The organism is Pseudactinotalea terrae (assembly GCF_009733845.1).
Taxonomy (GTDB): domain Bacteria; phylum Actinomycetota; class Actinomycetes; order Actinomycetales; family Beutenbergiaceae; genus Pseudactinotalea; species Pseudactinotalea terrae.
The window spans coordinates 115343-173013 of record NZ_WNXZ01000006.1 but is presented as its reverse complement, the minus strand read 5'-3'; the positions used below and the strand labels follow the sequence as shown (position 1 = coordinate 173013).

Sequence of the window (57671 nt, the reverse complement as noted above, 5' to 3'; positions counted from 1 at the left end):
CGGCGCGAGCGCACCCCCGGACGCCCACCTCGCCGACGACGACGTGCTGATCCTGTCCGGCAGCTCCGAGCAGGTCGAGTCGATCAGGGCGGAGCACGGGCTTTCGGTGCTGAGCCGCCCGCTCACGCGCGGATCTCCCGGCAACCTGCTCTCGGACGCAGCCGGCATCGCCGAGGTGGTCGTGCCACCCCGGTCCAGACTGGTCGGCGAGCGCGTCTACCCGGGCACCACACGCGGTGAGCTCACGCTGCTGACGGTGGGCCGCTTCGGCCGCAGCCGCGGCCCCCAGGGCACCGTGCTCCACGAGGGCGACATGCTGCTGCTGCACGGACCGTGGGCGGCCGTCAACGACCTCGCCCGCGAGTCCGACGTGCTGCTGATCAGCGACCCCGACCTGATCCGCCGCCAGAACGCACCGCTGGGTCGGCGCGCCTGGCTCGCACTCGGGGTCCTCGCAGTCACCGTGGCGCTGCTGGCCACCGGCATCACCTCCCCGGCGATCAGCGCTCTCGTGGGGGCCGGTCTGATGGTGCTCACCCGCGTGATCACGCCCTACCAGGCGTACCGCGCCGTCTCGTGGCAGACCGTCGTGCTCATCGGTGGGCTGATCCCGCTCTCGGTCGCGATCGCCAGCTCGGGCGCGGCCGACCTCATCGCCGACCTCATCGTCGACCTCGTGGCCGGCACCGGCCCTCGGGTGCTGCTCGCCCTGCTGTTCGCCGTCACGGTCGTGCTGGGCCAGGCGGTGAGCAACACCGCCACGGTCCTGATCGTCGCGCCGATCGCGCTCGCCGCCGGCGAGGCCGCCGGGGTCGGTCCGGCACCCGTGCTCATGCTGGTCGCCGTGGCGGGGGCCGCCTCGTTCCTCACGCCGATCGCCACCCCGGCGAACATGATCGTGATGGGCGCCGGCGGCTACCGGTTCGGCGACTACTGGCGACTCGGGCTGGTGCTGACGCTCGTGTGGTTCGTCGTCGCCGTAGCCCTCATCCCACTGATCTGGGGGTCCTGATGGTCCGGCCCACGAGCCTCGGACGGCGGCTGCTGCGCTGGGCGATCGCGCTCGCCGTCGCGATCTTCGCCTGGTTCGCGCTGCAGCGCCTGATCGGCCGGGTCGACTGGAGCGCCGTCTGGGGCGCGCTGTCGGGCCTGGCCGGCTGGGTGGTGCTGCCGCTGCTGCTGGCGCTCGTGCTGCGGCAGCTGCTCAACTCGGTGCCACTGACCTACTACGTGCCCGGCCTGACCCTCGGCAAGTCGATGCTCAGCGACACCACCGCGAACCTCGTGGGCACCTTCGCACCACCGCCCAGCGACCTCGTGGTGCGGATCTCGATGTTCCGCTCGTGGCGCCTGGACCCGGCCGCCGGAGTCACCGGCGGTGCGCTCAACACGGCCAAGTTCTACGCCATCCGGTTCCTCGCCCCGCCGCTCGGGCTCCTGCTGCTCGGCGTCCACGAGGCCGAGCGCCGCCAGTGGCTGCTCGCTCTCGCGTGCGTGGTGGTCGCTGCCGTGCTGCTCGGAGGGCTCGTGCTGCTGCTGCGCTCCGACGAGATCGCCGGCTGGCTGGGCCGCACTGCCGGATCGGTGGTGCGGCGGTTCCGCAAGGACGTCGACCCGCGCGCCTGGGCTGACTCCCTCGTGGACCTGCGGGCACGCTCGGCCGACTCGCTGCGCCGCGGGCTGCTGCCCTCGATGCTCGCCCTCGTGGGCATGGTGCTGGCCGACGCCACGATCCTGGTGCTCTCCGCCCGGGGCGTGGGGATCCCCGCCGGCACGCTGACCGCGCTGGAGATCATCCCCGCGCTGCTCATCCTGTACCCGCTGACGCTGCTGCCGCTGTTCGGGCTCGGTGTCCTGGACGCCGTGCTCGTCGGCTCACTCACAACCATGGCCGGGCTCGCCTACGAGGCCGACGTCGTGGCCGCCGTCGTGATCTGGCGCTTCACGACGATCCTCGGCACCCTCGCGCTCGGCCTGGTCACCCTCGGCTGGTGGCGACTCACCACACGCAACGTCGACGACGAGGGCGATCCCGCCGTCACCCCATCCGGAGAAGAGAGAAGAACCCCATGAGCTCTGCGGCCGACACCACCTCGCCGGGCGCCATGGCCCGGTTGCTCGACGGCATCGAGCGACTCGGCAACAAGGTCCCGAACCCCACGCTGCTGTTCGTCTACCTCATCGGCTTCATCGCCGTGCTGTCGATGCTGCTGGCCTGGGCGGGTGTGTCGGTGACGGACGACGTCGTCGTGCCGGTCCCCACCGACGACTTCCTCGCCATCAACGAGCACCTCGGTGGCACCTACTCGCTCTACGACTCCACCACCGGTCTCCCGGCCACGCTGCCGGAGTTCGTGGTGGTCGAGGAGGAGTTCCCCATCCGCAGCCTGATCTCGATCGAGGGCGCCCGGTTCTTCTTCTCCTCGTTCGTCGACAACTTCGCGGGCTTCGGCGTGGTGGCCGTGGTGATCGTGTCGATGGCGGGCGTCGGCGCCGCCGAGGCGGCGGGCCTGATGGCGGCGCTGATCCGCCGGGTCGTCAAGGTCGCACCGCCGAAGCTGCTGCCCTTCATCCTCATCTTCGTCGGCGTGCTGTCCTCGGTCGCCACCGACGCCGGCTACCTCATCCTCATCCCGCTCGCTGCAGCTGCGTACGCCTCGGTGGGCCGGCACCCGCTGGCCGGGATGGCCGGGGTGTTCGCCGCCGTCGGCGCGGTGTTCGGGGTCAACCTGCTGATCACCCCGAGCGACTCGATGATCACCGAGATCACCAACGACGTGCTCGGCACCCTCGGTATGGAATCCATCAACGTCACCCAGAACTTCTACTTCTCGATCGTCTCCTCCCTCGTCCTCGCGGTCGTGGTGACGTTCCTGACCACCAAGTTCGTGGAGCCCCGGCTCGGCAAGTACGACCCCGCCGAAGCGGGCAACGCGCTCGTCCCCGCCGAGGAGGTCGACGCCGCCGCCGAGGCCCGCGGGCTGAGGTTCGCCGGCTTCGCCGCACTCGGGGTCGTCGCCGTGATGCTGGCGCTCTCGCTGCCGCCGGGCGCCCCGCTACGCGACCCCGCGACCGGCGATCTCATCGGCACCACACCGTTCATGGCGAGCCTGATCTTCGCCATCTCGCTGGCGTTCCTCATCTGCGGCATCGCCTACGGCCGCGGCGCCAACACGCTGAAGACCGGCGACGAGATCGTGGCGGCCATCTCCAAGACGATCGGCTCTCTCGGCGGCCTGCTCGTGATGTTCCTGATGATCGCCCAGTTCATCGCCCTCTTCAACTGGACCAACCTGCCCACGGTGGCCGCCGTCGAGGCCGCTCAGCTGCTCGAGCAGGCCGAGGTTCCCGCCCTGGTGCTGCTCATCGCGTTCATCCTGGTGATCGTCGTCCTCGACATCATCCTCCCCGGCCTCATCCCCAAGTGGGCGATCTTCGCGCCCGTGTTCATCCCGATCTTCGCGACGCTCGGCGTCGCGCCGCAGACGCTGCTCGCCGCCTACCGGGTCGGCGACTCACCGATCAACGTGGTGACCCCGCTGATGGTCTACCTGCCGTTCATCGTCACGATCGCGCAGCGGTACGTGAAGAAGTCGGGCCTAGGCACCGTGATCTCGCTGATGCTGCCGTACACGGTGGTGGTCCTGGTCACCTGGATCGTGCTCTACGTGGCCTGGTTCCTGCTCGGCATCCCCTGGGGTCCTGACGCCCCTGTCCAGCTCACCTGATCCCACCGACGAAGGAGTCCGTCATGACCACCCCACCGCTACCCGCCGCTGCCCCCGTGGACCGCCTCGTCCCGTCGTGGTTCGCCTCGATCGAGGTGGGCGTCGGCGACGGCACCTCCGCCGACGCGATCGGCCTGCCCGTCGCGCAGGGCGAGCCCGTGCCGGCCGACCTGGACACCGACCTCGACGCGCTCGCACGCGCCGGCTTCACACCGACGGTCGGATCGGCGCTGCCCGAGCCACGCCGCGACGGCCCCGCCCTCGTCGCGGTCGGCGTCGGCGAGCTCGGCGAGCTCACCGCCACCTCGGTGCGCGACGCCGCCGCCGCGTTCGCCCGCTCGGTGCCACGTGACGCGGCGCTCGCGATGCACGTGCCGACAGCCGACGGCGTGACGGCGCAGTCCGCTGCGGCGGCCATCGTCGAGGGGGTGCTGCTGTCCAGGCACCGGTTCGACCTGCGCTCGCAGGCCCAGCCGAAGGACCCGGTCGCGCTGACCGCCCTCACGCTCATCGCCCCCGAGGGCGCAGCGGACGCCGTGGCGGACGGCGCGGCGCGCGGCCACACGCTCGCCCGGGCTGCACTCGTGAGCCGTGACCTCGCGACCTGCCCAGGCTCCCTGCTCAGCGCCGATGCCATGGCGAGGGTCGCGGCCGAGCTCGGCTCCGCCGTCGGGCTGTCGGTCGAGGTGACCGATCTCGACGGGCTCGTCGAGCTCGGCTGCGGCGGACTGCTGGGGGTCAACCGCGGCTCGGAGCAGCCGCCCCGCATGATCACGATGCGCTACACCCCCGAGGGTGAGGTGGCGGGACGCCTGGGGCTCGTGGGCAAGGGCATCACGTACGACTCGGGCGGCATCAGCCTCAAGCCGGGCGACGAGTCGCACTCCCAGATGAAGAACGACATGACGGGCGCTGGCGCGATCCTCGCGGCGATGCTCGCGCTGCCGGCGCTGGGCGTGCGCGCGCAGGTGAGTGCGTGGCTGATGTGCACCGACAACATGCCCTCGGGCAGCGCGATGCAGCTCGGTGACGTGCTGACCACCCGCGGCGGCACCACGGTCGAGGTGCTCAACACTGACGCGGAGGGCCGCCTCGTGATGTCCGACGGGCTCGTGCTCGCGGTCGAGGCGGGGTGCGACGCGATCGTCGACATCGCCACGCTGACCGGTGCGTGCCTGCGGACGTTCGGCACCGAGGTGGCCGGCGTGATGGGCAACGACCCCGGGGTCGTCGATGCGGTGCGGGCCGCCGGTGACGCTGCCGACGAGCCGGTCTGGGAGCTGCCGCTCATCCGCTCCTACCGCCGTCAGCTGGACTCCGACGTCGCCGACATCAAGAACATCGGTGGCCCGAATGCCGGCGCGATCACGGCCGCGCTGTTCCTCGAGCACTTCGTGGCCGGGAAGCCGTGGGCGCACATCGACATCGCGGGCACTGCACAGGCCGGCGCGGTGGACGCCTGGACCAACGCCGGCCCCACCGGTTTCGGGGCCCGGCTGCTGTGCGAGCTCGCGACCTCGTTCGGGAGGTGAGCGCCGGCGGCGGTCAGGGCGCGGGCAGCACGCCGTCCTCGACCGCACGGCGGTAGAGGTCGATCTTGGTGTGAGCGGGCCGTTGGATCCGGGCGTACTTAACCCGGATCCGGCGGATGTGGTCGAGCACCGTCTCACGGGAGATGCCCAGCTGCCGCGCCACGTGATCAGCGGTGTCGCCGGCGGCGTACAGGCCGAGCACCTGCCGCTCGCGAGGCGTGATGCGCACGGCCACGAACTCGTCACCTTCGGTGAGCATCTCACCTCCACGGGCTTGCTCGACGACGACGCTGAGACGATCTTGGCACCGCGCCCACGGCTTGCGCAGGCCATCGCGTCATGTCGCAGCCCGCCCCGCCCACATGGTGGACCCTTCGAACCGACTCGCCCACGGCCAGCTCCGCTCGGTCATCGTGGAGCCATGCCCGCCACCACGTCCCACGCGCAGACCGACGAGACCAGCGCGTCATCGACACCCCGCGCCCGGGTGTCGGGGCCCGCCACGAACCGCTCGAACGGGCAGTGGCTGGTCGACGGCACCGAGCCCCTCAACCACAACGAGGAGTTCAAGGCCGCCGACAACCCGCTCAACGTGCGGCAGCGGATCATCGACGTCTACGCCCACGAGGGCTTCGACTCGATCCCCGCCGACGACCTCCACGGCCGGTTCCGCTGGATGGGCCTGTACACGCAGCGCAAGCAGGGCATCGACGGCTCGCGCACCTCCAAGCTCGAGGCCGACGCCCTCTCCGACCGCTACTTCATGATGCGGGTTCGCATCGACGGCGGGGCGCTCACCACCGAGCAGCTGCGGGTGATCGGCCGCATCTCGACCGAGTTCGCGCGCGGCAGCGCCGACATCTCCGACCGCCAGAACGTGCAGCTGCACTGGATCCGGATCGAGGACGTGCCGGAGATCTGGCGGCGCCTCGACGCGGTCGGGCTGCACACCACCGAGGCCTGCGGCGACTGCACCCGCGTGATCCTGGGATCCCCGGTCGCCGGGATCGCGATCGACGAGATCATCGACCCGACGCCGGTGATCGAGGAGATCACCAACCGTTACATCGGCGACCCCGAGCTCTCCAACCTGCCCCGCAAGTTCAAGTCGGCGATCACCGGGCACCCGAGCCTCGACGTCGTCCACGAGATCAACGACGTCTCCCTCGTGGGTGTGGTGCACCCCGAGCTCGGCCCCGGGTACGACCTGTGGGTCGGCGGCGGGCTGTCGACGGCGCCGCGACTGGCTGAGCGGCTCGGCACCTTCGTGCCCGCCGAGCGGGCGGCTGAGGTGTGGCTCGGTGTGGTGAAGATCTTCCGCGACTACGGCTATCGGCGCCAGCGCACGAAGGCCCGGCTGAAGTTCCTGCTCGCTGAGTGGGGTGCCGAGAAGTTCCGCCAGGTCCTCGAGTCCGAGTACCTCAGCGCGCCCCTGCCCGACGGGCCGGCTCCCGCGACGCCGTCGGCACCGGGTGACCACGTCGGCGTCCACGAGCAGAAGGACGGGCTGCGCTACATCGGCGTCGCACCGGTCGTGGGCCGGGTCGACGGCGGCATCCTCTCCCAGGTCGCCGAGATCGTCGAGGCGGCGGGTTCGAGGCGTGTCCGGCTGACACCGCACCAGAAGCTGCTCGTCCTCGACGTCGCACCGGACGACGTCGAGGACGTGATCGAGCAGCTCGACGCGATCGGGCTCTCCGCCCGGCCCAGCCCGTTCCGCCGCTCCACGATCGCGTGCACCGGCATCGAGTACTGCAAGCTGGCGTTCGTCGAGACCAAGGAGACCGCGGCACGGGCTATCGCCGAGCTCGAGAAGCGGCTCGCGGGCATCGACCTGCCGCACCCGATCGCCCTCAACATCAACGGCTGCCAGAACTCGTGCGCCCGGATCCAGACCGCGGACATCGGCCTCAAGGGCCAGCTCCTCGGCGGCAGCGAGTTCGGCTACCAGGTGCACCTCGGCGGCGGGCTCGCCACACAGGACCGCGACGACGCCGGCCTCGGACGCACCGTTCGTGGGCTCAAGGTGGCCGCCGACGAGCTCCCCGACTACGTGGAACGCGTGACCCGGCGGTTCCTGGCCGACCGGGAGGACGACGAGACCTTCGCCGTCTGGGCACACCGAGCCGAGGACGAGGCGCTGCGATGACCCACCCCACGAGCGTGACCAGCGCACGGACCAGGCGCAGCGAGGACGAGCTGCGCGCGATCGCCGCCGAGGGAGCCGCCCGGTTCGCCGGCGGCGGCTCCGAGGCCGCTGCCGAGGTGCTCGCCTGGGCGGCGGAGCACTTCGGCGACAAGCTCGCCGTCGCCTGCTCGATGGCCGGCGACACCGTGGTGGTGGACCTGGCCGCCACGGCGCTGCCCGGCGTCGACGTGCTGTTCCTCGACACCGGCTACCACTTCGCCGAGACCCTCGGCACCAGGGCCGCGCTGCAGGCCGTGCGCAACGTGAACATCGTCGACGTGGTGCCGGAGCGCACGGTCGCCGAGCAGGACTCCTTGTACGGGAAGGACCTGTTCGCGCGTGACCCCGGCAGCTGCTGCCAGATGCGCAAGGTCGAGCCGCTCGATGGCTCGCTCGAGGGCTACGAGGCCTGGGTGACGGGGCTGCGCCGCGAGGACAACGTGCTGCGTGCCGATGCCGCGCTCGTCGAGTGGGACGAGCGCCACCGCATGGTGAAGATCAACCCGGTCGCGCCGTGGAGCTTCGACGAGCTCCTCGACCACGCCGAGAGCCACCAGGTCCCGGTCAACCCGCTGCTCGCCGACGGCTACCCGTCGATCGGGTGCAAGCCGTGCACGCGGCCGGTGGCCGAGGGCGAGGACCCCCGGGCGGGCCGTTGGGCCGGGCTGGGCAAGACCGAGTGCGGGATCCACCTGTGAGGGCACCAGTGAGTGAGGACCGGAGCGGAGCGAGGACCGAAGCGAGCGTCGGTGCGCGACCAGAAAGCACGGTGAGCACCATCGCGACCACCGGGCTCGAGACCGCTGCCCACGAGGGCAGGAGCACCTTCGACCAGCTGGACCATCTCGAGAGCGAGGCGATCCACATCATCCGTGAGGTCGTCGGTGAGCTCGAACGACCCGTGATCCTGTTCTCGGGCGGCAAGGACTCGGTGGTGATGCTGCACCTCGCTGCCAAGGCGTTCTGGCCGGGCACGGTGCCGTTCCCGGTGATGCACGTGGACACCGGACACAACTTCGAGGAGGTGCTGGCGTTCCGCGACCGCACGGTCGAACGTCTCGGCGTACGCCTCGTGATCGCCTCGGTGCAGGACTACATCGACGACGGCCGGCTGGCTGAGCGTGCCGACGGCACCCGCAACCCGCTGCAGACCCAGCCGCTGCTGGACGCGATCAGCGCGAACAGGTTCGACGCCGTGTTCGGGGGAGCCCGCCGCGACGAGGAGAAGGCTCGCGCCAAGGAACGGGTCGTCAGCCTGCGGGATGCGTTCGGCGCCTGGGACCCGCGCAACCAGCGGCCCGAGCTGTGGAGCATCTACAACCCGCGTCATCGCCCCGGCGAGCATGTGCGTGTGTTCCCGCTCAGCAACTGGACCGAGCTGGACGTGTGGCGCTACGTCGAGCGCGAAGGCATCGAGCTCCCGCCGCTCTACTACGCGCACGAGCGCGAGGTGTTCGCACGCGACGGCATGTGGCTCGCGGTCACGCCGCACTCGCAGCCCCGCGCGGGCGAGGAGGTGGTCACCCGCCAGGTGCGCTACCGCACCGTGGGCGATGCCTCGTGCACCGGGGCGGTGCTCTCGGACGCGACGACCACCGCCGACGTGATCGTCGAGGTCGCCTCGACCACCGTGACCGAGCGTGGCGCCACCCGCGCCGATGACCGCATCAGCGAGGCCGCCATGGAAGACCGGAAGAAGGAGGGGTACTTCTGATGACCGCGATCCTGTCCACAGCGGTGGCCGAGCCCACCACGCGCATCACCTCGCTGCTCCGCCTCGCGACAGCGGGCTCGGTCGACGACGGCAAGTCCACCCTCGTGGGGCGACTGCTGCACGACAGCAAGAACGTCCTCGCCGACCAGCTCGACGCACTCGAGCGGCTCTCGGCCGAGCGCGGTCTCGACGGCGCTGATCTCGCCCTCCTCACCGACGGGCTGCGGTCCGAGCGTGAGCAGGGCATCACGATCGACGTCGCCTACCGGTACTTCAGCACCGGCTCGCGAGCGTTCATCCTGGCGGACTGCCCCGGCCACGTGCAGTACACGCGCAACACCGTCACCGGCGCCAGCACGGCTGATGCGATCCTCGTGCTGGTCGACGTCCGCAAGGGTGTGCTGGACCAGACCCGGCGGCACCTCGCGGTCGCCTCGCTGCTGCGGGTGCCGCACGTGGTGGTCGCGGTCAACAAGATCGATCTGGTGGACTTCGACGAGGCGACGTACCTCCGCGTGGTCGACCAGGTGGCCGAGCTGGCAGCGGCGCTGGGGATCGAGCGAGCGATCACGGTCCCGACGTCGGCGCTGGCCGGGGACAACGTCGTCGAGCGCTCCGCGCGCACCCCCTGGTACGACGGCCCCGCGCTGCTGGAGCTGCTCGAGCAGCTGCCGCCCGCCGAGGCCGTGCTCGACGAGGCGCTGCGCTTCGGCGTGCAGAGCGTGATCCGACCGCAGTCGGCTGCCGTCGAGCCGCAGTACCGCGAGTACCGCGGCTACGCGGGTCGCGTGGACGCCGGCGTGGTCCGGCCCGGCGACGAGGTCGTCGTGCTGCCCTCGGGCGTGCGGACCCGGATCGCCGCGGTCGACACCCCGGGAGGCGAGCTCGCCGAGGCCACGACGGGCCGCTCGGTGACGGTGCGCCTGACCGACGACATCGACGTGACGCGCGGCGATGTCATCGCCGCCGCCGTCGACGCCCCGACCCCGGTGCACGAGGCCGAGGCGATGTTGTGCTGGCTGGCCGGTGTTCCGTTGCGCGGCGGTCAGCGGGTGCTGCTCAAGCATGGCTCGGCCACGGTGCAGGCGATCGTCACCGAGCTGCACGGGCGCCTCGACCTCGACGAGCTGAAGCTGCATGCCGCCAGCGCGTTCGACCTCAACGACATCGGCCGCGTGTCGCTGCGTCTGGCCCGGCCGCTCCCGCTGGAGGACTATCGCCTCTCCCGCAGCGGCGGCGCCTTCGTGCTCATCGATCCGGTGTCCGGCGGCACCTTGGCCGCGGGCATGGCCCGCGACCCGGGCCGCACCACCTCGATCGAGTGGGAGATCTGAGGCCACCACGAGGTCGTCTGGGTCGAGACCGAGCCGGAACCACACGCTGGTCCGCGTCGTTGGACCAGGTGCAGGTGCAGCGACGCCATCGACAGAACAGGAGCACGATCATGGGATTCCTGGCCAAGTTGTTTGGACGCGACGAGTCCTACGCGCCCGGGGGGACGCCACGACAGGTGACACCGATGACACCTGACGAGCGAGCCGTGGACCGGTACCGCTATCTGCTCCGCACGGCGCCGCCGGACCAGGTCGAGCAGGCGCACGCCGAGGCCTTCGCCAAGCTGTCCCCGGAGCAGCGCCAGCAGGTGCGGTCCGAGCTCGGCGCCGCCGTGCCGGAGGCCGACCGACCGGCGACGGACTCGCCGACCGATCTCGCCCGCAGCGCCACGCGCGCGGAGGTGCGTGAGCCGGGCACGCTGGAGCGCACCTTCGGCGGCCGCGGTGGCGCGGGGATGGGCGGGGTCGGTGCGGCGTTCGGCGGCAGCCTGCTCGGGACCGTCGCAGGCGTGGTCATCGCATCCGCGGTCGCGCAGTCCATGTTCGGTGCGGCGTTCGCCGACCCCACCGCCGAGGCCCCCACCGATGGGGAGTCGGGCGGCGCCGGCGGAGGCGAGTCAGGTGGCGGAGGCGAGTCAGGTGGCGGCGAGTCAGGCGGCGACGGCGGGGCCGAAGCAGCCGGTGGGTTCGACCCGGGCGGATTCGACGGCGGCGGTTTCGACGGCGGTGGTTTCGACGGCGGTGGGTTCGACGGCGGTATCTGAGTGCCGCCGCACGATCACCTCTCGAACGCCTGCTTGATGTCCTCGAGCTCACCCTCGACCAGATTGGTCGAGATGAGGCGGCCGCTCTGGCCACGGAACCGCTCGGCGAGACGGTCGAGGTCGCTGTCGGAGGAGACGACGAACAGGGCGGAGGTCCCGGGGACCACCTCCTTGCCGATCTCGTCGAGCTGATCGGAGGTGATGCCGATCCCCTCGACCTTCTTGCGCAGCACGTTGATCGCCGCGCCCGCAGCGGCGCCGACCATCGGCAGGAAGAACAGCGAGCCCAGGATGGTGCCGATCAACGCACCCCACCCGGCGGCCCGCCAGTCGTCACGCGTCTCGTACTTCACCTTGGGCTGGTCGGCCCCCAGCGCCCACTCGACGACCGCGTAGTCCTCGACCTTGACGAGCTTCTCGCTCCAGGCCTGCTTGAGCGTGGTCGCTGCGGTCTCGGCGCCTTCCGGGGTACCGAACTTCCAGGCGGTGAACGTGGTCATGATCGTGCCTTCGTCAGACGGATGGGCAACAGTCTTGCCGGTTCCACGGACCACGTCAGGCAGATTCCCCTGGAAGTCTGGGGCGATGTCGACCAGCGCTGCCCTCGGTCCTGAGTCCGTCGTCGCCCTCGCGGCGACCCACGGTCTGACGATCGACCCGGGCTCGGTCCGCCTCAACCATGCTGGCGTCGGCCGGCGGAGTGGCGGCTGCTACGCATTCCGCAGGATCTTCTCCATGGCCTTGCCCTGGGCGACCTCGTCCACGAGCTTGTCCATGTAGCGGATCTTCTGCATGAGCGGATCCTCGATCTCCTGGACCTTGTACCCGCAGATCGTTCCGGTGATCAGTGACGCCGCCGGGTTGAAGGCGGGCGCCTGCCCGAAGAAGGTCTCGAGATCGACCTCGGTCTCGAGCACGGTACGCAGACCGTCGTCGTCGTAGCCGGTCAGCCAGGAGATCACCTGGTCGACCTCAGCCTGGGTGCGCCCCTTGCGCTCCACCTTGGTCACGTAGTGCGGGTAGAAGCTCGCGAGCGGCATTCGCCGTATCCGCTCCGTGGCTACTGGTTTCGCGTGCACCATGGTCCAGAGGCTACTCGCGGCAGCGGTTCGGCCGAGAGCACGGAGGCGGCCCGTCGCGAACGCGCCTCTCAGCCCAGGGCGGCCCGCACGCTGGCGACCGCCGACTCCCACGGGATCCGCTCCTGCTCGAGCCGCACGTCGCCTGCCTCTCGCAGCGCAGCGACAGCATCGAGCTCGGACTCCGTGAGTGCGCCCACGAACGAGCGGCGCGGCTGCGGGTCGGGGACGCAGAGGTCGAGATGCGCCGTCAGCGTGGCTCTGTCCATCAGCACCGACCGGGTCTGCGGCACCTTGTCTCGAGCGATGCTGAGGATGTTGAACCCATCGGTGTCCAGGTCACCCCAGTAGACGACGTCGGCGGCACGGACCCACGGCAGCCGGCCGAGCACCCGCGCGAGATAGCCCTGACCGTGCAGCGCCACCGTGGCCGGGAGCGGCGGCAGCGCCAGCATGCTCTCGAGGTTCTCCACGACCACGACCCTCGCCGGCCGAATCTCCAGCCTGCTCACATCGGCCAAGGGGGCTGCAAGATCCGCGACTCCAGCGAGCCTCGTGCCATCGAGCAGTCGCAGCCGCAGCAGCTCGGGCCGGGTCGCCAGCCCCAGGTCGGGATGGCCCGTCGCAGCGCCGATCAGCGAGCTGACCAGCGACCGGTGCCGCTCGATCCACTTCGTGTGCACGCCCCGGACCGGCAGCTGCCGCACGAAAAGCCCCGAGTCGGGAAACTGCTGGAGCCAGGTCAGCACGCCGAGCAGCCGCTCGGCATCGTCCTCGTCGAGCCCGACGGCGTTGCTCAGCTTCCGCTGCACGGTCACCACGACCTCGGGCGACTCGGGCAGTGCCGCCAGCAGGGCGGCGGCCCGCCGGCTCGCCAGGCGCCAGGCCTCCAACCGACGCCCGAACCGCGCCACCTCGGCCGGTTCGTGCAGCCACAGCCGGGCCGGTACGACCTGCGTCCCCATGCTCGCCCAGCGCCGCGGGGCCCACTCGAGCCGCCCAGGGCCGAACGCAGCCTCCGTCTCGCGCCAGCGCGCGATCCACGCCGCTACCGCCTGCGAAGCGGCGAGCGCGGTGGTCTCGGTGGGCGGGTGCAGCGGCAGGTCGAGCAACGGCCCGGCACCAGGGCCCTCGGTAGCCCACGTCGCGTGCCGTCGTTCGTACACCCGGACGGCGGCGGCCCGGGCCTCCTCGACCGTCACCATCGTGGTCACGACAGATCGAGCTCGAGCGCCAGCGTCTGCTGGTCACCGCTGTGCGGCTGGTCCTCGGACCGATGGTCGGCGCTGCCCATGGCCGAACCGGGCAGGTCGTCGAACGCCACCGGCGCCACGCGTGAGGCCTGGGAGTCGTGGCACGTCACGAGCCCGATGCCTCCGACGTAGTCCTCCAGGGTCTGCAGCAGCTTCAGTGGCGTCGCGAGGATCATGTGAAACCCGAACTCGCGGAAGATGTCCAGCGCCATCCGGGTGAAGGCTGCATCGGCCTTGTCGAAGGCCTCGTCCATGACGACCGAACCGTAGCTCGGCACCGCCTCGGAGTCCTTGGTCAGCTGGTACCTCAGCGCCGCCGCCAGGCAGAACACCACGAGCTTCTGCTTCTGCCCGCCGGACCGGCCCTCGCCGGAGTCGTAGACATCCATCACGGTGCCCGCGAGATCGACCTCCCGCCCGATGAACCTCACGTGCCGGCGGGTGTCGAGGCACTGCACCTGCCAGCTGCGGTCGGCGGCCTCGGAGGATCCCAGCCGCCGCACCACCCGCGCCAGCACCGCGAACCGCGCCTCGGCATCCTCACGATCCTCGTCCGCGCTCAACGAGCCGGGGCGACTCGGTGACCGCAGGCCGAGGGGCGTCGAGCTGCTCGACGAACCGGACCGCCACCAGCGCGCCCTCGCTGAGCTCGTAGCTCTCCTCGCGTGCCTGTCCCGGTCGACGCACCAGGTAGCCGGCATCCAGCCAGTCCCGGCAGTACTGCACGGCGGTCTGGGGCAGCGCGAACCCGTGTCCGCGCAGCTCCTCCAGGTCCGCCTCGACGGCGTCGAACAGTACCGGGGCCGCCACTCGCCGGGTCTCCCCCGGCCAGGTGTGAGCCGAGGATCGCGACCGCCACCGGCCCGTTGGTGGCGCGCAGCATCGCCCCACGCGACGTCCTGCTCAGCGAGCCGTCGCAGCCAGGGCCGCACTCAACGTTGCCACGCCCCACAGGGTAGGCGGCGGGTCGGACATCACGCGCCCGGGCCACAGAACGGAACTGAGTCTGTCTCATCGGCATCCACGAGCTGGGTCTCAGCGGCACGACGCGGTCATGTGTCGCCGTCCGCTCATCCGAACCGCTGAGCTTCACGAAGCAAGGTCGAGCCACGCGCAGCCCGAGCGCGGCGCCGACGAGTGCATCGCCCACGCGTTCATGAAGATGGTGCTGACCCAGCAGACGGAGGAGGTGCTGCGAGGGCCGCGACGAGGAAGAACGCCGCAACGGGGCCGGCCACCGGTGACAGCGCGCCAGGATCCCGAATCGGGGCCTCGGCCGGTTGTCTGAGCCGAGGGCACGGTGCTGGGAACGGCCCGACTGTTAGGCTCGGAACTGACGCGGGGTGCCGTGCTGTACGGCTGAGATCACACCCGTTGAACCTGATCTAGTTCGTACTAGCGAAGGGAACGTCGCCCATGCCGGCACCTTCTTCTGTCCCTGCTGTTCCACTCGACGCCGCCGCTGTGGGCGAGGCTTTGACCGCGATACGGGGTCGAGGCCCGCTGGTGCAGTGCCTGACCAACGTCGTCGTGGCTCAGTGGACGGCCAACGTCCTGCTCGCCGCGGGCTCGAGCCCGTCGATGGTGGACAACCTGGAGGAAGCCGGGCCGTTCGCTGCTGTCGCCGACGCGGTCCTGGTCAACCTCGGCACGCCTCAGGAGGCGACGGTGGCTGCGATGGAAGGCGCGGTCGGCGCCGCTGCGGCGGCCGGCACCCCGTGGGTGCTCGACCCGGTCGGAGTGGGCGGGCTCGCCTGGCGCACCCGGGTCGCCCAGGGCCTGCTCGAGCACGCCGCCCCGAGGCTCATCCGCGGCAACCCCTCGGAGATTCTCGCTCTGGCCGGTGGGGGCAGCGGCGGACGTGGTCCGGAAAGCGTCGATGCCGCCGAGGACGCGCTGGACGCTGCCCGGACGCTGGCGCGGGAGCACGGCACCGTCGTCGCGGTCTCCGGGGAGGTCGACCACATCACCGACGGCACCCGACTGGTGCGCGTGGCCAACGGCCATCGATGGCTGACGAAGGTCACAGGGGGCGGATGCGCGTTGGGTGCCCTCATGGCCGCCTTCGCCGCTACCGCCGACGACCCGCTGCTGGCCGCGACCACAGCGACTGCGACGTACACCGTGGCCGCCGAGGTTGCGGCCGAGCGTGCCGCCGGCCCGGGGAGCTTCGCCGTCGCGCTGCTGGACTCCCTCGCCACCCTCGACTCGCAGGAGCTGACCGAGAAGGTGGTGCTCTGGTGACCCGCCGGGCGGTGGACCTCAGCTTGTACGTCGTCACCGATACCGGATTGTGCGGGCAGCGGGGGGTGCCCGCGACGGTGGCGGCCGCGGTCGCGGGCGGGGCCACCATGGTGCAGCTGCGGGATCCCGGGGCCACTGACGCCGACTTCGTCGCCCTCGGTCTGGCGGTGCGCGAGATGCTGGTGGGGACCGGGGTGCCGCTGATCGTCGATGACCGGATCCACCTCGTCGAGGCCATCGGCGCGGACGGCGTCCACGTCGGTCAGCGCGACATGCCCCCCAGCCAGGCCCGGCAGCTGCTCGGGCAGGACGCCATCGTGGGTCTGTCGGTCAGCACGATCGAGCAGGTCAGCGCCGCCCGAGGGCTCGGCGACGGCGTTCTGGACTACCTCGGCGCCGGTCCGGTGTGGCCGACGGGCACCAAGCCTGACCACGGCGCTCCGATCGGTCCGGACGGCGCCGCCGCGGTGGCCGCCGCGAGCGCGTGGCCGGTCGTCGCCATCGGTGGTGTCACCACGGAGCGTGCCGGTGCGCTGCGCCAGACTGGGGTCGCCGGGGTGGCGGTCGTGTCCGCGGTGTGCGCCGCAGAGGATTCAGCCGTGGCGGCCGCGAGCCTGCGTGCCGCCTGGGACGGTCAGCAGTGAGTTCCCGCCCGCCGGTCGTGCTGACGATCGCCGGCTCGGACCCCTCGGGTGGGGCCGGCATCCAGGGCGACCTGAAGACGTTCTCCGCCCTGGCTGCCTACGGCACCGCGGTGCTCACCTCGCTGACCGCCCAGTCCACCCGGGGTGTCACCGGCGTGCACGTCGTCCCCGCGCACTTCGTCCGCGCCCAGCTCGACACCCTCGTCGACGACGTGGCGGTCGACGCCGCCAAGATCGGGATGCTCGCCTCCGCGGCCACCATCGAGGCCGTCCTCGCCTTCCTCGACGAGCGCCCCGACGCGACGCCGGTCGTGGTCCTCGACCCGGTCATGGTGTCCACCTCCGGTTCCCGGCTGCTGGCCGAGGACGCCGTCGGGGCGATGCGCCAGCTCCTGCCGCGCGTCTCACTGATCACCCCGAACATCCCCGAGGCCGCCGTCCTGCTCGACACGGACCCCGCCGACGACCTCGACACCATGCGAGCCCAGGCCGCCGCGCTGCGGGAGATGGGCGCGGCGCGGGTGCTGGTCAAGGGTGGCCACCTCGGTGGCGACGCACTCGCCACCGACCTGTGGCTGGACGACGCGGGAGAGCAGCTCCTGACCGCCCCGCGGGTGCCCACGGTGAACACCCACGGCACCGGCTGCGCCCTGTCCTCCGCGATCACCGCACTGGCCCCGCGCACCGGCTCCCTCCTGGAGGCCACCCGTCAGGCCAAGACCTGGCTCACCGGCACCTTGCGGGCCGCCGACGCGCTCCACATCGGCTGCGGATTCGGCCCCGTGCACCACTGCCACGACATCTGGAAAGACGAGACCGACGGGAAGAACAGAGACCGATGACCAGTCCGCACACCACCATCCCCGAGACGATCCGCGACCCCGACGACACCGGCATGTTCACCGCCGTGGCCTGGCAGCGCGCCGCCCCGGTCCGGTGGCGCATCGAGGACCTGTCCTTCCTGACGGCCCTGGCCGACGGCTCCCTGCCACGGGAGACGTTCGCCTACTACATGGCCCAGGACGCCCACTACCTCGCCGACTACGGGCGGGCGCTGGCCGCCTGCGCCCACCACGCCATCGACGCCGAGGAGCTGACGTTCTGGCTGGGCAGCGCGCAGCGCACCGTGCGGGTGGAGCGCGAGCTGCACGCCGCCCACGTCGGGGATCTGGCCGCCATCGAGAAGTCCCCGACCTGCACCGCCTACACCTCCTACCTGCTGGGGCTGAGCACCTCGGGGTCCTACCCCGAGCTGGCGGCCGGAGTCCTGCCGTGCTTCTGGGTCTATGACGACGTCGGCACCCGCCTGAAGGACCGTGTGGGCGACCTGGCCGGCCATCCCTACGGTGACTGGATCGCCACCTACGGCGCCCCCGGCTTCGCGGCCACCGCCCGCGCGGCCCGTGACATCGTCGATCGCCTGGCCCGGCACGCCGACCAACGGACCGTGGAGCGGATGCACGCGGCGTTCGCCCGCGCCGTCCGGTACGAGTGGATGTTCTGGGATGCCGCCTATCGGAAGGAGACCTGGCCCGTCTGAGTCCGCCGTGCGACGCTGGGCGAGCACCCTCGCCGTCATCGTTCTGTGGCAGCTCGTCGCCGCCCTGGAGCTCCTCCCGCCGGCGGTGCTGCCCGGACCTATCACGCTGCTGCGCAGCGCTGCGGCGATGGTCGTCGACGGCAGCCTGCCCGGCGCGCTGGCGATCAGCCTGGCGCGGGTGCTGGCCGGCTCCGCGGTCGGCATCGTTCTGGGGTTGCTGCTGGGGCTGGTGGCCGGGCTGTGGCGTGTGGGGGAGGACCTGGTCGACCGCCCGGTGCAGATGCTGCGCACCATCCCCTTCACGGCCCTGACCCCGCTGCTGATCTTGTGGTTCGGGCTGGGAGAGGCACCCAAGATCGCGCTGATCGTCATCGCGACCGTGGTGCCGGTGTACCTCAACACCTTCAGCGGGGTGCGCGCGGTGGATCCCAAGCTCGTGGAGGTCGCCACCGTCTACCGGCTCAGCGCCCGGCAGCGCGCGGTCCTGGTGCTGCTGCCCGGGGCCCTGGCACCGGTGCTCGTGGGCCTGCGCTACGCCCTCGGCCTGGCCTGGATCGCGGTGATCGTGGCCGAGACCGTCAACCCCTCAGCCGGGGTCGGCCATCTGCTGACCACCGCCCGCACCTACGTCCGCACCGACATCATGCTCATCTGCGTCGCCGTCTACGCCGCCCTCGGCCTCCTCACCGACACCCTGGTGCGGCTGGTCGAGACCCGCCTGCTGCGCTGGAGAGCCCCGGCCCTCCCCGCTGCCACCCGAAGGATGTGACCATGCCCGCCCTGCTTCGGCCTGCGGCCCTGCTCGCCACCGCGGTGCTGACTCTCGTCGCCTGCGCAACCCCCGACGATGCCACCGGCGTCGCCGAGCTGCGGGCCGGCCCGCTCAACACCCAGAACACCCTCACCCTGGCCACTGCCAGCGGTCACCTGGAGGAGGCAGTGACCGAGGGCGGCGGCACCCTGCACATCGCCGCCTCTTTTCCCGCCTTCGCCCCGGCCGCCGAGGCCATGGCCGCTGACCAGATCGACATGACGACGGGAAGTTCGACCTCCCTCATCTCCGCATTGCAGGGCAACCCGGACCTGGTCGTCTTCGCCGTGGAGGTCAACGACAACGACACGCAGGGAATCGTCGCCGCCCCCGCGACCGGCATCACCTCGGTGGGCGACCTCTCCGGACGCACGGTCGCGATCAACGAGGGCGGCACCGGTGATTATCTCCTGCGCACGGCGCTGGCCCGGGCCGGCATGGACATCGAGGACGTCGAGCCTGTCCACCTGGCCCCGCCGGAGGCCGCCACCGCGTTCGCCGGTGGCCAGGTGGACGCCTGGGCGACGTGGGACCAGTACCTGGTGGCCGCCCAGGACATCGACGGGGCCACGCTCGTGGCCATGGCCGCCGACGTCGGGGCCACCAACCCCACCGTGCATGTGGTCACGCGGGACTTCCTCACCAACCACCCGGAGCTGGTCCGGGCCGCCTACGACGCCCTGACCGAGCAGGCCGAGTCCGTCATCGCCCACCCGGAGCTGCTGGCCGAGGCCTACCGCGAGGACGGCGCCGCGCCGGAGGTGGCCCAGGCGATCGCGGCCAAGACCCCACCGCGGATCGTCCCGGCCGATGAGGACTTCACCGAGCAGCTGCAGGACGTCGCCGAGTTCTACGCCGAGCAGGGCCTGATCACGTCGACCACGGACGTCAGCGAGGCGGTCGTGGACGTCCGGGAGTTGCCATGAGCCTCTCGAGGACCACTCGCCAGTGCGAAGGTGGGGTGCAGGTGCGCGGGTTGAGCAAGAGGTACGGGCAGCGCCTGGTGCTGGACGGGCTGGACCTCGACGTGGAGCTCGGGCAGATCGTCGCACTCCTCGGGCGTAGCGGCTCGGGCAAGTCCACGCTGGTCCGGATCCTCGCTGGACTTGACCGCCCAGACGCCAGCCATCACCTCGCGGTCGGTTCGGTCGCCGTGGCCTTCCAGGAACCGCGGCTGCTGCCCTGGATGCCGGTATGGCGCAACGTCGCCCTCGCCCTGGAGGGTGCGGGCGCCCCGCGCACCGACCACGGTCCGCGCACCGCCGCGGTGGCGATGCTCGATGAGGTCGGCCTGGCCGACCGGGCCGACGACTGGCCGCTGGCGCTGTCCGGGGGCCAGGCCCAACGGGTGGCGCTCGCCCGTGCGCTGGTGCGAGAGCCGGATGTGCTGCTGCTGGACGAGCCCTTCTCCGGCCTGGACGCCCTGACCCGGATCTCGATGCACCAGCTCGTGCGCCGGCTCCACGCCCGCCATCGCCGCACCATGTTCCTGGTCACCCACGACATCGACGAGGCGATCCGCCTGGCCGACCAGGTCCTCGTCCTCGCCGAGGGACGCATCGCCGCCGCCCACCTGGTGCGTCACCCACTCCATGAGCTCCGGCGTGATCTGCTGGGCGAGCTCGGCGTCACCGAGGACGAGACCTCCCGCACGCGCCACTGACCGGCACGACTGCCCGCCCGAGGCGCCCGTCCGGTGCGGACGACACGTGATCGGTGATGCGGCGGCGCCGGAGCCGTCGAGCAGCGGCGCGTCACCTGTGCGGGGCGCGCGCCAGCAGGTGGTTCTGCCCGGTTGCCGCCGCCCAGCAGGTCGTTCTGCCCGGTTACACGCCCTGATGCGGTCAGAACCCCCTGCTCGGCGCGAAGGCTGCGGGAGGGCGGCTCGCAGTCGGCGTGGGGGCTGGCGCGACCGCAGGTGAGCCCGAATGCGGCACACCCGGGCCTCTGACCTGGTTCGATCCGGCCGCCGTCGAGCGCTGGTCGCGACGATCAGAAGTTGATCATGTGCCCCGAGATGCCGTGGAAGGCTTCCTTGATCGCTTCGCCCAGCGTCGGGTGGGCGAACACCACGCGGGACACCTCATCGGCGGTGAGGTCCCAGGTCTGAGCCACGTTGATCGCGGGCAGCAGCTCGGTGACGTCCGGGCCGATCAGGTGGGCGCCGAGGATCTCCTTGTACTTGGCGTCCGCGACGATCTTGACGAAACCGACCGCGTCGCCCAGTCCCTGCGCCTTGCCGTTCGCGCTGAACGGGAAGCTGGCGACCTTGATCTCGTGGCCGGCGTCCTTGGCCTGCTGCTCGGTCAGCCCCATCGACGCGATCTGCGGGTGGCAGTAGGTGGCGCGCGGGATGAAGCGATAGTCGATCGCCATCGTCTCGGCGCCGGCGATCGTCTCGGCGGCCACGATTCCCTGCGCCTCGGCGACGTGCGCGAGCATCATCTTGGCGGTGACGTCGCCGATCGCGTAGATGTTCTCGACGTTGGTCCGCATGTAGTCGTCGATCGCGATCGCGCCACGCTCGGTCAGCTCGACGCCCGCGGCCTCGAGGCCGAAGCCCTCCACGCGCGGCGCGAACCCGATCGCGGACAGCAGCCTGTCGGCCTCCAGCACCTGCTGCTGGTCGCCCGCGGAGACGGTCACCTTGACGCCCGAGCCGGTGTCCTCGACCGTCTCGACCTTGGTGCCCGTGAGGACCTTCACGCCGAGCTTCTTGTAGTGCTTGGCGAGCTCCTTGGAGACGTCGACGTCCTCGGTCGGCACCATCCGGTCGAGGAACTCGACGATCGTGACGTCCACGCCGAAGTTCGCCATCACGTACGCGAACTCCACGCCGATGGCGCCCGAGCCAGCGATGATGATCGAGCCGGGAAGATCGGGGTCGAGGATCTGCTCCTCGTAGGTGACGACGTTCTTGCTCACCTCGACGCCCGGCAGCATCCGGGTCACGGAGCCGGTGGCGAGGATCAGGCTGTCGAAGGTGACCTGGGAGGTCGAGCCGTCATCGGCTGCGACGTCCATCGAGGTCGCGCCGGTCAGCGTGCCCCAGCCGTCGATCTCGGTGATCTTGTTCTTCTTCATCAAGAAGTGGACGCCCTTGACGATGCCGGCGCTCACCTGACGGGAGCGTGCGTGCGTGGGGCCGTACGCCATCGTGGCGTCGCCCTCGATGCCGTACTTCTTCTTGTCGTGGGTCAGCGTGTGAGCGAGCTCGGCGTTCTTGAGCAGCGCCTTGGACGGGATGCACCCGACGTTGAGGCAGACACCGCCCCAGTACTTCTTCTCGACCACCGCCACGGACTTGCCGAGCTGGGCCGCGCGGATGGCGGCGACGTAGCCACCAGGGCCCGCGCCGAGGACGACGACGTCATAGTGTGCAGTCACGTCTGTGAGCCTAATGCCGCGCGTGCTCGCTCACACCGTGGGTTCGGCCACACGGGTTCGACGGCGGGAGCTCGGTCGCGTCAGCGGCTCTGCTCAGTCGAACAGGTCGCTCAGCCAGCTCTCGCGACGGCGTCGTGGACGCCGGTCGTCACCGTGGCCGCCGCGGCGCCACGCGTCCTCGGGCGAGGGCGCCGAGGGCGCGGAGTACGCCTGGTACCGCCGATCGGGGGCGTAGCCGGCGCGAGGATCGCGACCGTGCTCGGGTTGGGGTGGCAGGGTCCGGTGACCCTGCACGGGCTGGTCCTGCACCGGCGTGGGGGTGCCGTACGCGGGCTGCTGCAACGAGCGCTCGATGATCTTGTCGAGCTCACCACGGTCCAGCCACACGCCCCGGCACTGCGGGCAGTAGTCGATCTCGATTCCGCTGCGCTCGCTCATCACCAGTGTCGCGCCATCGGTCGGGCACTGCATCACTCATTGCCTCCATCGTCTGTGTCTGTACCAACGGGCGAGCTCACCGACAGGTTCCGCAGTCGCGAGTATCAGCGCGCTCGGCCGCCGTCACCCGACCGGGCCGTCCGGGTAGATGCTGCGGGTCTCTTGCCGCCGGCTGCGGCTCCCGAACCAGTCCGAGGGATACACCTTCGGAAAAATCTGAGCCACCGCGAGCGCAACGTACATGATCGTGTTCAACGCCACGAACGCCGCGAGCACCCCGAACCACGGGCTCGCGATGACGCTCTCGGAGAGCAGCAGCCCGCGCCCGTCCGCGGCCATGGGCATCTGTGTCGAACTCATTCGGCCAACCTCACCTTGGTACCTGGACCGCCGCTGGTCACGTGTGCCCAGCCCGCGCGCCGACCGAGCGTGATGTCCATGACGCCCTTGACGAACGCGGCGTTGAGGAACAAGGCATAGACCAGCTCGGGCAGCACCAGCGCGGCGACGAGGCGTGCGGGCCAACCGCCCTTCCAGACCGTCACGACGCGCTCGACGGCGAACACCGCGCCGACGCCCACCCAGAACGGGAACACGATGAAGGCGTCCAGTGCCAGCGCCATCACCACCAGCATCGCCACATACGCGGCGAACGCGATGACCCCGTACCCGATCCCGAGCTGCTGGGCCCAGTACCGCACCACCTGCGGGCGAAGTCCGTACTCGCCGAGGTTCTCCACCGCGCCGCGTTGCCAACGAATGCGCTGCGCCCATAGCGCGCGCCACGACGGCATCACCTCGGTGACGACCGTGCAGGCCGGCGGCGAGATCATCAGGCCGCCCAGCGACTTGATCGCCAGGGTCAGCTCGTTGTCCTCGGTCAGCACGACGGTGTCGTAGACGTCGCCAGCCACACCGGGCAGCGCGCGGCCGCGCTCGGAGGCGACGCTGCGCAACGCTCGCGGACGGAACATCGAGGCGGTTCCCGTGAGCACGTAGACCCGGCCGCGGCGGCGCTTGATCTGTCGCGCGTAGCGCGTGTACTCGTTGCGCTGGAACTGGCCGAGCAGACCCTGTCCGTCCTCACCGTAGAACAAGCCGCCGACGGCCATGAGCGCACGGTCGTCGGTGAAGCGTCGGACCGCTTCCGCGACGAACCCCTGATCGAGAGTGGTGTCGGCGTCCATCACCATGACGACGTCGTTCTCGCCCTGGCCCGGAAGCACCGCTGCCAACGCCTGGTTCAGCGCACCAGCCTTCTTGTGGGCGTTCTCGATGCTCTCGATCACCTCGACGCCGGCCTCGGCGGCGATCGCGGTCGTCCGGTCGGTGCAGTTGTCCGCGACCACGACGATCCGCTTCGGAGCCACGGACTGGCGTTTCAGCGAGGCGATCGTCTCGGCGATGCAGGCTTCCTCGTTGTGCGCGGGGATCAGCACAGTCACGGAGACCGCGCCGTGGAAGACGCCCCGCGTCTCGGCCAGGACGATGCGCGGGGCCAGCGGGTTCCGCTCGGCGTCGAGGCTCCGGCGCGCCCGGGTGCTGACGCGGTGCTCGAGGAACGCCACGCCTGCCGCCATGAGCAGCCCGAGGCCGACGGCAGCCACCAGGACCCGGGGTGCCGGCGCCTCCGTGGTGTAGAGGACACGCCAGAGCCCGAAGAACCAGCCCTCGCGCCGGTCGCCGACGAGGGGGTCGGCGGAGCCCATGGCGATCGCCCACGCCACCAGCCCCGCACCCAGCAACGAGGTGCCGAGGATCAGCACACCGACGAGACGACCGAGTCGCATCGGCACCCCCCATCCCCTGGCTCCCCGCGGGCCTGCCTCCGACCGTAGTACAGCGACCGCTGACTGTCAGGTCCCGTCGACGACCGAGAGGAACCTCCGGGTGAACACCGCCGGTGCCACCGGCTCACCGACGACGTAGCCCTGCGCCTGGTCGATCTGGTGCTCGCGCATCAGCGCCAACGTCTGCTCGTCGTGCACGTACTCGGCGGTGACACGCTTGTCGAGCTCGTGGCCGAGAGCGGCGATCGACCCGATGATCGCGCGGTCCGTGGGCGAGCTCACCGCTTCCCGCACGAACGAGCCATCGATCTTGATGGCATCCAGCGACAGCTCCTTGAGGTAGGTGTACGACCCGTAGCCGACGCCGAAGTCGTCGAGTGCGACACCGCACCCGAGCTCGCGGATACGAGTCGTGAACGCACGCGCAGCAGGTAGGTCCGCCACGGCGGCTGTCTCGGTCAGCTCCAGCACGATCGCCGAGGGCGGCAGCTCGTGCGCTGTGAGCGCCTCGTCGATCAGTGTCTCCAGGCCGGGCGCGTCCAGCGAGCGTGCCGAGACGTTGACGTGCAGCTGCATGTCGGGGCGGTGCTGCCGCAGCTGGGCGGCGAGAGCGATCGCGTGCTCGATCACCCAGGTGTCGATCTGGGGCATCAGGCCCATGCGCTCGGCGACCGGGATGAACGCCGCCGGCGAGATCAGCTCGCCGTCCTGGCGCAGCCGGACGAGCGCCTCCCCGCTGCGGACCACGTCGTCGTGGAGGTCGAGGATCGGCTGCACGAGCAGCTCGAGCCGATCCTCGGCGAGCGCGGTCTCGATGCGTGAGCGCCACGCGAGCCGGGCCTCGTACCGCTGCGGTGCTGATCCCGGGTCCCGCATGAGGACGTACTGGTTGCGACCGGCGTCCTTCGCGTCATACATGGCAAGATCCGCGAGCACGAGGATGTCGAGCTCATGCTCCAGGGCGGCCTCGATCGTGACGGCACCCACGCTCGCCCGGACGTTCCGACGAATGTCGGGGTGCCCCACCGCACAATCCGCTACACCTGCGACGAGGTCGGCCGCAATGCGTTCGAGGATCTCGGGGCCGCCGTCGACCACGAGAACCGCGAACTCGTCACCGCCGAGGCGCCCGACGACGTCGTCTGCCCTCACGGCGGCGCGAAGCGCCTGAGCGACCTCGACGAGCAAGGCATCACCGGCCTCGTGGCCAAGGGTGTCGTTGACATCCTTGAAACGGTCCAGGTCGAGCAGGAGCAAGCCACCGCGCGGCTTGTCGTGATCGATCCGCTGCAGATGCCGTCGCAGCTCGAGCTCGAACTTGCGCCGGTTGGGGAGCCCAGTGAGCGGGTCATGGTCTGCCAGCTTGGAGAGCCGGTCCTTCTCCCGCCCGAGCTCGTGCTCAGCACGCGCGGCCTCAGTCACGTCGATCGCGACCCCGATGAAACCCATCGGGTTCCCGCTCTCGTCACGCCGCTCGGTCAGCGCCAGCAGGACCTGGCGGCGACCGCCGTCGGCACGCACATAGGTCCAGCGCCGGTTGCTCGACTCCTGCCTGGCCAGGGCGTGCAGGACCGACGCGCCGCTCGGGAGGCCCAGCTCCCGACCGATGGCCGCGAGCTCGGCGGCGTCATGGAACATCTCGGCCGGTTGACCGAGCACGGCTACCTCCCGGTACCCCAGCATCTCCTCGGCGCCGCTCGAGAACGACTCGACCCGACCCTCGGGATCCGCCACGATGATGCTTGACAGTCGCGCGTTCCGACCCACGCTCGCGAGCATGGCGTGCGCCTCGCGGAGCGACGCGCTCTCGGCGTGCAGCTTCGTCATCAGGTCCTGCACGACCGGTGCGACGACCACACCGATGACGAGCCATAGGGCACCTAGCCGCCATTCCGAGACGGCGGAGGACCCCGTGCTCGACGTCGCCGCCGGAACCCAGAACACCGCCGCACTCCCCGCAGCGAAAGTGATCAGCTGTTTCCGCGTCCCTGTCATCGCGACCCAGACAATGGGCAGCGCGATCAAGGGACTGAGCCCCGCGCCAACGCCTTCGACCTGGGCGTACTGGCGCGCCACCGCGATCACCACCAGCAGCAGCGCAGGAGCGAGGAGGGCGGTCCAGCTATGGCGGGCAGCGGTGCGGATGGTGATCGCCGCCGCGACGATGGCGAGCACCGAGAGCGCTGCGAGAAGCCCCAGCAGCACGTTCACGCTGTTGAACGGCACCAGTGCCGCCACCAGGCCGACGAGTGCGACACCCACGAAAGGGCTTGCCTCGACCCATGTCACCAGCGGCTGCTCAGGTTGCTCCTGCGTGTCGGTCATCCCAGCACGGTAGGAGGTCGAGCCTCGGTCAGGTGCCGATCAGGCTGCGACGCGCTCGCGCACCTGGCGCTTGATCCGCCCCAGCATGCCCGCCATGCCGCGGAGCCGCAGCGGGCTCACGGCGCGGTCGAGGCCGAGACGGTGAGAGACGTCGTCGGGGATCGCGAGTACCTCGGCGGCCGACAGCCCGGCCAGGCCCTCGGCCAGGATCCCCGCGAACCCACGGGTCGTCGGAGACTCGCGTGGCGCGGTGAGCACCACCCGGACGGGAGCGTCAGGACCGAGCGGGGCTCCGCCGTCGGCGGATCCCTCCTCACCGACCTCGACGGTGAGGAACACCGGGGACTGGCACTCGGGCACGGGCTCGAGAAGGTCCGGGTGCTCGGCGTACTTCTCCGGCAGGTCCGGCAGCCCCTCCGCGAACTCGAGCAGCAGCTGCAGGCGGTCCGGCTCGGTAAGAGCCTGGAAGTCGTCGACGATCGCGGCGAACGCGGTCGGCAGGTCGGGCCCGGAAGTCATGTCCCGAGCCTACGGCGATCAGCGCTGCGGCACCTCGCCGGGCTCCGCGCCGGTCGCGATCGGGACGCGCACGGCGTTGCCCCACTCGGTCCAGGAGCCGTCGTAGTTCTTGACGTCGCCGAAGCCCAGCAGGTGCTGCAGCACGAACCAGGTGTGCGAGGAGCGCTCGCCGATCCGGCAGTACGCGATCACCGGCTCGGCGGGGTCGAGACCCTTCTCCTGCTGATAGATCGCCTCGAGGTCGGCGCGCGAGCGGAACGTGCCGTCCTCGTTCGCGGCCCGCGCCCACGGCACCGACTGCGCACCCGGGATGTGGCCGCCGCGCAGCGCGCCCTCCTCCGGGTAGTCCGGCATGGTGGTGCGCTCGCCCGAGTACTCCGGTGCGGAGCGCACGTCCACGAGCTGGCCGCCGAGGAACTCGAGCACCTGGTCCTTGAACGCGCGGATCTCGCCGTCGTCGCGCGCGACCACGGGGTACGTCGCGGCCGCAGGCGTGGGAACGTCCGTGGTGAGCTCGCGACCCTCCGCGATCCAGGCCGCGCGGCCGCCGTCGAGCAGGCGGACGTCCTCGTGGCCGAACAAGGTGAGCACCCACAGCGCGTAGGCGGCCCACCAGTTGTTCTTGTCGCCGTACAGGACCACGGTCGTCTCGCGGGAGATCCCGCGCTCGCCGAGCACTGTCGCGAAGGACTCGGCATCGACGTAGTCGCGCGTCACCGGGTCGTTGAGATCGGTGTGCCAGTCGAGGTGCACCGCACCCGGGATATGGCCGGTCGAGTAGAGCAGCACGTCCTCGTTCGACTCGACGACGGCGAGCCCCGGCTCGCCGAGGTGCTCGGCCAGCCAGTCGGTGGAGACGAGGCGCTCGGAATGTGCATATTCGGCGAACTTCGCGGTGGTGTCAGCGGGGAGAGCCATGGCCTCAGTCTCCCACCACGCGCCTGCGCTCCTGGCATGACCTCCAGTCGTCTCAGCGGACGGAGTCGATGACCGCGCACCCCGGCCAGCCGAGGTACCGGTTTCTCACCGATTTGTTGGAGTCACAGGAGCGCCACGCGTTGGCTTATCAATAATTTTGTCATCATCGTTGACGCGAAGCTCATTTGCTGGATAGGTTTGAGAAACCGGTTACAGAGGCGTCCGGTCGCAAGGAGCGACGGAGCTCGACCGATCCGATCCCGATGTCGGATCGGTGTTCAGCGAGCCCCGAGGGCCTAGCCGCCCAGCCTCCAGAGGGGCCCATTGCCATGCCAGCACGGCGACCCATCCCACCACCGCACGATGCGCGAGGATCCAGCCGCGTTCGCGGCCGCGCACGCGCGCTGCTCGGCTCGCTCGCAGCCACGGCGCTCACCCTGCCGCTGCTCGCCACCGGTGCTCAGGCGCAACCTGATCCCGACGCCAGCCGTCAGCTCCAGGATGTCCCGGCCCTTGCCCCGCACCAGCCACAACGGATCAGTGCCGATGAGCTGGCCCGCCAGACACTCGCCCCGGGTGACGGCTGGGCCTCGCTCGAGGGCGGTACCACGGGTGGGTCGGCAGCCGAGGAGATCGTGGAGGTCCGCACCCGCGACGAGCTGGTGGCGGCGGTCCAGGGCGACGACCCGAAGATCGTGCGGGTCGTCGAGGACGTCGACGCCAACACCTCCGCCGACGGCAGCCCGCTGACCTGCGAGGACTACGCGCGCGACGGCTACACGCTGCAGGCATACCTCGAGGCCTACGACCCCGCCGTGTGGGAGGGGCCGGCGAGCGGAGCGCTCGAGGACGCCCGCGACGCCTCGCAGGCGGTCCAGCGCGAGCAGATCAGGATCGAGGTCGGTTCCAACACCACCCTGATCGGTGCCGACGGCGTCACCCTGACGGGCTTCGTCGTCAACATCTCCGAAATCGACAACGTCATCGTGCGGAACCTGGAGATCTCCGACGCCTACGACTGCTTCCCGACGTGGAACGGTGAGACCTGGAAGACCGAGTGGGACAACCTCGTCGTCAGCGGTTCGACGCACGTCTGGCTCGACCACCTGACCCTGAACGACGGCGACACGGTGGACGCCGAGCAGCCCGAGTACTTCGGCGAGCGGTTCCTGCGTCACGACGGACTGCTCGACGTCGTACGAGCCGCCGACCTGGTGACGATCTCCTGGAGCAAGCTCGAGGGCCACGACAAGTCGATGCTGTTCGGCAACGGAGACTCTCGCTACACCGACCGCGGCACGCTGCGCGTGACGATGCACCACAACGACCTCATCGACCTCGTGCAGCGCGCGCCGCGGGTCCGGTTCGGTCAGGTGCACGTCTACAACAACGTCTACCGCGTGGGCAACCCCGAGGCCTACGGCTACTCCTGGGGTGCAGGCGTGGAGTCGAGCATCGTGGCGCGGAACAACACCTTCCACCTGGACAGCTCACTCACCGCCGACCGGATCGTCCACAACTGGGGCGGTGAGGGCATCGACATCTCCGGCACGGTCGTCAACGGCACCGAGGTCGACGTGCTGACCGCGTACAACGAGGCCAACCCAGACGCCACGCTCACGGCGCAGGTGTGGGGAGAGACCGGCCCGCACGGCGTCGTCCAGACGGCCAGGGTGTCCGAGCGGGCCGTGACGAACGGGGCCGGGGCGGGCGACCTGTCGCGCTGGCGGGACCCGACGGACCCGGCGGTCGCCGGTGCGGCGGTGCTCGACAAGATCCGTGCACCCGAGACGGCGACGGCGGACGGGCCGGTCTGGTCCCCGGTCGCCACCGGCTTCGCCTCCACCCCGAGCGGCGAGCTGCCGCAGGGCACGACCGGGGGTACGGGCGGCGACACCGTCACCGTGCGGACCGCGGCCGACCTCGCCCGCTACGCCGCCCTGGCGGAGCCGTTGACGATCTTCGTGAGGGGCAGTATCGACGCCGTGGAGCTCGGCTCGATGATCGAGGTCGCCGGCGACAAGACGATCGTCGGCCTCGGCGACGCCGAGCTCGTGGGCGTCGGGCTGTTCCTCGACCACGTGGACAACGTGATCATCCGCAACCTCACGTTCCGCGACTCGTACGTGCCGGGCGACTGGGACGGCAAGAGCGATGACAACGACAACGACGGCATCCGCATGGACACCTCGTCGCACGTGTGGATCGATCACAACGAGTTCACCCGTCTCGGCGACGGCCTGGTCGACGTCCGCAAGGACTCGACCGCCATCACGCTGTCGTGGAACTTCCTCCACGACCACAACAAGACGGTCGGAGTCGGCTGGACCGACAACGTCGTCACAACGATCACGCTGCACCACAACTGGTTCTCGAACACCTACCAGCGCAACGGCAGCATCGACAACGTCGCCGCCGGGCACCTGTACAACAACTGGCTGCAGGGCCAGGGCCAGTACGGGACCATGTCACGCGGAGCATCGCAGCTGGTGGTGGAGTCCAGCGTGTACGAGCACGGCGAGGACGCGATCGTCGCCAAGGACGAGGCGTCCCGGGTGCACTCGATCGGCAACATCTTCAACGACATCCGTGGGCGCAAGGACGACACCGGGCCCACGTTCGACCCGCTGCAGCACTACGCCTACCAGGCCGACCCGGTCGAGGACGTCGTCGAGATCGTCGGGGCCGGCGCCGGAACCCTGGCACGTCCCGACAAGGACGCGCGCCGCGTGACCGTGGCGCTGGACGGCACCGGTGACTACGCGTCGATCGGCGCCGCGGTCGGTGCCGCCTGGCGCTCGGACCGGATCGAGGAGATCGTCGTCGAGCCGGGCACCTACCGCGAGATCGTGCGGGTGTGGCCGGGTGCTGACGACCTGACCATCCGCGGTGCGACCGGAGACCCGGCTGACGTGGTGCTCACCTACGACCTCGCCGCCGGCCAGGCCAAGTTCTATGGCGGTGTCTTCGGAAGCACGGGGGCAGCGACGCTCGCGATCCTCGCCGATGACGTCACCGTCGAGGCGATCACGATCGAGAACGGGTACGACGAGGTGGCCAACGGCCCCAGCCAGGCGCAGGCGCTGCGCACGGTCGGCGACCGGCTGGTGCTGGAGGCGGTGCGGCTGCTCGGCAACCAGGACACGTTCCTGGCCGAGTCGCCCAAGGGTGAGGTGTCGCGCGTCTACGTCACCGACTCCTACATCGAGGGCGACGTCGACTTCATCTACGGTCGTGCCACCCTCGTCGTCGACGGCTCCGAGATCCACTCCCTGGACCGCGGCCAGGAGGTCAACGGGTACGTGACCGCACCGGCGACCCAGAACGGGACGCTCGGGTTCCTCTTCGTCGACAGCCGGTTCACCTCCGACGCGGCAGCAGGCACCGTGTTCCTCGGCCGCCCGTGGCATCCGAGCAGCGACCCGGACGTCGCGCCGTCGGTCGTGGTACGGGATTCGTGGCTGGGGTCGCACGTCGGCACCCCAGCCTGGAGCGACATGGGCGGCTGGCCCTGGGAGGAGGACTTCCTGCGGGAGTTCAACAACAGCGGTCCGGGTGCGGCCGCAGCCGACCTCGATGGTCGTCCGCAGCTGACGAGCACCGAGGCGAGGGTCCACACCATGGAGACCTACCTCTCGGGTGACGACGACTGGCAGGCCTGGCGCCACCACTGACCCGGGCGACCGGCCGCCGTCGAGCCAACGGCGGCGGCCGGTCGGCTGCCGGTGATGCCACCCGTCGCTACAGCACCTTGGACAGGAACGCCTGGGTACGTGGCTCTCTCGGGCGGGCGAGCACCTCGCGGGGATCGCCCTCCTCGACGATCTGGCCATCGTCCATGAAGATCACGCGGCTGCCGACCTCGCGCGCGAAACCCATCTCGTGCGTGACGACCATCATCGTCATGCCCTCGTTCGCGAGCGTGCGCATCACCTCGAGCACGTCGCCCACCAGCTCGGGGTCGAGCGCGGAGGTCGGCTCGTCGAAGAGCATCATGTCCGGGTTCATCGACAGCGAGCGGGCGATCGCCACGCGCTGCTGCTGCCCGCCGGACAGGTGCGCGGGGTAGGCGTCCTCGCGGTCGGCGAGACCCACCTTGGCGAGATTCTCGCGCGCGACGTTCACCGCCTCCGACCGGCTGCGGCCCAGCACCCGTTGCTGCGCGAGGCAGAGGTTGCCGAGCACGGTCATGTGCGGGAACAGGTTGAACTGCTGGAACACCATGCCGATCCGGGTGCGGACCCGGTCGACGTCGACCTCCGGGTCGAGGATGTCGATCCCCTCGATGAGGATCTGCCCACTGGTGGGCTCCTCGAGGAGGTTGACCGAGCGCAGCAGCGTCGACTTGCCGGAGCCCGAGGGCCCGATCACGCACACCACCTCGCCCGTGCGCACCTCGAGCGAGATGCCCTTGAGGACCTCGTGATCGCCGAAGCTCTTGTGGAGGTCGCGGATCTCGATGGCCGGCGCCTCCGGCTCGATCTGCTCGAGCGGGTCGCCCGACGGCGAAGGGTGAGCAGTCATCGGGACCTCGCCAGTCGTCGTTCCAGGTAGGCGGCGAACCGTGTCAGCGGGATCGTCACCACGAGGTACAGCATCGCCGCCATCAGCAGCACGGTGCTGTTCCCCGTCCGCGATGCCTCGTCCCGGGCGAAGACGGTCAGCTCCTTGAGGACCGGGGTCGTCCCGACGATGAACAGCAGCGAGGTGTCCTTGAGCAGCAGCACGAACTCGTTCGTCATCGGCGGGATGGTGATGCGGAAGCCTTGCGGCAGCACCACGAACATCATGGTGCGGAACGGTGACATCCCCAGCGAGCGCGACGCCTCGGTCTGGCCCTTCGGCACCGCCTGGATGCCGGCGCGGATCACCTCGGCCATGTAGGCGCCTGCCACCAGGATGAGGCCGAGCAGCCCGGAGCCGACCGGGCGGAACGGCACCTGGATGCCCAGCGCGATCGGGAGCATGTAACCGATCGCGAAGATGGTCAGCAACGCGGGCACGCCGCGGAACAGCTCGATGTACCCGGTCGCGAACCAGCGGTACGGGCCGATGCTCGAGAGCTTCATCAGCGCGAGCAGGATGCCGAGCAGCAACCCACCGGTGAAGGCGATGAGCGTGAACAGCAGCGTGTTGCGCAGCGCGATCGTGATGATGTCCGGGAACTGATCGACCGCGATCTCCGAACGCAGGAACTGGTTCGCGACGCGCGGCCAGTCCGTCGTCAGCAGCGCGACCGCGATGATCGCGACGAAGAGCGCGTACATCGCGAGTCGCACCACGCGACGGCGGGTGCTGCGCCGCATCGCCATGAGGGGGACCTCCCGCTCAGCCCTCGGCGGAGAAGTAGGAGTCGTACAGCTCCTGATAGCTGCCGTCGTCGCGCATCGTCTGCAGTGCCTCGTTCACGGCGGCGAGCAAGTTCGGGTTGCTGTCCTTGCCGAACGCGAACCCGTAGCTCTCGTCGGTGTCGTACTCCTCGACGATGACGTACGCGGGGTCCTCCTGGGCGTGGGTGAGGTTGACCGGCAGGTCCTGCAGGATCGCGACCACCTGGCCCGCCTGCAGCGCCGGCCACATCTCGGCGTCGCCCGGGTAGCTGATGAGCTCGGCGTCAGCTGGAGCGTTCTCCTGCGCGTAGGCCTCGCCGGTGGTCGTGGCCTGCACGGCGACCGGCTGACCGGCGAGGTCCGCGAGGCTCGCGATCCCGGAGTCCGCGGCCACGAGCAGCGACTGCAGCGAGTCGTAGTACGGATCGGAGAAGTCGAGGTTCGCCTGCCGCTCCTCGGTGATCGTGACAGCCGAGGCGCCCATGTCGCACTGGCCGGAGGCGTAGGCCGTCCCGGACTGGATGCCATCGAAGGAGACGTCCTGGACCACCAGCTCCAGCTCGAGGCTGTCGGCGATGGCCTGCGCCAGGTCGATGTCGAAACCGCTGTACCCGCTGGGTGCCGAGCTGTCCTCGACCTCGAACGGCGGATAGGGAACCTCGGAGCACACGGTGAGGGTTCCCGGCGTGACCAGCTCGAGGTCGGTGCCGCCGCCCTCGCCACCCTCGTCGTCCCCACCGGAACCACCACCGCACGCGGCGAGCGCCAGCGAGGTCGTGGCCGCGAGGGCCGCCATCGTGGTCAGTCGACCGGTGCGGGACATCGTTCCTCCTCCATGCTGCGGACGGGGGTCTCCCGCCGCGGTCTGCCGAGCGTATGGCACCTGGTGTTTCCCCGAGCTTGCCTCGCCGCCACCGATACCGGGTTGTGACCAACCCTTGCACGCTGGGCGTAACGTGGCGGGTCGTGGAGCCGTTCACCCTGGCCGTCGCCGCGCTCGCGGCGATCATCGTCGCCTCGGTGCTGTCGCGGCGCACGGGGATCGCCACGCCGCTGGTGCTGCTGGTCATCGGGATCGTCGTCGGGCTCATCCCGACGGTACCCGACATCGAGCTGGAGCCCGACTGGATCCTCATGGGTGTGCTGCCGCCGTTGCTCTACGCCTCGGCGGTGCGGGTGCCCGTGATCGATCTACGCCGCAACTTCGCGATGATCGGGTGGCTGTCGATCCTGCTGGTGATCGTCTCGGCCCTGGCGATCGGTGGCCTGGTGCACTGGCTGGTGCCGGACATCCCGTTCGCGGCAGGGGTCGCACTGGGCGCCGTGATCAGCCCGACGGACGCCGTGGCCGCGACCTCGATCGGCAAGCGCCTCGGGCTCCCGAACCGGCTCATGACCGTGCTCGAGGGTGAGTCCCTGCTCAACGACGCCTCCGCGCTGGTACTGCTGCGCACCGCCGTCGTCGCAGTGACCGCTGCCTCGTTCAGCCTGGGCGATGCCGTGTGGGAGTTCGCCAAGGCCGTGGGGATCGCGGTCGTGATCGGACTGGTCGTCGGCTACGCGAGCGTGTGGCTCCGGTCGCGCCTGCGCGACCCGGTGCTGACGACGGCGGTGAGCTTCCTGGTCCCGTTCATCGCCTTCGTCCCTGCCGAAGAGCTGCATGCCTCCGGTGTGGTCTCGGTCGTGGTGGCCGGGCTCGTCACCGGGCACATGGGTGCCAGGAAGTTCTCCGCCCGCGAGCGTGCCACCGAGCACACGAACTGGAACACCCTGCAGTTCCTCATCGAGAACGGTGTGTTCCTGCTGATGGGGCTGGAGCTCCACGTGCTGCTCGTGGATCTCGAGGAGTCCGGGACCGATCTGGGCACGGTGGTGCTGCTCGCGGGAGTGGGCCTGCTCGTGCTGCTCGTGCTGCGGACCGCGTTCGTGGCCGTGCAGGTCTTCTTCGAGCGCCGCCGGCGGCCCCAGCTCGCCGGCAGGCGCGACCACATGGCTACCTTCGCCGAGCATCTGGAGAGCTTCCCGGTCAAGAACGAGCACAGCGAGCGGCGCATCTCGGCGTTCCAGCGGCGCATCGCCCGCAGCCGCGCCGACCTCGACTTCTACGCGCGCGAGCCCATCACCGCACGCGGCGGTGTGGTGATCGCCTGGGCCGGGATGCGTGGGGTGGTCACGCTCGCGGCCGCGCTGAGCATCAGCGCCGAGGTGGAGCAGCGGACCCTGCTGGTGAGTGTCGCGTTCCTGGCCGCCGTGGTCTCGCTGCTCCTGTACGGCGGCACGCTGCCGCTGGTGATCCGCACGTTGCGGGTGCAGGGATCCGACCCTGGCACGGAGCGCTCCGAGGTCGAGGCGTTGATGGCGGACCTGAGCGAGGCTGCGGTCGGGTCGGTCGGCTCGCCCGAAGAGCTGGTGGTCGACGGCCACAAGCTCGACCCCGAGCTGCTGGCCGAGGTGACGGCCGGGTTCCGAAAGCTGCGGGAGGCTCGCCCGGCCCCGGCGGGGACGAGCGAGCTCACGTCAGGTCAACAGCTGTACGTGGTCCGCCGTGCCTACATCGACGCCATGCGCGAGGCTCTCCACGAGGAGCGGGCGGTCGGCGCCTACAGCACCGCCGCGCTCACCAAGGCGGAGCAGGCGCTCGACGCCGAGGAGCTCCGCCTGGAGCGCTGACATCGGTCGTAGGGTTGCGACCAACCCGACGACAACGGAGAGGTCAGGCGATCATGAGCCCGGCAAGCAGCCAGGACGGCACCTACCCGCGACCGCAGCTCATGAGGGCCGCGCACGTCCCGCTCGACCGCAGGGTGGGCTTCGCGTACGACGACGGCGATGTCGGGCTGGCGGAGCGCTGGCACACCAAGGCTGAGGTGTTCGACCGAGAGATCCAGCTCCCGTTCGCACCGGAGTCGCCGGACTCGGGGATCAACGACACCGGCTACCACCCGGTGGTCTGGTACCGGATCCCGCTCTCCGCCGACGACCTCGACGCCGCCGGCCTCGGTTCGCAGGGCGACCGGCTGATCCTTCACCTCGGCGCGGTCGACCACGCGGCGGACGTCTGGGTCGACGGCATTCACGTCAGCCATCACGAGGGCGGCCAGGCGGCCTTCAGCGCGGACATCACCGACGCCCTCGCCGACGACGGCGAGCACGTGGTGGTGGTGCGTGCCCAGGACGACCCGCTCGACACCACCCTTCCTCGCGGCAAGCAGGACTGGCAGCCCGAGCCGCACGCGATCTGGTACCACCGGACCACGGGCATCTGGCGCACGGTGTGGCTCGAGGCCGTCCCGGCGATGCACATCCGGTCTCTCGCCTGGACGCCCGACGTCCCGGGTGCGACCGTACGGCTCGAGGTCGAGCTGAGCCGGCGCCCGAGCGCGCCCACGGAGCTGGACGTCGCGCTCAGCTACGAAGGGACACCGCTCGCGAAGGTGCGGGTCGAGGCGGCGGAGCAGACCGTCGTCGTCGACCTCACGCTCACCGGGCAGCGCAACGGCCAGCACCACGAGCACCTGCTGTGGTCACCCACGCATCCCCGCCTGATCGATGCCACGGTGACCCTTGGGGCAGAGGCGACCGACGCCGTCGGGAGCTATCTCGGGCTTCGCTCGGTCGGCACGGACGACGGTCGCTTCCTGCTCAACGACCGCCCCTGCTACCTGCGGTCCGTGCTGCAGCAGGGGTACTGGCCCACGTCGCACTTCACGGCACCGTCGCTCGACGCGCTGCGCGCGGAGGCGGAGCTGATCCGCGACCTCGGCTTCAACTCGTTGCGGATCCACCAGAAGGTCGAGGACCCGCGCTTCCTCTTCTGGTGCGACAAGCTCGGGCTGCTGGTGTGGAGCGAGACGGCAGGCGCGTACGAGTTCAACGACATCGCGGTGCAGCGCCTCACGACCGAGTGGCTCGCGCTCGTGCGGCAGTACCGGTCGCACCCGAGCATCGTGACCTGGGTGCCCTTCAACGAGTCGTGGGGTATCCAGCACGGCGCGCACGACTCCCGCCAGCGTGCGTACGCGGTCGCGCTCGCGAACCTCACGCGCGCGCTCGACCCCAGCCGGCCGGTCATCTCCAACGACGGCTGGGAGCACACCGACTCCGACATCTGGACCATCCACGACTACGAGGCTCGGCGCGAGGTGCTGGCCGAGCGCTACGGGTCGCGCGAGGCGGTCGAGGCGATGGTCCGCGGGATCGGGCCGGCGGGCCGGCGGATCTCGCTGACCGAGGTCGGCGAGGTGACCGCACCGATCATGCTCACCGAGTTCGGCGGCGTCTCGTTCATCACGGGCGAGGTCCCCGAGGACAGCTGGGGATACACGAGCGCGACCGATGCCGACGACTACGAGGCGCGGCTGCGCGCGATCCTCGAGCCGGTGCACGCCGCCAGGGAGCTGTCCGGGTTCTGCTACACCCAGATCACCGACACCCACCAGGAGACCAACGGCCTCTGCGACGCCGAGCGACGCCCGAAGCTGCCGCTCGAGACGCTCGCCGCGATCATCCGCGGCGAGGGCTGATCGCCCGCCCTGAATCGCGCCGGGTCTGATGGAGGCGCTCGATGCTGGGAAGGATGATGAGAGTCATGGCAGCACCGTGGAAGTGCAGCGTTGAAATCCAGAAGCGGACGGTGCGGATGGCGATGCACACCCGGACCGACCCTATGCCTGTGCGCGGGGCGATCAAGGGGGTAGCCGATCAGCTCGTGGTTCACCCGAGGCACTGCGGAACTGGGTTCGTCAGGCCGAGATCGACGGCGGCGTACGGGCAGGTACCCCGACTGATGATGTTCAAGGGCTGCCCGAGCTCAAGCGTGAGGTCTGCGAGCTGCGCAGAGCCAATAATATCTTGCTGACGTCCGCGGCTTCTCTCGCCGGCCGCGGAGCTCGACCGCAAGATCAGACAGAAGTGCCCACCATCGGCAGGGCCTCGGCAATGGTCGCAATCAGCAGGTCAGCAAGAAGCCCCGCGATCGGCAACGCCGAGGACGACCGGCGCCGCCGGCGAACACGGCAGCGGCGTGATCTGGGCTAGGAAGGTCGAGCGGCGAACTGGGCCTCGTATAGCGAGTCTGGCTCCAGCCCGGGCCGGTCGGTGCCTTCGATGTAACCGGGCCCGGCATCATCGTCACTCGCACTGACACCGTCACCGTTGACGGTGCCGAAGCAGCCGATCGCGTAGTTCTGAGCGGTCGGAGGTTGCTGCACCGAGAGCGAGGAATCGGCCACGTCGGCCTTCCAGGCCACGCAGTGCGCCGCCGACCAGCCGTGTTGGGTACCCCAGCTTCCGCGGTTGTACAGCGCGAGGGCGCGACCGGTGACGGGTTCGATCTCGAGATGATTGTCGTAGAGCAGCCCGTGGGTCCAGCGCCGATGGCCCTCGCTGGAGGTGAGGCTGCCTTCGGCCACGCAGCGATGGAACACGATCCCCGAGGCTGTGGTGGTGCCGTTGGAGACGTAGGCGTGCCGGGCGTGGTTGGCGTAGCAGTCGGTGACGAGTGCCAGGTTGACGCTTCGCTCGGCGCTAAAGCTGTAGCGACGGGAGCCCGTGATCCTGGACTTCGGATCGAGGGCTCGGCACCCCGATACGGTCACGCGGGTGGCTTTGAACATGGCCACCCCAGACAGGCCGAAGTGCAGCATCGTGCAGTCGCGTACCCAGGCGTTCTCCGCCTCCACCAGACGGATCGCGTTCCAGGCGTGATCCTCGTCGTCGTCCTCGCCGTTGAACTCGATGTCGACGCGTAGGCTCTCGACCCCGACGTCGGTGACCAGCCCGGCCCGGTCCCAGACGTAGACGAAGCTCTGCGACAGCGCACGGTCGAGCTGGTAGAACACCGGGGCGTCGATCGTGACCCGGTCACCCTCGATCGCGGTCACGTAGCGGTTGTAGGCGATGGGCTGACTGCCGACAGCCCAGGGCGGGGCGTCAGCGGTGCCCCCACCGTCGATGGCGTCGAGCCATGCCTGGGTGCAAGGATGAACGATGATCACGTTGTCGCCCACGGCCAGCGCCTCGGGGTCGGCGACGGTGAAGGTGTTCCCAGCCAGTGGGACCACGTCGGACGTGATATCCGTCCTGGTACCCGCCACCTCCTCCGACCAGTCGCGTGCGTCGCCATTCCACAGCCCTGAGCCGCCGCCGACCACGACCACATCCCGCTGGTTCGGCGTGTTGCCCACGGCCCGGATCACGGTGTTCGTGGCGGGGTCGGCGTCGTCACCCACCCCACGCAGCACCACACCGGAGTGGCGGAGGTAGACGGTGCCGGCCACCGGGTACTCCCCGGCCTGCAGCAGGATCGCACCCCGAAATCCGTTGTCGCCAGGAGGGAGTGCACCGACCGCGTCGATAGCCGTTTGCAGGTGGCTGGTGTTGTCCCCGGCGACCGGGCCGATGGTCTGAACCGTCGGCACCTCTGGCGGGGACTGGCCATTGCGATAGCCCACCTGAGCCCAGTCCGGCAACCGTAGGCCGCCGCGGCGTGGATACACGAGTCGTCCGCCACGCGAAACCTTGAGCATGTCAGACTGCCAGGTCGTGGCTGTACCTGCCGCGGCGTGGGCCGCGGTCGAGAGATCCGGCCGAGCCAGCGCGCCTGCGGTGGTCAGGCCGACTCCCGCGGACAGCAGTGCTCTACGGGTCAGTTCCATGATTGCTCCTCATCGAGACGGTGGAAGGCGGCGCCCTCCGGTGCGGAACGGGTGGGGTGTCGGCGTGGGTTCGGTGTCGATCACGGGGCGATCTCCGTGTCCTGGCCTGCCACGAGGTGGACTGCGCGAGTTCGTCCGCCGGGCCCGGTACTGACCTCGACCCGGATGTCCCGGTCGGCCCGGAGCATCGCCCGGTGCACGCTCCCGCCCCGCCACTCGAGGTCCACCCGGATCCCGCCCCGGGCTCGCAGGCCGCGCACTCGCCCGCTCGGCCACTGGGGCGGCAACGCGGGCAGCAGGCGGATCACGGGCGAATGGCTCTGCACCAGCATCTCCGCCACGGCGGCGGTGATGCCGAAGTTGCCGTCGATCTGGAACAGGTCCGGTGGGTGCAGGTCGAACAGGTTGGTGCTGGCGTGGTCCCGGAGCAGCTGGTCGACGCTCTCGCCGGCGGCGGCGCCGTCCCCGAGGCGTGCCCACAGGCAGCTCACCCAGGCTCGGCTCCAGCCTGTGCTCCCGCCCCCGGAGTCGAGGCGGTGCTGCAACGACGCTCTCGCCGCCGCGGCGAGCTGGCCGGTTCGATCGGGGTCGATCTCGCTACCGGGGAAGAGGCCGTACAGGTGCGAGAGGTGGCGGTGCCCAGGCTCTTCCTCGGCGAAGGGGGTGGACCATTCCTGAAGACGGCCGTCCGGGGCGATCGGTACCGCAGGGAGTCGAGTGGCGGCTTCCCCGACCTCGTCGACCAGCGCGTCGTGGAGTCCTAGCTGCTCGGCGGCACGTCGCACGTTGGCGAAGAGCTCGCGCACCAGGAAGAGGTCCATCGTCGTCATCACGTCCACGGCACACGGGCGGCCGGACGCGTCGAGGAAGGTGTTCTCCGGCGAGGTGGACGGCACGGTGACGAGCTGGCCCGCGGGAGCGCCCGGGCGCTCGTCGGGCACCAGGAGGTCCAGCACGAACTCCGCGGCGCCACGGAGCGCGGGCCACGCCCGGTCGGAGAGGAACGCCTGATCGCCGGTGAAGGCGACGTGCTCGACCAGATGGGCACTCAACCATGCCGCGCCCATCGGCCACATCGCGTGCTTGGGCTGAGCACGACCGCCGCCCACCGACCAGGTGGTGCGCCAGAGGTCAACGTTGTGATGGGCCGTCCAGCCGCGGGCGCCGTAGACCTCGGTGGCGGTCCGGGAACCGCTGATGCGGAGGGAGTCGATGAGGTCGGCCAACGGGAGGTGGCACTCGGCGAGGTCCGTGGTCAGGGCGGCCCAGTAGTTCATCTGGACGTTGATGTTCGTGGTCCAGTTCGACGTCCACGGAGGCTGCGGCTGGTCGTTCCAGATGCCCTGCAGGTTGGCGGTCTGGGTCCCGGGCCGGGAGGAGGCGATGAGCAGGTACCGGCCGTAGTCGAACAGCAGCTCGACCAGAGCCGGGTCGTGCCCTCCCGCCTGCACGGCACGCAGCCGCTCGTCCGTGGGGAGGTCGTCCGCATGTCGGTCCGCTAACTCCAATCGCACCCGGTCGAAGAGTGCAGCGTGGTCGGCCCGGGCCGCGGCGTGCAGGCGCGACCAACCGGTCGCCGTGATCGGCTTGAGCTGAGCCACTGCTCGCGCGGTGACTGCGGCCACATCCTGGCCGGGAGCCACATCCCAGTCGATGAACGAGTCGGTCGCGGTGAGCAACAGGGTCACGGCCTGCGCCCCGTGGACCTCCACCCCGTCGGCCCTTGCGCGGGTCTCGCCCCCCTCGGGAAGCACCCGAAGGGCGAGGGTGAAGACTATGCCCTCGTCGTCGTGATACACGATCGGCTCGGAGACGCCGGCGTCCTTCCGGGCCACATGCGTCGGTGCCCGACCGGTGCAGGTCAGCGTGGCTCCATCCCGGTGGGTCTCGACGACCCGGTGCGGGGTCTCCAGTCGCACCCACAGGTGCAGTCCGTCCGGGCCGTCGGCCTCGACACGCACCACGACGGCACCGGCTGGGCGCGATGACAGCACCCGAGTTGTCCACCCACCCCGACCGGTCCGCACCGTGGTGGTGGCCACGCCCGTGCCCAGATCCAGCTCGCGCTCATAGGCAAGCACGGAGGCGTCGTCGTCAGCCGGGCTGCTCCCCGGATCGCCGAGGTGGTCTAGCAAGAGATCGCCCAGCGGCTGGTAGGGCTGGTTGTACGGGCCCTGCAGACGCCGGGATGCATCTTCGGCGGCGGCGGGCTCCCCGGCGAAGACGAGGCGGCGAATCTCCGCAAGGGTCTCTGGACCGCCTACCACCCCGTGCCGCTCAGGCCCTCCTGCCCACAAGGTGTCTGCGTTCAGCGCCAGCCGCTCGCGGTAAGGGTGACCGAAGACCATGGCACCTAGAGACCCGTTGCCGACCGGGATGGCCTCGGCCCACGTCGCGGCCGGAGAGCGGAACCACAGCCGACGACGACCATCGGGTCGGGAAACGTCGAACGACTCGCCTTCGTGTGTCATGGAATCCCGATCGTTTGCGAGAGGTCAACTCTGCGGCTGAGTCCCGAGACATGTTAGTCATCAGACCATTGCTGTCAAGATCATCTACCGCATCGATGACCAGCCAGCAAGACGGCGACGTGCCGAGCGAAGGTTGATGTCAAGGGTGAGGAGGATCCAGATCTTGTGGCCGATCGAGCCCGTTGGCTAGAGCTCGTTGTGGAAACTGCCCGTTTGAGGTGCGCCTCTCATCTGCGCCGACGCGTTGCCTCTGAACGGCGCGGCGTGGTGAGTTGCCCGAGTCGGTAGCGGCGTCGGACCAGGCGGCCACCCACGCCTGCCGACCGCAGGCAGCAGCGCGCGGAGACGAGCCCGCCAGCGGCCCAGCACCAGCTTCGTCCGGGCCACCTCCCCGACAACAAGACTGCGATCGTTGGTGCCCAACCCCGAGCACGCGGACTTCGCACGCGGCGACTTGTCCAACTTTGACCACCTCCCTTGACGCGAGATTGGTCCGATGATTATGTGGGCCGCCAGAGCCGAGGCGTTGACGACGCGCCTCATGGAGGAGACAACGATGTCCCTGATCGACAGCATGCGCGGCACCGCGGGTGGACGCGCTGCCGTTCGTGACGCCGTCCAGCCGTGGTGTCGGTCGGCACTAAGCCACCGGGCCGGCGATCGGGCCGACCGACCTCTGACGCGATGCTGATCACCCCCACCGCCACCCCTCGCGGCACAGGGAGGGTCAAGGACACCTCGAAGGGCTTGCGCGCCGCCCGCCGCAGCTTACGACGACACTGGCAACTCCACCTCCTGGTCCTGGTGCCCCTGCTCTACTTCGCGATCTTCAAGTACTGGCCGATGACCAACGCGGTGATCGCGTTCAAGGACTACAACGTCGTCGATGGCGTGTGGGGAAGCGCCTGGGCGGGGCTGGACCATTTCCGGCGCTTCTTCGATAACCCGATCTTCTGGGACCTGCTGCAGAACACGTTCCTGCTGTCGGGGTACGCGCTGGTGGCGGGGTTCCCGATCCCGATCATCTTGGCGCTGGCGCTGAACGAGGTGCGGCAGCGGTTCTTCAAGCGCACGGTGCAGATGGTCACCTACGCTCCGTACTTCATCTCGACCGTCGTGGTGGTCGCGATGACGATTCTGTTCCTGTCACCGCGGCTGGGGCTGCTCAACGCCGCCCTCGGGTGGGTGGGGATCGATTCGATCGACTTCCTCAGTCAGGCGGAGTTCTTCCGGCACATCTACGTGTTCAGCGACATCTGGCAGACGACCGGGTATGCCGCCGTGATCTACATGGCCGCCCTGGCGGGTATCGACCCGACGCTGTACGAAGCCGCGAAGGTCGACGGCGCGAGTCGGTTGCAGAAGATCCGACACATCGATCTCCCGGGAATCCTCCCTACCGCCACCGTGGTGCTCATCCTCGGCGTGGGGAGCGTGATGGCGATCGGCTTCGAGAAGGCTTTCCTCCTGCAGAACACTCTGAACCTCTCGCAGGCAGAGATCATCGCGACCTACACCTACAAGATCGGCCTGCTCAACGCCGACTTCAGCCAGGCCTCTGCGATAGGTCTCTTCAACTCAGTGATCAACCTCGTGCTGCTGGTATCCGTGCACCTGATCGCCAAGCGCGCCACCGGAAGGGGCTTGTTTTGAGCGCACCGACCATCGAGCGCCGCCCTGTCAAGGGCGCCTCGCGCTTCGGCACCAAGACGCAGCGCGCGAACCGACCTGTCCGCATCAAGGAACGCGGTGTCGACCGCGTCTTCATGGTCGGCGTATACATCCTGCTCACGACGTTCCTGCTGGCGGTCCTGCTGCCGATCGTCTACATCGTGGCCAGCTCCTTCAGTGACCCGCGTGCGGTGTCGGCCGGCCGGGTCACACTCTGGCCGGTGGGGTTCACGCTGGACGGCTATATCGCGGTGCTCAGCGATCCCCAGATCCTCACCGGGTTCGGAAACTCGTTCTTCTACACCGCGGTCGGCACGACGGTGAGCCTGATCCTGACGGTGGCGCTGGCCTATCCGATCTCGCGGCGGGACTTCTGGGGTCGCTCCTTCATCGCCGGCGCGGTGGTCTTCACGATGCTTTTCGCCGGCGGCCTGATCCCTACCTACTTGGTGGTGCAGGAGCTGGGGCTGCTGGACACCCGGTGGTCGTTGATCTTCCCGCAGGCGATCGGGGTCTGGCAGGTGATTCTGGCGATGGCATTCTTCCGGGTCTCGATCCCGGACGAGCTGTACGAGGCGGCCCAGCTCGACGGCTCCAGCGACCTGCGGTTCCTGTGGTCGGTGGTACTGCCGCTGTCCAAGCCCTTGCTCGCGGTGATCGCCCTCATGTACGCGATCACCCAGTGGAACAGCTACTTCGACGCGCTCCTCTACATCCGCGACCCCGACCTGGCGCCCCTGCAGATCGTGCTGCGCAACATCCTCATCCTCAACCAGTCCGTGACCGGGATGGACGCCGCCGAGATGCTGCGGCGCCAGGAGCTGGCCGATCTGCTGAGGTACTCGCTCATCGTCGTGGCCACGGTCCCGGTGATGCTCATCTATCCGTTCGTGGCGCGCTACTTCACCAAGGGCGTGATGATCGGCGCGGTCAAGGGCTGACCCACACACCCGTGCATCCGGGCACTCGCTCGGGATGCATCGTTCAACAACCCAGGAGGTCTTGTCATGACACGACACGTACGACGCGCCGCCGCCCTGACGGCAGTCGCCCTCGGCATCGGCGTCGTGGGTGCCTGCTCAAGCGATGGCACGGGGGAGGTGGCCGACGACGGCGTCATCACGATCTTCGCACCGCAGGGACCCGAAACCGACCTCGACCAGAACGCGTTCACGCTCCATCTCGAGGAACGCTTCGACGTCGATCTGCAGTTCGAGACCACGACCTTCGACGCCGGCGCGGCCGCCGAGGCTCGTCAGATCTCGCTCGCCAGCGGCAGCTACCCCGACGCCTACATGCTGGTCCCGTACGTCGACCACTTCAGTCAGGCCGAGCTACTGCGCCTAGGCGGCCAGGGCGTCCTACTGCCGCTGAACGATCTCATCGAGCAGTACGCACCGGCGACCTCCGAGCTCATGACCGAGGTGCCCGACTACGCCGCGCTCGCGACCGCACCCGACGGGAACATCTGGGGCCTGCCCCAGTGGAACGACTGCTACCACTGTTCTTACCCCTCCAAGTTCTGGATCAACACCCAGTGGCTGGAGAATCTTGGCCTCGACCAACCGACGACGCCCGAGGAGCTGTTCGACGTCCTCATGGCCTTCAAGAACGACGACCCCAACGGCAACGGGGTCGTGGACGAGATCCCGATCACCTCCAGTGCGCAGGACTCGGTGGTTCCGTTCATCATGAACGCCTTCATCTCGAACGCCTGGCAGTTCGGCGGCGCACAACCGATATCTCTGGGCCTGGACGGTGATCGGGTCCAGATCCAAGCGGCGCAGGACGGCTGGCGTGAGGGCCTGGTCTTCCTCAACTCCCTCTGGGAGAACGGGCTCATCGACGAGTCCGCTTTCTCCCAGAACCGCGCCGCCATGCTGGCCAAGGGGGACTCGGCCGAGGGCGTCCTGGTGGGCTCCTTCACCGGGGTGCACCCTGGGATCTTCACCACGCTCGGTCTCGAGGACGCCCGTCACGCGCAGTACGACGCGCTGCCACCGCTGACCGGACCTGGCGGTGACAACGCCGCCTACGTCCTGCCGAGCTCGCCGGGCGCGACCTTCGTCATCACCAACAACGCGAGCGATGCCGCTCAGGAGAAACTGATGCAGATCATCGACTACATGTACACCGAAGAGGGAATGTTGCTGGGCGGGTACGGGAGCGAGGGCATCAACTGGGCCTACGCCGAGGACGGCGACATCGCGCTCGACGAGGACCTGGAGGCGGTCTGGAAGACCATCGTCACCGACAAGGCGGACCCCGAGGCCTTGAACAACGGTTGGGGAGCGGGCGCGCGGTACGCCATGACCGCCGAGTTCCGCAACAGCCAGGTGCAGCCTCTGGACATCTACACCCAGGAGGGGTTCGAGCGCAGACTGTTCGAGGCGACCGAACTCTATGACGGCCACGACACCGACGCGATCTTCCCGTACTGGAACTCGTGGGTCGCTATCGAGGACGGACCCGAGCTCTCCACGCTGCAGACCAACGTCGAGAACTACATCTCGACGTCGACCGCGGAATTCATCACCGGGGCCCGCGACCCGGGCGACGATGCCGCCTGGAGCTCCTACGTCGAGGGACTGACCGGTCTCGGAGCTGACCGGTACATCGAGATCTGGCAGAACGCTTACGACACCAGCGCGGGCTGAGGCGGCACGGTCGGCGGCTCGGGGCTCGCGCTCCGAGCCGCTGGCCGTATCCGGCCCTTCGCGCAGTACGCCATCACGAAAGTCGCGACCGGGAGGGCGCCAGTAGCTCGACACCGTCCTGTTCCTGCCGACGCGCACTCCCTCACGTCGTTCCTCCGGTTGCTGGCTGCTGGCGCACGACGGTGGGCAAAGGCAGCCCGGGACGCGGACCAGGCTCTCCTCGGGCCGAACCTGCGTGGGCTCCCGCGCCAGAACCTTGCGGACGGTCCCTAGACTGGGTGGATGAGCGCAGGCGGCGCCGCTCCGCCAGCACGGTCGCAAACCGACGTCGTCATCGACGCGGTCAAGACAATGCTGAGAGAGGGCAATCTCAGAGCGGGCGACCGGTTGCCCATCGAACGCGATCTCGCGCCGCGTCTCGGCGTCTCCCGAGGATCTCTGCGCGAAGCGGTGCGCGCCCTCGTGGCGCTCGGCGTTCTTGAGTCGAGACAGGGTGACGGCACCTACGTCACCGCGCTCGACCCGGCCACGCTGCTGAGCCCTCTCAGCTTCTTCGTCGAGATGAGCGAATTCTCGAGCGCGGCGGAGCTCCTTGCCGTCCGCCGGGTGCTGGAGGCCGAGAGCGCGTCGCTGGCCGCACTTCACCTCACGGAGGTCCAGCTCGCCGAGCTCGAGGCGGTGCTCGCGGACGTCGACGAGATGGTCTGTGATCTCGAGCACATTCATCCTGAGCGCACCATCGAGGCAGACGCGACCTTTCACCGAATCATCGCGGGTGCCTGCGGAAACTCCGCGCTGGCCGTCCTGATCGAGAATCTGTCGAGCAGGACGGTTCGCGCGCGGCTCTGGCGCTCGGTCAACCAGCGCGAGTCGATCCGTAGCGCACATCAGCAGCACCGCGCGATCCTCGCCGAGCTCGTGGCCCGAAATCCGGATCGGGCACGCGTCCGCATGTCGACGCACCTCCTCGACGTCGAGGATTTCGTCGCGGCGCACCCCTACCAGGTGGCACTCGCCCAGGATGGTCCCGTCGTGCCGCCGCCGCGGCAGGACGGATGATGACCACAGCGGCACAGCCGCACAGCCGCTGCCGGTAGGGACGCACGAGGCATCGGCGGATGTGAGCGGGCTCATCGACCGGGTGGGCTTTCCTCCGGACGGCTCCAGAACCGTCCGGGACCGCGCCGTCGTGGCCGTCGCGAGCCCTGGCGCGGATCTGTCCATCACCGCGATCGAGCCCTGGATCGGTGCAGGCATCTGATTGCCTATGGTCGATAGGTTTGACCAATTGAGGGAAGCGACCTCCGCAGACAGCCACAGGGCACTATGTTTGTCACGTGGGAACTGAGGTGGCAACCAGATTCATCGGACTCATCGACGAAACCGCTCGTACGACGCCGGCAGCAGCCTGCATCGATGAGCCAGGTGCCCCGGAGAGACGACGCCACCCGACGCACTGCCCTGTGCCGTCGGAGCCCCACCTCGGCACGGCGCTCCACAGACGACCGCAAGGAGACAGCGGCTGATGACCGGGTCCGACGACAGCCTCATCGCCGACCTCCGGACCTACGAGGTGACCTCGCGAGTGTCACGACCTGTTGCGGACGCGACACACGAGATCTCCCGCATCGCGTTCCTCGTGCTCGAGGTGCAGACCCGGGGTGGCGCGGTCGGTCAGGGGTACATGCTCTCCTTCGACTACTCGCCGGAGGCGATCAAGGGTGCGCTGCGAGACCTGCAAGCTTTTGTCGCTCAGCGCTCCTACCACGTCTACGACACGCTCTCCGTCTCCCGCGACTACGAGGCGGCCAGCGAGTACTTCGGCGTCGAGGGGCTGCAGCGCTGGGCACTCGCCACGCTAGATGTCGCGATGTGGGACGCGTGGGCGAGGACCCTGGGCCAGCCGGTGTGGAAGCTGTTCGGCAGTCATGGCGATCCGATCCCGGTGTACGGGAGCGGAGGCTGGCTGTCCTACAGCGACGACGAGCTCCTGGACGAGGTCAGCGGCTACCAGCGCCGCGGGTTCGGCGCGATCAAGGTCAAGGTGGGCTCTCGCGAGACGGGTCGCGACCTCGAACGGCTGCGGATGGTACGAGACGCGGTCGGGCCCCACATGCAGATCATGATGGACGCGAACCAAGGCATGACGGTGGCGGGCGCCGTCGAACTCGCCACAGCCGTCCGTGAGATCGGGATCCACTGGTTCGAGGAGCCCATCAACCATCGAGACTTCGATGGCTACGCCACCATCCGCGACAAGACGCAGATCTCGATCGCGACCGGTGAACGGGAGTACGACGTCCTCGCGCTACGAGAGCTCATCGCCCGGCGCGCCATCGACTTGTGGCAGCCCGACATCATCCGGATCGGAGGAGTCGGGCCGTGGAGAGCCTCAGCGGCCCTCGCGGCAGCGCACCACATCCCGGTGCTCCCGCACTACTACAAGGACTACGACGTCCCACTGCTGGCGACCATCCCGAACGGGTACGGCGCCGAGTCCTTCGACTGGGTCGACGACCTGATCGACGAGCCGATGCTCATCGAGAACGGCACGGCGTCGCCGCGTCCCGGACCGGGCTGGGGATTCTCGTTCCGCCGCGAGCTCCTCAACGAGATTCCATGAGTGCCTTCGTCGACGTCACGGCCGAGGACGACGCAAACCGATTCCTGTCGGCGACGTTCGGCCTGCGGGGCCGCGTCGGCATCGTGACCGGCCAGTCCTCGGGTCTGGGGCTGGCGATATCCCACGCGCTCGCCGAGGCGGGCGCCACTGTCTTCGGACTCAACCGCACTGTCCGCAGCGAGGCGGATCGCGACGGTGTCACCCAGCTCGCGGTAGACGTCACCGACGAGACGGCAATCGCGGAGTCGATCCGGACGGTCGGGGAGCGCCATGGTCTCGACTTCCTCATCAACAACGCTGGAGTGACCCACAAGGCGCCGGCGACGGAGATCAGCATGCAGCAGTGGCGCCAGGTCCAGCAGACGAACGTGGACGCAGCGTTTCGTGCTGCTACGGCCGCGTTCGACTACCTGAGCCGATCCGTTCACGTGGGACGGGTCGTCACGATCGCCTCGATGGCCGCCCATCTCGGCTTCACCGACGTCGTGCCCTACTGCGCCTCCAAAGCGGCAGTCACGGGCCTCACCCGGGGGTTGGCTGTCGAGTGGGCCCCGCACAACGTCCTGGTGAACACCATCTCGCCGGGCTGGTTCCCGAGCAGGCTGAACCAGAAGGTGCTCGAGAACGACCCGGAACGGGCGCGACAGATCCTCTCCCGGATCGCTCTCGGCCGGTACGGCGACCCGGCCGACGTCGCAAGCGCCGCGGTGTTCCTCGTCGGCGACGGTGCGCGCTACGTCACGGGGCAGGACCTCGCCGTCGACGGCGGCGCGCTGGCACTCGGCTTCTGAGGGGAGATCATGAAAAGCATCGTCATCCGCGAACCGTTCGCCGTAGAGGTCGCAGACGGGCCGACGCCGGTCCTGAAGCCGGGGTACGCCCTGCTCCGGCTCACCTACGGCGGGATCTGCGGCAGCGATCTGGCCGCCTACCGCGGCACATCCGCCTACGTCAGTTACCCGCGCGTCATCGGGCACGAGCTCGCTGCGGAGGTGATGGAGGTGGAGGACAGCCACGGGTTGACTTCCGGCACCCCTGTGACGATGCTGCCCTACTTCGCGTGCGGCCGCTGTGTGGCGTGTCTGCGCCGTCACCCCAACGCCTGCCGGCGCAACGAGACGATGGGCGTCCAGCGCGAAGGCGGGTTCAGCGAGCTCATCGCGATGCCGGCCGCACGCGTCTACGACGGCGGCGGCATCGACCCGCGGGCCCTGGCACTGATCGAACCGTTCTCGATCAGCTACCACGGTGTTGCCAAGGCACGAGTGACGGAAGACGACCGGGTCCTCGTGATCGGTGCGGGCGCTATCGGGATCCTGGCCGCGGTCGCGGCCCGCAGCTGGGGCGCGCGGGCGTGGATCGCCGACGTGTCTGCGGTCAAGGTGGAGCGCGCGGTCTCCAGGTTCGGTCTTGACGGCGGCCTCGTCGTCGCCGATCCTGCCGACCTGCGTGGCGAGGTCGCCGACATCACGGACGGAGAGGGATTCGACGTCACGGTCGAGGCGGCAGGATCCCCGGCGGCGTTCCTCACCTGTGTGCAGGCCGCCGCGAGCCTCGGCAGGGTGGTGGTCATTGGGGTCTCGACCCAGACCGCCGAGTTCAACGCGACGGACCTTCAGCGCAAGGAACTTAGCGTCATGGGTTCACGCGGTGCCACGGCAGCAGACTTCGGCGAGACCCTTCGGTTGGTGCGAGAGGGCTTCGTCGACCTGACCGCCCTGATCTCACGCGAGCACTCGGCCGAGATGGCTCCTGCCGCCCTCGCCGAGCTCGATCAGGACGCAGGCACCGTGACCAAGACGTTGCTCAGGTTCTGAAGCACGATCTGCCGGCGCAATGGTCAGCGACCTGCGCACCGCCGGATCATGACTCCCTGACCAAACTTGGGCCAGACGACGCTCAGCAGGTCACGTCCTTGCCTTCGTCGCCGAAGATGTCCAGGCGCCGCTGGTCGGACACCCCCGGGACCCCCTGTGGAACGTAATGGAGCTGGATAGCTCGTCGCCGCTTCTCGGTTCGGTTAGCGGGTGTGCCGTGGTGCAGCAGCCCGTGGAAGAACAAGGCACCCCCCGGCTGGAGCGGCACCACCGTGTCGCCGTCTGCGTCGACGTCACCATCACAGATCTGGAAGTCGCGCCGCCGGAAGTGAACCACCGGACCACGCCGGTGCGACCCCGGGACGACGTGCATGCATCCGTTGGCCATGGTGGCCGCATCGAGGGCGATCCACACACCGACGATCGGCGTGCCGGGCTCGAAAGCGAAGAAGGCGTTGTCTTGGTGCCAGGGCTTCTCACGACCACCCCCGGGAGGTTTCAACAAGGCCATGTCCTGAAGAAGACTCACGTCGTCGGATCCGCACAGCTGCCGCACCACGGTCAGGATGCGCGGGTCGCGAGCCAGCGCTTCTAGGCGCGCGCTCTCGGTGACGAAGTGCATGAACTTGCGGACGGCGTCCATTCGGGCCGCCCCGGAGAGGCCCGAAAGACGGTCGACCGCCCACGACTCGTAGTCCACCAGTGCACGACCTGGGTGCTCGAGCACCTGAGCCAGCGCTGCCAGCACCTCCTCGACATCGGCCTCGTCCAGAAGTCCTTCGACTGCGACGAAGCCGTCAACAGCGAATCTCCGCTCGTGCTCGAGACTGAACGCGATCCCCGCGGGAAGGACGTCGGCCACCCTGTCGTCGCGGTAGAGATCACTCGGGTAGTCGCCAGCTCGCTCCCGGTCGACCCGGGTGCCTGTCATCGCCATCATCGCTCCTTACGTCTGTGCTGTCCCGATCGAATCTAGGCGGCCGCAGCCCGCAGGACCATGCACCGAACACCACGTCGATTTGCACTGAGGCAACGATACATACCTCGTGAGGCGGTAGCCTGGACTCGATGATCGTCCCCGCTGTGCACGCCGATGCGTTCGCCGCGCTCCTCACCGCGCACCCTCCTGAGTTGTCGGGCTCGCACGGTGCCGTGACTTGCGAACCTGGCTGGTCATGGCGCTTCTCCGGCAGCCGCGACTTCGACGTGTGGGCCGTGACTGCCGGACACGGCGAGGTCGTCCTCGACGACGAGCACGCGGCGCTGTCCCCCGGTACGGTGCTGCTGTTGCGACCAGGTTCATCGGGCGCGGCTGAGCAGGATCCGGCCGATCGCCTCTCGGTCTTGTACTGCCACTTCAGATTCGGATCTGCCTCGACCCCGGAGCAGACGAGCAGCCTGACCGCAGAGCAACTCGCCGTGCCGGTTCGGGTGAGCCAGCTGGATCGCGATCACCGGGCGATCGCGCACCTCCGTGCGCTGGTGGACCTGACCGACGAGGCCGGCCACCTGGCACACGTCCATCGATCAGTGCTGCTTCAGCTGGTCCTGATGGAGCTCTGGCGGGCCGCACCGAGCTCCACGGATGCACTCGACACTCGGATCGCCAGGGTCATGATGGCTGTCCGGAGCGAACCCGGACGCAGGTGGAGCCTGGCGGAGGCTGCTGCGCTCGCACACCTCTCGCGCCCGCACTTCAGCCGGCTGTTCACTTCCGTGGAAGGTCGAAGCTTTCGCACCTTCTGCCTCGACGTGCGGCTCGGACGAGCCCATCAACTGCTGTCGGAGAGCCCGATGTCGGTGACCGAGGTAGCGAGGGCACTCGGCTACCCCGACGTCTACCTCTTCAGCCGGCAGGTGCGTGCCCACCTCGGCGCAGCGCCTTCGACGATCCAACGTGTGAGCCGAAACCGTGCCAATGCCTGAAGCCGTGGTGTGTCGGTATCGGTTTGCACCGATCTGCTTCCACACGCACATGCTCGACACTGCCGCCACACGAGCGCGCTCACGGCGGGAAGCTCGCCGCGGATGGGCACTGCTCTCACCTGTCGAGGCCGCACCGAAAGGACTCCTCGCCGTCAGGCGCTCACGGCTGCCTCGTCACGATTCACCCGCCGAGCCAAGGGCAGTCCCAGTGCCAGTCGTTCCAACTCATCGAGCGCGCCGTCAGCCATGCGCCGGGCCTCCCCCCCGAGAGAACCGGAGATGTGGGGTGTGAGCATCACGTTCGGCAGCTGGTACAGGAGTGAGGAAGCCGGCAGCGGCTCGGGGTCGGTGACGTCCAGGATCGCGTGCAGCCGGCCGGAAGCGCAGGCTTGCTCTAGCGCGGTGGTGTCGACCAGCGATCCTCGGGCGGTGTTGATCACGGTGGCGTGATCCGCGAGAGCGTCGAGCTGTTCGGCACCGATCATGTGGTGCGTCGTCGGTAGCTGCGGCGCGTGGATCGACAGGACCTGCACCCTCGGGAGCATCTCGTCGAGGTCGATCAGGGTGGCGCCTTCCGCAGCCACCTCCGCCGGATCAGCGTAGGGATCCGAGACGAGACAGGTCACGTCGTGCAATTGGCGTACCAGCTGAGCGACCCGCCGCCCAACTCGGGAGAATCCGATCAATCCGACGGTCAAACCCACGTTGCCCAGCGAACCTCGAGCTGCTCGATACGACCAGTCCTCCCGGTGATGCCGGGCGTCCATGGCCAGGAAGGGCGCTTTCTTGCCGGCAAGGACGATAGCGGCGAAAGTGAATTCCGCCACCGGTTCGGCGTTGAGATCCGCACTGGTGGAGACGGCGATCCCACGGTCCCACAGCTCCTCGCTCACCACCTCGCGCACGCTCCCCGCACAGTGGAGGACGGTCGACAGCCGCGGCATCCGATCCAACGCTCTGCCGTCCAGCTTCGGTGCGCCCCAACCCGTCAGCAAGACGTCCAGCTCGGCCAGGTGGTCGATTATCCGAGGGTCGTCCAAGGATGTCACCCACTCCGGGTCAGGCAGGCAGGCCAATGCGCGCAACCTCTTCTGCAGCGACGCATCGAACTGCTCCGCCCAAGCACGCGGACCCATCAGGGCTACCGCCTTCAACTCGAGGGTCCCTCGCCCCGCAAAGCCGACCTCGTCCTTCAGCACCTCTGTCCTCCTGTCGTCGCGATGGATCGGCATGGCAAAGGATCACTGGTTCTGCAGCTGCTCCTCGTACTCTTCGCGCATCGCGTCCCCGGCCTCCGACCGCCAGGTCGTGATCAGCTGGTCCAGATCGCTGAACGGACGGCGTCCCAGGATGATGGCGTTGACGCCGTCGGAGAACGTGCGTTCGGCCGACGATCCTTGGCTGACATCGGTGTTGGAGAACAGCCCGAGAACGGGATTGTCCACCTTGTCGGCTAGGGCGTCGGTCTGGTACGCGTGCTGCACCTCCACATCCTCGGCCCGCCCCGGCTCGTAGAGGACAGGTGACCCCGAAGCCAGATAGCCGACGGGCAAACCGGTGTTGACCCGACCCTGTTCGGTCAGGATGGGATTGCCGTCCTCCACGGTGTGGTCGACGCCCTCTTCACCGAACTCACGGTAGAGGTACTCCTGGGTGCCGAACGGCGCCGCCAACCAGTTGAGGACACGAAGGATGGAGCGTGTCCGCTCCGGATCGTCCTGCTTGCGGATGGCAGCCAGCGGGCTCGGGTTGAACGACGGAGGCCCGGTGTGCCATGCGGCGGCACCGTCACCGTCACGCTGGGGAAGGGGCATCAAGCCCAGCTCGAAGTCAGGGGAGGTGGCACCACGGATGTAGCCGGACCAGCCGACGTATCCGTCGAACTGGATGGCCACCGTGCCGGCGTCGAAGTACTCCTTGAACGGGAACTGCCCGCTGAATCCATCCGGGTGGATCACGCCTGCCTTCCAGAGCGTGATCATGTCGTCGATGACCTGCTTGTACTGCTCGCTCTCGTTGACGTGTGTGAGTCGACCACCCTCCTGCGCCCAGACGTTCGGGGTTCCGCCGATCACCCGGAGCATGGCCAGCAGCTGTCCGCTCAGACCGAACGCCCAACGCCGCTGCGCCGGGTCCGTCAACGCCTTTGCCGTCTCCAGCAGCTCATCGAAGCTTCCAGGCTCAGCCGACACACCAGCGGCATCGAAGATGTCCTGGCGGATGTAGGGATAGAAGCGGATCGCTCCCCGTGGCACCGGCAACCCGAAGATCTTGCCGTTGAAGACGGTGGACTGCCACGAGGCAGTGGGAATCGCAGCCAGGTTGGGGTAATCCTGCACGGCGTCACCTGACAGGAACTCGTCCAGTGGCGTGAAGCGGGCCTCGAGGAGCTCGGGGAAGTCGGGCCCCACGACCATCGACACGATGTCCGGGAGTTCGTTCCCGGCGATAGTGGTGGCGAACCTCTGTCCGTAGTCGGCGTCAGGAACCATCTGCAGGTCCAGACTGGCACCTAGCTGCTCCTGGAGACCAGCCCAGTAGCTGTTGCTGCCCGGTCCCGGGGGCAGGGCCGAGTAGATGCGGGTCATGGCGGTGATGGTCGAGCCGTCGCCCGGCACATCGGGTACCGAGACCGGCCGCTCGGCGGGGAAGTCGAAGAAGCCGCGAAGGACGCCGTTCTCGTTCTCCGGGAGATCGGGTTGCAGTCCTTGATAGGGCGTAAAGGTAGGCAGGGTCACGCCGGCGTTGGTCTGCGGGTCATTCTGCTGGGTCGCGGTTGCTCCACAGCCGGCGAGTCCTCCCGCGGCGAGGGCGGCGACACCGATCCCCATACCGGTCAGGAGAGTGCGGCGATTGAGGGTCTGATCAGGCATGACACTCCTTGTCATTGGAAGAAGGAACTGCGATGGGGGTACGAGGTCACTCAGGTGAGCTGCACTCGCAGGTAGGGAGGGTGCTCAGATTCCCGACTGCCGATCACCGTTGCCAACCCTGAGCGGCCGGCGGGAACATCCTGGGTCAGGGCGAGCGTGACCTCTTGACCATCAACGACCTGGTCAGCGACCGTTGCGGTGATGTCGACCTCGCGCCAGGCCCAGTCGTCATCGACGCTCACCGAGGCGAACATCGAGCCCAACGGTGGTCGCGTGTCCCACGTCGTGGTCTCCTCGTCGAAGGAGCCCTCGACCGAGGCCACGTGTAGGTTCTCCCGGGTACCGGCCGAGTCACGGACCCTGCAGTAGATGTTGAGGACGACCGACTCGATGGTGTCCGGTACGACGACCGGGTGGAATCGCAGGAAGGCCAGCCGGCTGAATCCGGTGCTAGCAGATGCCTTCACGAGCAGCTCGCTCAGTGAGCCGTAGTTGGTGTCGGACTTGCCGCCGTCATTGACATAGGTATCCGCCGCAACCTCGATCCGAGGTCGGCGCGGATCACTGACGACCACGGTGGTCCGCGCGTGGAGAAGGCGCCAGTCATCGGTCACCACGAACGCTGCGACGTCCGCGGTGCCCTCGCCCCGACCCGTGATCAAGCCATCCTCTCCCACAGTGACGATGTCCGGCTCACGTGCCACGAACCCGACCTGGAGGTTCTCGACGCTGGCGGTCCCACCGTCGCTCGATATGGCTGTCAGGACCGCCTGGTTCGTCTCACCGATGAGGACCGGCGAGGAAGACAGGGCGAGAGCTGCGAGGTAGGGCTCGACCTCGGGCATCGGCACGTCGCGGCCGTCGATGACGACCTCGATGATCGAGTTCCAGTCACTGGCTTCGTTGCCGTGTCCCACGATTCGCAGAAAACGCGCCGTGGAGGCCTCGAAGGTGACCGGCTCCAGCTCCGCTGTGGTTCCAGAACTGGCCCCGGAGAACACCCTGCGCCACGATGTCTCACCCTCCGACGCCACTTCGATGTCGAAGAAGGCACGCCGCTTGTCCCCGCTGTACCAAGCAATGTCGACCTGGTGGACCGGCCCGTCGGTTCCGAGGTCGTACCCGACCCACTCGCCGTCACCCTGGGCAGACCAACGCGTCGTCAGATCGCCGTCGACTGTGTTAGCGGGAGGGTTCCCGTCGTGAGTGCTGGCGATGACCGTAGTCGGGAACGTACCTGGGCCGACCGCACGGACCGGCCAGATCTGGTAGCTACCAGGTCGGGCCCCGGGTGCGAAGGCGTCCACACGGATCGAACCGTCGCTGCCGGGACGATGCACGACCACCTTCCCCGCCGGGTCCGCCGGCGCGGCCTCCACGACGACGTCGGTGGGCAGCTCGAGGTCGTAGCTGTAGCTACGCCTGTCGAACCCTGGGAG

Annotated in this window: 50 protein-coding genes and 1 riboswitch (2 of these 51 running past the window's edge); of the genes, 28 read left to right on the top strand and 22 right to left on the bottom strand. The window is 69.1% G+C overall.

Annotated elements, in window-relative coordinates; all coding sequences use genetic code 11:
- The 4 genes in view from GPA03_RS17810 to GPA03_RS17795 are tightly spaced (at most 23 nt apart) and all read left to right on the top strand, a layout consistent with a single transcriptional unit that may run on beyond the window.
- Window positions 1-1012 carry the 3' portion of an SLC13 family permease gene (locus GPA03_RS17810; protein WP_156253401.1) on the top strand. 785 nt of this gene lie to the left of the window's left edge, so the window shows 1012 of its 1797 coding nt (coding positions 786-1797); its start codon lies beyond the left edge, outside the window; its stop codon occupies window positions 1010-1012.
- On the top strand, window positions 1012-2073 hold the full coding sequence (locus tag GPA03_RS17805) for a lysylphosphatidylglycerol synthase domain-containing protein (RefSeq protein ID WP_156253400.1): 1062 nt from the start codon (window positions 1012-1014) through the stop codon (window positions 2071-2073). The genes GPA03_RS17810 and GPA03_RS17805 overlap by 1 nt, the downstream gene beginning before the upstream one ends.
- The gene (locus GPA03_RS17800) at window positions 2070-3728 is read left to right on the top strand and encodes an AbgT family transporter (protein WP_156253399.1); all 1659 of its coding nucleotides are present in this window, start codon (window positions 2070-2072) and stop codon (window positions 3726-3728) included. Before GPA03_RS17805 ends, GPA03_RS17800 begins: the two co-directional genes overlap by 4 nt.
- Window positions 3729-3751: 23 nt before the next feature.
- Complete coding sequence (locus tag GPA03_RS17795; protein WP_156253398.1) at window positions 3752-5260, top strand: leucyl aminopeptidase family protein; 1509 nt, start codon at window positions 3752-3754, stop codon at window positions 5258-5260.
- 13 nt (window positions 5261-5273) lie between these two features.
- Here the strand turns inward: GPA03_RS17795 and GPA03_RS17790 are convergent, their stop codons facing one another.
- A complete protein-coding gene (locus tag GPA03_RS17790; RefSeq protein ID WP_156253397.1) occupies window positions 5274-5519 on the bottom strand; it encodes a response regulator transcription factor in 246 nt (81 codons plus the stop codon).
- Between the two features lie 162 nt (window positions 5520-5681).
- Between GPA03_RS17790 and GPA03_RS17785 the strand changes: the two genes are divergently transcribed.
- The 5 genes from GPA03_RS17785 to GPA03_RS17765 all read left to right on the top strand — a co-directional run bounded on the left by GPA03_RS17785 (window position 5682) and on the right by GPA03_RS17765 (window position 11260).
- Window positions 5682-7409, top strand: a complete 1728-nt coding sequence (locus GPA03_RS17785) for a nitrite/sulfite reductase (protein WP_156253396.1) — start codon at window positions 5682-5684, stop codon at window positions 7407-7409.
- Window positions 7406-8146, top strand: a complete 741-nt coding sequence (locus GPA03_RS17780) for a phosphoadenylyl-sulfate reductase (protein ID WP_156253395.1) — start codon at window positions 7406-7408, stop codon at window positions 8144-8146. The genes GPA03_RS17785 and GPA03_RS17780 overlap by 4 nt, the downstream gene beginning before the upstream one ends.
- An 80-nt stretch (window positions 8147-8226) precedes the next feature.
- A complete protein-coding gene (gene cysD, locus GPA03_RS17775; RefSeq protein WP_156253566.1) occupies window positions 8227-9162 on the top strand; it encodes a sulfate adenylyltransferase subunit CysD in 936 nt (311 codons plus the stop codon).
- A complete protein-coding gene (locus GPA03_RS17770) occupies window positions 9162-10496 on the top strand; it encodes a sulfate adenylyltransferase subunit 1 (RefSeq protein ID WP_156253394.1) in 1335 nt (444 codons plus the stop codon). The genes cysD and GPA03_RS17770 overlap by 1 nt, the downstream gene beginning before the upstream one ends.
- 185 nt (window positions 10497-10681) lie before the next feature.
- Entirely contained in the window at window positions 10682-11260 is a 579-nt protein-coding gene (locus tag GPA03_RS17765) for a hypothetical protein (RefSeq protein WP_156253393.1), read from the top strand.
- A gap of 14 nt (window positions 11261-11274) precedes the next feature.
- Here the strand turns inward: GPA03_RS17765 and GPA03_RS17760 are convergent, their stop codons facing one another.
- The 5 genes from GPA03_RS17760 to GPA03_RS22690 all read right to left on the bottom strand — a co-directional run bounded on the left by GPA03_RS17760 (window position 11275) and on the right by GPA03_RS22690 (window position 14402).
- The gene (locus GPA03_RS17760) at window positions 11275-11760 is read right to left on the bottom strand and encodes a DUF1269 domain-containing protein (RefSeq protein WP_156253392.1); all 486 of its coding nucleotides are present in this window, start codon (window positions 11758-11760) and stop codon (window positions 11275-11277) included.
- A 210-nt stretch (window positions 11761-11970) separates the two neighbouring features.
- The gene (locus tag GPA03_RS17755; RefSeq protein WP_156253391.1) at window positions 11971-12300 is read right to left on the bottom strand and encodes a DUF2200 domain-containing protein; all 330 of its coding nucleotides are present in this window, start codon (window positions 12298-12300) and stop codon (window positions 11971-11973) included.
- Window positions 12301-12410: 110 nt separating this feature from the next.
- Window positions 12411-13544, bottom strand: coding sequence for a Wadjet anti-phage system protein JetD domain-containing protein (locus GPA03_RS17750; protein WP_241681378.1), 1134 nt, complete (start codon window positions 13542-13544; stop codon window positions 12411-12413).
- A gap of 5 nt (window positions 13545-13549) precedes the next feature.
- On the bottom strand, window positions 13550-14155 hold the full coding sequence (locus tag GPA03_RS17745) for an SbcC/MukB-like Walker B domain-containing protein (RefSeq protein ID WP_241681369.1): 606 nt from the start codon (window positions 14153-14155) through the stop codon (window positions 13550-13552).
- Window positions 14133-14402: a DUF3375 family protein gene (locus GPA03_RS22690; RefSeq protein WP_162458418.1), complete on the bottom strand. Its 270-nt coding sequence runs from the start codon at window positions 14400-14402 to the stop codon at window positions 14133-14135. Before GPA03_RS22690 ends, GPA03_RS17745 begins: the two co-directional genes overlap by 23 nt.
- Before the next feature lie 519 nt (window positions 14403-14921).
- Window positions 14922-15017, top strand: a riboswitch (TPP riboswitch).
- Here GPA03_RS22690 and thiM point away from each other — a divergent pair.
- From thiM to GPA03_RS17705, 7 genes are all read left to right on the top strand, one after another.
- Window positions 15009-15836: a hydroxyethylthiazole kinase gene (gene thiM, locus GPA03_RS17735; protein WP_170296903.1), complete on the top strand. Its 828-nt coding sequence runs from the start codon at window positions 15009-15011 to the stop codon at window positions 15834-15836. It overlaps the preceding riboswitch by 9 nt.
- Window positions 15833-16480: a thiamine phosphate synthase gene (gene thiE / locus GPA03_RS17730; protein ID WP_156253386.1), complete on the top strand. Its 648-nt coding sequence runs from the start codon at window positions 15833-15835 to the stop codon at window positions 16478-16480. Before thiM ends, thiE begins: the two co-directional genes overlap by 4 nt.
- Window positions 16477-17322 carry a bifunctional hydroxymethylpyrimidine kinase/phosphomethylpyrimidine kinase gene (gene thiD, locus GPA03_RS17725; RefSeq protein WP_156253385.1) on the top strand — a complete coding sequence of 282 codons (846 nt, stop codon included), beginning with the start codon at window positions 16477-16479 and terminating at the stop codon, window positions 17320-17322. Before thiE ends, thiD begins: the two co-directional genes overlap by 4 nt.
- Window positions 17319-18020 carry a TenA family protein gene (locus GPA03_RS17720; RefSeq protein WP_156253384.1) on the top strand — a complete coding sequence of 234 codons (702 nt, stop codon included), beginning with the start codon at window positions 17319-17321 and terminating at the stop codon, window positions 18018-18020. Before thiD ends, GPA03_RS17720 begins: the two co-directional genes overlap by 4 nt.
- Window positions 18021-18027: 7 nt before the next feature.
- Window positions 18028-18789: an ABC transporter permease gene (locus GPA03_RS17715; protein WP_206673624.1), complete on the top strand. Its 762-nt coding sequence runs from the start codon at window positions 18028-18030 to the stop codon at window positions 18787-18789.
- 2 nt (window positions 18790-18791) lie between these two features.
- Window positions 18792-19757: an NrtA/SsuA/CpmA family ABC transporter substrate-binding protein gene (locus GPA03_RS17710; RefSeq protein WP_156253382.1), complete on the top strand. Its 966-nt coding sequence runs from the start codon at window positions 18792-18794 to the stop codon at window positions 19755-19757.
- Window positions 19758-19798: 41 nt separating this feature from the next.
- Window positions 19799-20494, top strand: coding sequence for an ABC transporter ATP-binding protein (locus GPA03_RS17705; RefSeq protein WP_241681368.1), 696 nt, complete (start codon window positions 19799-19801; stop codon window positions 20492-20494).
- Between the two features lie 329 nt (window positions 20495-20823).
- On the opposite strand, the gene lpdA is transcribed toward GPA03_RS17705, so the two are convergent.
- The 7 genes from lpdA to GPA03_RS17670 form a co-directional block, all read right to left on the bottom strand.
- Window positions 20824-22218, bottom strand: a complete 1395-nt coding sequence (lpdA, locus tag GPA03_RS17700) for a dihydrolipoyl dehydrogenase (RefSeq protein WP_156253380.1) — start codon at window positions 22216-22218, stop codon at window positions 20824-20826.
- A 93-nt stretch (window positions 22219-22311) separates the two neighbouring features.
- The gene (locus tag GPA03_RS17695) at window positions 22312-22689 is read right to left on the bottom strand and encodes a TFIIB-type zinc ribbon-containing protein (protein WP_156253565.1); all 378 of its coding nucleotides are present in this window, start codon (window positions 22687-22689) and stop codon (window positions 22312-22314) included.
- A gap of 90 nt (window positions 22690-22779) precedes the next feature.
- Window positions 22780-23016, bottom strand: a complete 237-nt coding sequence (locus GPA03_RS17690) for a hypothetical protein (RefSeq protein ID WP_241681367.1) — start codon at window positions 23014-23016, stop codon at window positions 22780-22782.
- Window positions 23013-24446, bottom strand: coding sequence for a glycosyltransferase family 2 protein (locus GPA03_RS17685; RefSeq protein ID WP_156253379.1), 1434 nt, complete (start codon window positions 24444-24446; stop codon window positions 23013-23015). The genes GPA03_RS17690 and GPA03_RS17685 overlap by 4 nt, the downstream gene beginning before the upstream one ends.
- Before the next feature lie 66 nt (window positions 24447-24512).
- Window positions 24513-26771: a putative bifunctional diguanylate cyclase/phosphodiesterase gene (locus GPA03_RS17680; protein ID WP_156253378.1), complete on the bottom strand. Its 2259-nt coding sequence runs from the start codon at window positions 26769-26771 to the stop codon at window positions 24513-24515.
- A gap of 39 nt (window positions 26772-26810) precedes the next feature.
- The gene (locus tag GPA03_RS17675) at window positions 26811-27290 is read right to left on the bottom strand and encodes a SufE family protein (protein ID WP_156253377.1); all 480 of its coding nucleotides are present in this window, start codon (window positions 27288-27290) and stop codon (window positions 26811-26813) included.
- 18 nt (window positions 27291-27308) lie between these two features.
- Window positions 27309-28208: a sulfurtransferase gene (locus GPA03_RS17670; protein ID WP_156253376.1), complete on the bottom strand. Its 900-nt coding sequence runs from the start codon at window positions 28206-28208 to the stop codon at window positions 27309-27311.
- A 329-nt stretch (window positions 28209-28537) separates the two neighbouring features.
- On the opposite strand from GPA03_RS17670, the gene GPA03_RS17665 reads away from it, so the two are divergent.
- Window positions 28538-31882, top strand: a complete 3345-nt coding sequence (locus GPA03_RS17665) for a pectinesterase family protein (protein ID WP_162458417.1) — start codon at window positions 28538-28540, stop codon at window positions 31880-31882.
- A gap of 67 nt (window positions 31883-31949) precedes the next feature.
- Here the strand turns inward: GPA03_RS17665 and GPA03_RS17660 are convergent, their stop codons facing one another.
- From GPA03_RS17660 to GPA03_RS17650, 3 genes are read right to left on the bottom strand one after another with little or no spacing between them, the layout of a single operon-like run.
- Window positions 31950-32732: an amino acid ABC transporter ATP-binding protein gene (locus GPA03_RS17660; RefSeq protein WP_156253374.1), complete on the bottom strand. Its 783-nt coding sequence runs from the start codon at window positions 32730-32732 to the stop codon at window positions 31950-31952.
- On the bottom strand, window positions 32729-33520 hold the full coding sequence (locus tag GPA03_RS17655; protein ID WP_156253373.1) for an amino acid ABC transporter permease: 792 nt from the start codon (window positions 33518-33520) through the stop codon (window positions 32729-32731). Before GPA03_RS17655 ends, GPA03_RS17660 begins: the two co-directional genes overlap by 4 nt.
- A 16-nt stretch (window positions 33521-33536) precedes the next feature.
- Window positions 33537-34361, bottom strand: coding sequence for an ABC transporter substrate-binding protein (locus GPA03_RS17650; protein ID WP_156253372.1), 825 nt, complete (start codon window positions 34359-34361; stop codon window positions 33537-33539).
- Window positions 34362-34504: 143 nt separating this feature from the next.
- On the opposite strand from GPA03_RS17650, the gene GPA03_RS17645 reads away from it, so the two are divergent.
- Window positions 34505-36208, top strand: coding sequence for a cation:proton antiporter (locus GPA03_RS17645; protein WP_206673623.1), 1704 nt, complete (start codon window positions 34505-34507; stop codon window positions 36206-36208).
- Window positions 36209-36261: 53 nt separating this feature from the next.
- The gene (locus GPA03_RS17640) at window positions 36262-38061 is read left to right on the top strand and encodes a glycoside hydrolase family 2 protein (protein ID WP_156253370.1); all 1800 of its coding nucleotides are present in this window, start codon (window positions 36262-36264) and stop codon (window positions 38059-38061) included.
- Between the two features lie 510 nt (window positions 38062-38571).
- On the opposite strand, the gene GPA03_RS17635 is transcribed toward GPA03_RS17640, so the two are convergent.
- Both GPA03_RS17635 and GPA03_RS17630 read right to left on the bottom strand, forming a co-directional pair.
- On the bottom strand, window positions 38572-40194 hold the full coding sequence (locus tag GPA03_RS17635) for a right-handed parallel beta-helix repeat-containing protein (RefSeq protein ID WP_156253369.1): 1623 nt from the start codon (window positions 40192-40194) through the stop codon (window positions 38572-38574).
- 80 nt (window positions 40195-40274) lie between these two features.
- Window positions 40275-42665 carry a glycoside hydrolase family 95 protein gene (locus GPA03_RS17630; RefSeq protein ID WP_156253368.1) on the bottom strand — a complete coding sequence of 797 codons (2391 nt, stop codon included), beginning with the start codon at window positions 42663-42665 and terminating at the stop codon, window positions 40275-40277.
- Between the two features lie 684 nt (window positions 42666-43349).
- Between GPA03_RS17630 and GPA03_RS17625 the strand changes: the two genes are divergently transcribed.
- The 8 genes from GPA03_RS17625 to GPA03_RS17590 all read left to right on the top strand — a co-directional run bounded on the left by GPA03_RS17625 (window position 43350) and on the right by GPA03_RS17590 (window position 51433).
- Window positions 43350-44318 carry an ABC transporter permease gene (locus GPA03_RS17625; protein WP_156253367.1) on the top strand — a complete coding sequence of 323 codons (969 nt, stop codon included), beginning with the start codon at window positions 43350-43352 and terminating at the stop codon, window positions 44316-44318.
- The gene (locus GPA03_RS17620) at window positions 44315-45277 is read left to right on the top strand and encodes a carbohydrate ABC transporter permease (protein WP_241681366.1); all 963 of its coding nucleotides are present in this window, start codon (window positions 44315-44317) and stop codon (window positions 45275-45277) included. Before GPA03_RS17625 ends, GPA03_RS17620 begins: the two co-directional genes overlap by 4 nt.
- Window positions 45278-45343: 66 nt before the next feature.
- Window positions 45344-46993 carry a type 2 periplasmic-binding domain-containing protein gene (locus tag GPA03_RS17615; protein ID WP_156253366.1) on the top strand — a complete coding sequence of 550 codons (1650 nt, stop codon included), beginning with the start codon at window positions 45344-45346 and terminating at the stop codon, window positions 46991-46993.
- Window positions 46994-47275: 282 nt separating this feature from the next.
- A complete protein-coding gene (locus GPA03_RS17610; protein WP_156253365.1) occupies window positions 47276-48052 on the top strand; it encodes a FadR/GntR family transcriptional regulator in 777 nt (258 codons plus the stop codon).
- A 61-nt stretch (window positions 48053-48113) separates the two neighbouring features.
- A complete protein-coding gene (locus tag GPA03_RS17605) occupies window positions 48114-48254 on the top strand; it encodes a hypothetical protein (protein WP_156253364.1) in 141 nt (46 codons plus the stop codon).
- A gap of 264 nt (window positions 48255-48518) precedes the next feature.
- Window positions 48519-49616: a mandelate racemase/muconate lactonizing enzyme family protein gene (locus GPA03_RS17600; RefSeq protein ID WP_156253363.1), complete on the top strand. Its 1098-nt coding sequence runs from the start codon at window positions 48519-48521 to the stop codon at window positions 49614-49616.
- Window positions 49613-50407, top strand: a complete 795-nt coding sequence (locus GPA03_RS17595) for an SDR family NAD(P)-dependent oxidoreductase (protein WP_156253362.1) — start codon at window positions 49613-49615, stop codon at window positions 50405-50407. The genes GPA03_RS17600 and GPA03_RS17595 overlap by 4 nt, the downstream gene beginning before the upstream one ends.
- 9 nt (window positions 50408-50416) lie before the next feature.
- Window positions 50417-51433, top strand: coding sequence for an alcohol dehydrogenase catalytic domain-containing protein (locus GPA03_RS17590; RefSeq protein WP_156253361.1), 1017 nt, complete (start codon window positions 50417-50419; stop codon window positions 51431-51433).
- A gap of 82 nt (window positions 51434-51515) precedes the next feature.
- On the opposite strand, the gene GPA03_RS17585 is transcribed toward GPA03_RS17590, so the two are convergent.
- The gene (locus GPA03_RS17585; protein ID WP_162458416.1) at window positions 51516-52295 is read right to left on the bottom strand and encodes a phytanoyl-CoA dioxygenase family protein; all 780 of its coding nucleotides are present in this window, start codon (window positions 52293-52295) and stop codon (window positions 51516-51518) included.
- A gap of 206 nt (window positions 52296-52501) precedes the next feature.
- On the opposite strand from GPA03_RS17585, the gene GPA03_RS17580 reads away from it, so the two are divergent.
- Window positions 52502-53359, top strand: a complete 858-nt coding sequence (locus GPA03_RS17580) for an AraC family transcriptional regulator (protein WP_156253359.1) — start codon at window positions 52502-52504, stop codon at window positions 53357-53359.
- A 152-nt stretch (window positions 53360-53511) separates the two neighbouring features.
- Here the strand turns inward: GPA03_RS17580 and GPA03_RS17575 are convergent, their stop codons facing one another.
- The 3 genes in view from GPA03_RS17575 to GPA03_RS17565 are tightly spaced (at most 50 nt apart) and all read right to left on the bottom strand, a layout consistent with a single transcriptional unit that may run on beyond the window.
- Complete coding sequence (locus tag GPA03_RS17575) at window positions 53512-54558, bottom strand: hydroxyacid dehydrogenase (RefSeq protein WP_241681365.1); 1047 nt, start codon at window positions 54556-54558, stop codon at window positions 53512-53514.
- 42 nt (window positions 54559-54600) lie between these two features.
- The gene (locus GPA03_RS17570; RefSeq protein WP_162458415.1) at window positions 54601-56232 is read right to left on the bottom strand and encodes an extracellular solute-binding protein; all 1632 of its coding nucleotides are present in this window, start codon (window positions 56230-56232) and stop codon (window positions 54601-54603) included.
- Between the two features lie 50 nt (window positions 56233-56282).
- Window positions 56283-57671, bottom strand: the 3' portion of a protein-coding gene (locus GPA03_RS17565) for a CBM96 family carbohydrate-binding protein (RefSeq protein ID WP_156253357.1). It continues 1950 nt past the right edge of the window; 1389 of the gene's 3339 nt are visible here — the last part of the coding sequence; its start codon lies off the right edge, out of view; the stop codon is at window positions 56283-56285.

Coding starts and splice junctions, on each gene's coding strand:
- GPA03_RS17805 (WP_156253400.1), top strand. CDS start 1,012: ATGGTCCGGCCCACGAGCCTCGGACGGCGGCTGCTGCGCTGGGCGATC.
- GPA03_RS17800 (WP_156253399.1), top strand. CDS start 2,070: ATGAGCTCTGCGGCCGACACCACCTCGCCGGGCGCCATGGCCCGGTTG.
- GPA03_RS17795 (WP_156253398.1), top strand. CDS start 3,752: ATGACCACCCCACCGCTACCCGCCGCTGCCCCCGTGGACCGCCTCGTC.
- GPA03_RS17790 (WP_156253397.1), bottom strand. CDS start 5,519: ATGCTCACCGAAGGTGACGAGTTCGTGGCCGTGCGCATCACGCCTCGC.
- GPA03_RS17785 (WP_156253396.1), top strand. CDS start 5,682: ATGCCCGCCACCACGTCCCACGCGCAGACCGACGAGACCAGCGCGTCA.
- GPA03_RS17780 (WP_156253395.1), top strand. CDS start 7,406: ATGACCCACCCCACGAGCGTGACCAGCGCACGGACCAGGCGCAGCGAG.
- GPA03_RS17770 (WP_156253394.1), top strand. CDS start 9,162: ATGACCGCGATCCTGTCCACAGCGGTGGCCGAGCCCACCACGCGCATC.
- GPA03_RS17765 (WP_156253393.1), top strand. CDS start 10,682: ATGACACCTGACGAGCGAGCCGTGGACCGGTACCGCTATCTGCTCCGC.
- GPA03_RS17760 (WP_156253392.1), bottom strand. CDS start 11,760: ATGACCACGTTCACCGCCTGGAAGTTCGGTACCCCGGAAGGCGCCGAG.
- GPA03_RS17755 (WP_156253391.1), bottom strand. CDS start 12,300: ATGCCGCTCGCGAGCTTCTACCCGCACTACGTGACCAAGGTGGAGCGC.
- GPA03_RS17750 (WP_241681378.1), bottom strand. CDS start 13,544: ATGGTGACGGTCGAGGAGGCCCGGGCCGCCGCCGTCCGGGTGTACGAA.
- thiM (WP_170296903.1), top strand. CDS start 15,009: ATGCCGGCACCTTCTTCTGTCCCTGCTGTTCCACTCGACGCCGCCGCT.
- GPA03_RS17720 (WP_156253384.1), top strand. CDS start 17,319: ATGACCAGTCCGCACACCACCATCCCCGAGACGATCCGCGACCCCGAC.
- GPA03_RS17710 (WP_156253382.1), top strand. CDS start 18,792: ATGCCCGCCCTGCTTCGGCCTGCGGCCCTGCTCGCCACCGCGGTGCTG.
- GPA03_RS17695 (WP_156253565.1), bottom strand. CDS start 22,689: ATGCAGTGCCCGACCGATGGCGCGACACTGGTGATGAGCGAGCGCAGC.
- GPA03_RS17690 (WP_241681367.1), bottom strand. CDS start 23,016: ATGAGTTCGACACAGATGCCCATGGCCGCGGACGGGCGCGGGCTGCTG.
- GPA03_RS17685 (WP_156253379.1), bottom strand. CDS start 24,446: ATGCGACTCGGTCGTCTCGTCGGTGTGCTGATCCTCGGCACCTCGTTG.
- GPA03_RS17680 (WP_156253378.1), bottom strand. CDS start 26,771: ATGACCGACACGCAGGAGCAACCTGAGCAGCCGCTGGTGACATGGGTC.
- GPA03_RS17675 (WP_156253377.1), bottom strand. CDS start 27,290: ATGACTTCCGGGCCCGACCTGCCGACCGCGTTCGCCGCGATCGTCGAC.
- GPA03_RS17670 (WP_156253376.1), bottom strand. CDS start 28,208: ATGGCTCTCCCCGCTGACACCACCGCGAAGTTCGCCGAATATGCACAT.
- GPA03_RS17665 (WP_162458417.1), top strand. CDS start 28,538: ATGCCAGCACGGCGACCCATCCCACCACCGCACGATGCGCGAGGATCC.
- GPA03_RS17660 (WP_156253374.1), bottom strand. CDS start 32,732: ATGACTGCTCACCCTTCGCCGTCGGGCGACCCGCTCGAGCAGATCGAG.
- GPA03_RS17655 (WP_156253373.1), bottom strand. CDS start 33,520: ATGGCGATGCGGCGCAGCACCCGCCGTCGCGTGGTGCGACTCGCGATG.
- GPA03_RS17650 (WP_156253372.1), bottom strand. CDS start 34,361: ATGTCCCGCACCGGTCGACTGACCACGATGGCGGCCCTCGCGGCCACG.
- GPA03_RS17640 (WP_156253370.1), top strand. CDS start 36,262: ATGAGCCCGGCAAGCAGCCAGGACGGCACCTACCCGCGACCGCAGCTC.
- GPA03_RS17635 (WP_156253369.1), bottom strand. CDS start 40,194: ATGGAACTGACCCGTAGAGCACTGCTGTCCGCGGGAGTCGGCCTGACC.
- GPA03_RS17630 (WP_156253368.1), bottom strand. CDS start 42,665: ATGACACACGAAGGCGAGTCGTTCGACGTTTCCCGACCCGATGGTCGT.
- GPA03_RS17625 (WP_156253367.1), top strand. CDS start 43,350: ATGCTGATCACCCCCACCGCCACCCCTCGCGGCACAGGGAGGGTCAAG.
- GPA03_RS17615 (WP_156253366.1), top strand. CDS start 45,344: ATGACACGACACGTACGACGCGCCGCCGCCCTGACGGCAGTCGCCCTC.
- GPA03_RS17610 (WP_156253365.1), top strand. CDS start 47,276: ATGAGCGCAGGCGGCGCCGCTCCGCCAGCACGGTCGCAAACCGACGTC.
- GPA03_RS17600 (WP_156253363.1), top strand. CDS start 48,519: ATGACCGGGTCCGACGACAGCCTCATCGCCGACCTCCGGACCTACGAG.
- GPA03_RS17595 (WP_156253362.1), top strand. CDS start 49,613: ATGAGTGCCTTCGTCGACGTCACGGCCGAGGACGACGCAAACCGATTC.
- GPA03_RS17590 (WP_156253361.1), top strand. CDS start 50,417: ATGAAAAGCATCGTCATCCGCGAACCGTTCGCCGTAGAGGTCGCAGAC.
- GPA03_RS17580 (WP_156253359.1), top strand. CDS start 52,502: ATGATCGTCCCCGCTGTGCACGCCGATGCGTTCGCCGCGCTCCTCACC.
- GPA03_RS17570 (WP_162458415.1), bottom strand. CDS start 56,232: ATGCCTGATCAGACCCTCAATCGCCGCACTCTCCTGACCGGTATGGGG.